This window comes from Ruegeria sp. CG11, from assembly GCF_056537245.1.
Window position 1 is genome coordinate 1 of the sequence record NZ_JBQFRE010000024.1, and the last position, 43,746, is coordinate 43,746.

Annotated in this window: 37 protein-coding genes and 2 pseudogenes; 18 read left to right on the plus strand and 21 right to left on the minus strand. The window is 58.0% G+C overall.

The window, feature by feature from the left end:
• From ACR0KW_RS22125 to ACR0KW_RS22155, 7 genes are all read right to left on the minus strand, one after another.
• A partial coding sequence (locus ACR0KW_RS22125) for a thiamine pyrophosphate-binding protein (protein WP_480806301.1) occupies positions 1-157 on the minus strand: 157 nt, incomplete at its 3' end.
• A 40-nt stretch (positions 158-197) separates the two neighbouring features.
• Positions 198-1,601 carry an NAD(P)/FAD-dependent oxidoreductase gene (locus tag ACR0KW_RS22130; RefSeq protein ID WP_480806948.1) on the minus strand — a complete coding sequence of 468 codons (1,404 nt, stop codon included), beginning with the start codon at positions 1,599-1,601 and terminating at the stop codon, positions 198-200.
• A 37-nt stretch (positions 1,602-1,638) separates the two neighbouring features.
• Positions 1,639-2,025, minus strand: a complete 387-nt coding sequence (locus ACR0KW_RS22135) for a nuclear transport factor 2 family protein (RefSeq protein ID WP_155142170.1) — start codon at positions 2,023-2,025, stop codon at positions 1,639-1,641.
• A gap of 26 nt (positions 2,026-2,051) precedes the next feature.
• Positions 2,052-2,546: a universal stress protein gene (locus ACR0KW_RS22140; protein WP_170329029.1), complete on the minus strand. Its 495-nt coding sequence runs from the start codon at positions 2,544-2,546 to the stop codon at positions 2,052-2,054.
• An 18-nt stretch (positions 2,547-2,564) separates the two neighbouring features.
• Positions 2,565-3,905 (minus strand): TRAP transporter large permease, encoded by a 1,341-nt coding sequence (locus ACR0KW_RS22145; RefSeq protein WP_170329028.1) that lies wholly within the window; start codon positions 3,903-3,905, stop codon positions 2,565-2,567.
• An 18-nt stretch (positions 3,906-3,923) separates the two neighbouring features.
• A complete protein-coding gene (locus ACR0KW_RS22150; protein WP_170406393.1) occupies positions 3,924-4,460 on the minus strand; it encodes a TRAP transporter small permease in 537 nt (178 codons plus the stop codon).
• A 67-nt stretch (positions 4,461-4,527) separates the two neighbouring features.
• Positions 4,528-5,544, minus strand: a complete 1,017-nt coding sequence (locus ACR0KW_RS22155; protein WP_480806949.1) for a TRAP transporter substrate-binding protein — start codon at positions 5,542-5,544, stop codon at positions 4,528-4,530.
• 156 nt (positions 5,545-5,700) lie between these two features.
• Here ACR0KW_RS22155 and ACR0KW_RS22160 point away from each other — a divergent pair, with 156 nt between their 5' ends.
• Positions 5,701-6,654, plus strand: coding sequence for a LysR family transcriptional regulator (locus ACR0KW_RS22160; protein ID WP_480806950.1), 954 nt, complete (start codon positions 5,701-5,703; stop codon positions 6,652-6,654).
• Positions 6,655-6,801: 147 nt separating this feature from the next.
• Here the strand turns inward: ACR0KW_RS22160 and ACR0KW_RS22165 are convergent.
• Positions 6,802-7,503: pseudogene (locus ACR0KW_RS22165) on the minus strand (IS6 family transposase).
• Positions 7,504-7,562: 59 nt separating this feature from the next.
• On the opposite strand from ACR0KW_RS22165, the pseudogene ACR0KW_RS22170 reads away from it, so the two are divergent.
• A pseudogene (locus ACR0KW_RS22170) lies at positions 7,563-7,703 on the plus strand (IS5/IS1182 family transposase); the annotation flags it as partial.
• Between the two features lie 277 nt (positions 7,704-7,980).
• Here ACR0KW_RS22170 and tcuA read toward each other — a convergent pair.
• Genes tcuA through ACR0KW_RS22200 form a run of 6 tightly spaced genes read right to left on the minus strand, consistent with a single transcriptional unit; the run spans position 7,981 to position 18,799 of the window.
• Positions 7,981-9,456, minus strand: a complete 1,476-nt coding sequence (tcuA, locus tag ACR0KW_RS22175; protein WP_480806951.1) for an FAD-dependent tricarballylate dehydrogenase TcuA — start codon at positions 9,454-9,456, stop codon at positions 7,981-7,983.
• Positions 9,457-9,460: 4 nt separating this feature from the next.
• Positions 9,461-11,143: a thiamine pyrophosphate-binding protein gene (locus tag ACR0KW_RS22180; RefSeq protein ID WP_480806952.1), complete on the minus strand. Its 1,683-nt coding sequence runs from the start codon at positions 11,141-11,143 to the stop codon at positions 9,461-9,463.
• Positions 11,144-11,147: 4 nt separating this feature from the next.
• Positions 11,148-13,559 (minus strand): FAD-dependent oxidoreductase, encoded by a 2,412-nt coding sequence (locus ACR0KW_RS22185; protein WP_480806953.1) that lies wholly within the window; start codon positions 13,557-13,559, stop codon positions 11,148-11,150.
• Positions 13,552-15,969, minus strand: a complete 2,418-nt coding sequence (locus ACR0KW_RS22190) for a GcvT family protein (RefSeq protein WP_480806954.1) — start codon at positions 15,967-15,969, stop codon at positions 13,552-13,554. The genes ACR0KW_RS22185 and ACR0KW_RS22190 overlap by 8 nt, the downstream gene beginning before the upstream one ends.
• Positions 15,966-17,255: an aspartate aminotransferase family protein gene (locus ACR0KW_RS22195; protein WP_480806955.1), complete on the minus strand. Its 1,290-nt coding sequence runs from the start codon at positions 17,253-17,255 to the stop codon at positions 15,966-15,968. The genes ACR0KW_RS22190 and ACR0KW_RS22195 overlap by 4 nt, the downstream gene beginning before the upstream one ends.
• Positions 17,252-18,799, minus strand: a complete 1,548-nt coding sequence (locus ACR0KW_RS22200; RefSeq protein ID WP_480806956.1) for a trimethylamine methyltransferase family protein — start codon at positions 18,797-18,799, stop codon at positions 17,252-17,254. Before ACR0KW_RS22200 ends, ACR0KW_RS22195 begins: the two co-directional genes overlap by 4 nt.
• Before the next feature lie 105 nt (positions 18,800-18,904).
• Between ACR0KW_RS22200 and ACR0KW_RS22205 the strand changes: the two genes are divergently transcribed.
• The 3 genes from ACR0KW_RS22205 (at position 18,905) to ACR0KW_RS22215 (ending at position 21,924) form a co-directional block, all read left to right on the plus strand.
• On the plus strand, positions 18,905-19,774 hold the full coding sequence (locus ACR0KW_RS22205; protein WP_480806957.1) for a LysR substrate-binding domain-containing protein: 870 nt from the start codon (positions 18,905-18,907) through the stop codon (positions 19,772-19,774).
• A gap of 54 nt (positions 19,775-19,828) precedes the next feature.
• Positions 19,829-20,134, plus strand: coding sequence for a hypothetical protein (locus ACR0KW_RS22210; protein ID WP_480806958.1), 306 nt, complete (start codon positions 19,829-19,831; stop codon positions 20,132-20,134).
• A gap of 272 nt (positions 20,135-20,406) precedes the next feature.
• Positions 20,407-21,924: a trimethylamine methyltransferase family protein gene (locus tag ACR0KW_RS22215; RefSeq protein WP_480806959.1), complete on the plus strand. Its 1,518-nt coding sequence runs from the start codon at positions 20,407-20,409 to the stop codon at positions 21,922-21,924.
• 268 nt (positions 21,925-22,192) lie between these two features.
• On the opposite strand, the gene ACR0KW_RS22220 is transcribed toward ACR0KW_RS22215, so the two are convergent.
• From ACR0KW_RS22220 to ACR0KW_RS22230, 3 genes are read right to left on the minus strand one after another with little or no spacing between them, the layout of a single operon-like run.
• On the minus strand, positions 22,193-22,879 hold the full coding sequence (locus ACR0KW_RS22220) for a c-type cytochrome (RefSeq protein ID WP_480806960.1): 687 nt from the start codon (positions 22,877-22,879) through the stop codon (positions 22,193-22,195).
• Positions 22,866-24,197 (minus strand): sulfite dehydrogenase, encoded by a 1,332-nt coding sequence (gene soxC / locus ACR0KW_RS22225; protein WP_480806961.1) that lies wholly within the window; start codon positions 24,195-24,197, stop codon positions 22,866-22,868. Before soxC ends, ACR0KW_RS22220 begins: the two co-directional genes overlap by 14 nt.
• A 37-nt stretch (positions 24,198-24,234) precedes the next feature.
• Positions 24,235-25,497, minus strand: coding sequence for a c-type cytochrome (locus ACR0KW_RS22230; RefSeq protein WP_480806962.1), 1,263 nt, complete (start codon positions 25,495-25,497; stop codon positions 24,235-24,237).
• 1,357 nt (positions 25,498-26,854) lie between these two features.
• Here ACR0KW_RS22230 and ACR0KW_RS22235 point away from each other — a divergent pair.
• The gene (locus tag ACR0KW_RS22235) at positions 26,855-27,175 is read left to right on the plus strand and encodes a hypothetical protein (protein ID WP_480806963.1); all 321 of its coding nucleotides are present in this window, start codon (positions 26,855-26,857) and stop codon (positions 27,173-27,175) included.
• A gap of 176 nt (positions 27,176-27,351) precedes the next feature.
• Here the strand turns inward: ACR0KW_RS22235 and ACR0KW_RS22240 are convergent, their stop codons facing one another.
• Positions 27,352-29,118, minus strand: coding sequence for a tetratricopeptide repeat protein (locus ACR0KW_RS22240; protein ID WP_480806964.1), 1,767 nt, complete (start codon positions 29,116-29,118; stop codon positions 27,352-27,354).
• A gap of 248 nt (positions 29,119-29,366) precedes the next feature.
• Here ACR0KW_RS22240 and ACR0KW_RS22245 point away from each other — a divergent pair, with 248 nt between their 5' ends.
• The 6 genes from ACR0KW_RS22245 (at position 29,367) to ACR0KW_RS22270 (ending at position 35,539) form a co-directional block, all read left to right on the plus strand.
• Positions 29,367-29,645: a hypothetical protein gene (locus tag ACR0KW_RS22245; RefSeq protein ID WP_480806965.1), complete on the plus strand. Its 279-nt coding sequence runs from the start codon at positions 29,367-29,369 to the stop codon at positions 29,643-29,645.
• A gap of 47 nt (positions 29,646-29,692) precedes the next feature.
• Positions 29,693-30,286 carry a hypothetical protein gene (locus tag ACR0KW_RS22250; protein ID WP_480806966.1) on the plus strand — a complete coding sequence of 198 codons (594 nt, stop codon included), beginning with the start codon at positions 29,693-29,695 and terminating at the stop codon, positions 30,284-30,286.
• 85 nt (positions 30,287-30,371) lie between these two features.
• On the plus strand, positions 30,372-31,520 hold the full coding sequence (gene gntH / locus ACR0KW_RS22255) for a guanitoxin biosynthesis MBL fold metallo-hydrolase GntH (protein WP_480806967.1): 1,149 nt from the start codon (positions 30,372-30,374) through the stop codon (positions 31,518-31,520).
• Between the two features lie 114 nt (positions 31,521-31,634).
• On the plus strand, positions 31,635-32,444 hold the full coding sequence (locus ACR0KW_RS22260) for a transporter (protein WP_480806968.1): 810 nt from the start codon (positions 31,635-31,637) through the stop codon (positions 32,442-32,444).
• A 115-nt stretch (positions 32,445-32,559) separates the two neighbouring features.
• Entirely contained in the window at positions 32,560-34,263 is a 1,704-nt protein-coding gene (locus ACR0KW_RS22265; RefSeq protein ID WP_480806969.1) for a hypothetical protein, read from the plus strand.
• 151 nt (positions 34,264-34,414) lie between these two features.
• Positions 34,415-35,539: a HupE/UreJ family protein gene (locus ACR0KW_RS22270; RefSeq protein WP_480806970.1), complete on the plus strand. Its 1,125-nt coding sequence runs from the start codon at positions 34,415-34,417 to the stop codon at positions 35,537-35,539.
• A 319-nt stretch (positions 35,540-35,858) separates the two neighbouring features.
• On the opposite strand, the gene ACR0KW_RS22275 is transcribed toward ACR0KW_RS22270, so the two are convergent.
• A complete protein-coding gene (locus tag ACR0KW_RS22275) occupies positions 35,859-36,776 on the minus strand; it encodes a LysR family transcriptional regulator (RefSeq protein ID WP_480806971.1) in 918 nt (305 codons plus the stop codon).
• Between the two features lie 103 nt (positions 36,777-36,879).
• On the opposite strand from ACR0KW_RS22275, the gene ACR0KW_RS22280 reads away from it, so the two are divergent.
• From ACR0KW_RS22280 to ACR0KW_RS22300, 5 genes are all read left to right on the plus strand, one after another.
• Entirely contained in the window at positions 36,880-37,839 is a 960-nt protein-coding gene (locus ACR0KW_RS22280; RefSeq protein WP_480806972.1) for a tripartite tricarboxylate transporter substrate binding protein, read from the plus strand.
• Between the two features lie 69 nt (positions 37,840-37,908).
• A complete protein-coding gene (locus tag ACR0KW_RS22285; protein ID WP_480806973.1) occupies positions 37,909-38,376 on the plus strand; it encodes a tripartite tricarboxylate transporter TctB family protein in 468 nt (155 codons plus the stop codon).
• A 6-nt stretch (positions 38,377-38,382) separates the two neighbouring features.
• Entirely contained in the window at positions 38,383-39,897 is a 1,515-nt protein-coding gene (locus ACR0KW_RS22290) for a tripartite tricarboxylate transporter permease (RefSeq protein WP_480806974.1), read from the plus strand.
• Positions 39,890-41,005 (plus strand): lyase family protein, encoded by a 1,116-nt coding sequence (locus tag ACR0KW_RS22295; RefSeq protein ID WP_480806975.1) that lies wholly within the window; start codon positions 39,890-39,892, stop codon positions 41,003-41,005. Before ACR0KW_RS22290 ends, ACR0KW_RS22295 begins: the two co-directional genes overlap by 8 nt.
• A gap of 55 nt (positions 41,006-41,060) precedes the next feature.
• Positions 41,061-41,942, plus strand: a complete 882-nt coding sequence (locus ACR0KW_RS22300) for an SDR family oxidoreductase (protein ID WP_480806976.1) — start codon at positions 41,061-41,063, stop codon at positions 41,940-41,942.
• On the opposite strand, the gene ACR0KW_RS22305 is transcribed toward ACR0KW_RS22300, so the two are convergent.
• Positions 41,939-42,841, minus strand: coding sequence for a LysR family transcriptional regulator (locus ACR0KW_RS22305; RefSeq protein ID WP_170326632.1), 903 nt, complete (start codon positions 42,839-42,841; stop codon positions 41,939-41,941). The two genes, ACR0KW_RS22300 and ACR0KW_RS22305, sit on opposite strands and share 4 nt — an antisense overlap.
• 104 nt (positions 42,842-42,945) lie before the next feature.
• Between ACR0KW_RS22305 and ACR0KW_RS22310 the strand changes: the two genes are divergently transcribed.
• Entirely contained in the window at positions 42,946-43,371 is a 426-nt protein-coding gene (locus tag ACR0KW_RS22310) for a PACE efflux transporter (RefSeq protein WP_480806977.1), read from the plus strand.
• 152 nt (positions 43,372-43,523) lie between these two features.
• On the opposite strand, the gene ACR0KW_RS22315 is transcribed toward ACR0KW_RS22310, so the two are convergent.
• The coding region (locus ACR0KW_RS22315; protein WP_480806978.1) for a glutathione S-transferase C-terminal domain-containing protein at positions 43,524-43,746 on the minus strand (223 nt) is incomplete at its 5' end.

A 43,746-nucleotide genomic window follows, 5' to 3' on the forward strand; every position in this document is an offset into this window, starting at 1 on the left:
CGCCCGAGCCTTCATGCGCGCAATCCCAGAAGGTGATGCCGGCTTTCCCAAAAATATCCGAGATCGGCATCATCGCCGAACCGATGATGCCAAAGGCATGTTCAATACCGTGAAGCTGCAGAACCTTAACAAAGGCCTCTTCCGTGGTCATTTTCATCTGTGTCTGTCCTTGTTTGAGACGTCAAAGCGTTGGTGAGTTAGAGAATTTCATCCCTGAGGTAGTAGCCGACATAAGCCATGCGCTGGCCCAATCGTCGGAAAGGTGTGAGGATGCCGTGGCTTGGCAGAGGCGACGTGAATATTGGCAGGTCAAATGCCTTGTCCTTTTCACCGGCAACCAACTGCGCCATGCGTCGCCCGGCCTGGGCTGAATACATCACGCCGTTGCCGCCATACCCCATCGCGTAGAACACGCTTTGATCAGGGTCTGGCTGGAAGATACGCGGCATCATGTCGTGGCTGACATCGACCCACCCCCACCACGAGTAGTCGAGGTTGATGTCTTCCAGCGCCGGGAACTTGCGGGCAAGACCTTTTTTCAGCTGTTCCAAATGCTTGTCGTTTTCAGCATCCCGCCCTGTCACCGCACTGCGGCTGCCGATCTGCATCCTGTTGTCCGGCAACAGGCGATAGTAGTGCCGCAGCGTGCGGGTATCGGTCAGGGGCGACTTGGTCTGAATGCCGCATTCGTCCAGCTCGGACTGGGTTAACGGCCGGGTGACCATCGAATTCGACAGAATCGGCATCAGGCGATGTTTCGTCCGATTGTTCAAGCCGGGTGGCGTGTAGCCGGCGGTCGCCAGAGCTACGGTCTTTGCCCGGACTATGCCCCCCGGCGTGCGCAGATGATGAACGCCGCTTTTGGTCTCCCATCCCATCACCGGGCTGCCAGTGTGGATTTTCACGCCCAACCGGCGGGCCATGTTGACATAACCAAAGGCCAGCTTGCCGGCATGGATGCAGGTGCCATCAGGCTCCCACATGGCGCCTGCTGCCTCCATGTCCCGCACGTGGCTTTCGTGCAATTCATCGCGGTAGATGATGCGGGAGTCATAGCCGAACACATCGTTCAGCAGCTTGCTCTCTTTCTTGAGCGACGGCATCACCTTGTCCCGGTGAGCAATATAGTAATGCCCACCCGGCTGCGGATCGCAGTCGATATCATCCGACGCGATTAGATTATTGAACAGCTCAAAGGCTTCGGTCACCTCTGCGTGCATGCCCTTGGCGACATCAATGCCCCACCGCTCGATCCACTGCGAGCGCTTCAGGCGCCCGGATGAAATCTGGGCCTGCCCGCCATTGCGGGTCGAACAGCCCCAGGCCACGGTGTTTGCCTCCAGAACCACGGCCTGAATGCCATGTTCCTTGGCCAGATGAATGGCGGTCGACAGGCCGGTATAGCCCGAGCCGATGACAACGACGTCGGCGTCCATGTCACTGGATACTGGGCCATCATCAGCGGGCGGCGTGCCTGCGGTGCCAATCCAATAGGTTGGCGCGTGGTCGCGATTGTGACCCGGACCCGCATCTATGATGGGGTCATACTTGGGATCATAACTGGCCTTGGGCCAGTGACGCGGGATGCTGTTGTCCACCATTCTTGTTTTTCTCCGAAGCTGCGCGCAGGGCGGCGGATCAGGCTTTGAACATTGGGCGCGTTTTGCGAAGCGCCTGTTTCACGATGATTTTCCCGTCACGCACAGTGAACAGATCGGCGCCTTCAGCCTCGATCCGCATGCCGTTGGCATCGGTGCCGGAAAAGGTCCATTCCGATACGGCCCGGTCACCATGCACGAAATGGCTGTGGTGATCCCAATGGGCGTCCTTCATGCCGGCCCACACGCCAGAGAAGGCGGCGGCGATGGCTTCGGCACCTTCGACTTTGTTGCCGTATTTCTCGTCTCCGGCGACGGTGTAGAACACGCAATCATCGGCGAAATGGGTCATCACACCGTCGATGTCGTGACGGTTGAACGCGTCGAACGTGTCGGCCAGGTCCTGCGCCGTCAGGGTTTTGCTCATTTTGTGTTTCCTTTTCAGAGGGGGTGTTACGTGTCGTCCGGGTTCGGAACGATCAGTGTCGGGATTTTGGACCGCCGCAAAACGCGTTTCGCGACAGTGCCCAGGAAGGTGTGCGAGAAGCCATGGTCATGCGCGCCCAGAACGATCAGATCGCAGCCCATCTCCACCGAACGGCGCAGGATCACTTCGGCCGGGTGGCCATCGGTGACCTCGACCGAGGTGACCTGTTCGCGGATCTTGGCATCATCGCCTTCGAAACGGGCCCAGAACTTGGCCTGCCGTTCGGCCAACACTTGGCGCACCATTTCGTGGCGGCGCGACTGCGCGGTTTTGCGGGTCTCCTCGTTCAGGATGAACATTTCCATCGTGATTTTGACGTCATCTGAAAGCGGCTCGTTGACGTGTAGGACGTGAATCTGCGCTCCGGTCGCCTGCGCGATGCTGGCGGCATGACGCAGGGCGTGGGGTGAGTTCGCCGACAGGTCGGTGGCAAACAGGATGTTGGTGACCAGTTGTTTCATGTCGTCATCCTTTCCGGGTCAGTAGCCCAGCAGCCGTGGCAGCCACAGCGACAGTTCAGGGAAGAAGGCGATGATGAAGATCGCGGCGGTATTGGCGGCAGCAAACGGCAGCGCCCGCAGCGAGATCTGCTCGATCGAGATGTTCGAAATCCCCGAGGCGATGAACAGATTCTCACCCAGCGGCGGGGTCTGGAAGCCGATGCCCAGGGTACAGACCATCACCACGCCAAAGTGGATCGGATCAATGCCCACCGAATAGGCCACCGGCAGCATCACCGGAACCAGGATCAGGATAGTGGCCAGCGTCTCCATGAACATGCCGACAAACAGCAGGAAGAAGATGATCAGCGCCCAGATCAAATAAAGGTTGTCGGTAAAGCTGAGCATCGAGTCGGCGATGATCGCCGGGATCTGGTTTTCCACCAGCAGGCGGCCGAATACGGTTGCGGTGAACAGGATCAGCAGCACCCGCCCAGTCAGCCACGTCGTGGCCTCAAGCGACTGGAACAGCGATTGCCAGGTCAGTTCGCGGTAGATGACCACACCTACGACCAGCGTGTAGAAGATCGCGACAATTGCGGCCTCGGTCGGGGTGAAGAAGCCGGTGTAGATACCGCCCAGGATCACCAGCGGTGCCATCAGCGACCAGAACCCGCGATACATCTCGCAGAACACGTTACGGATGGACCAGCCTTCGGCCGATCCCTTGTAGCCGCGCTTTTTGGACATGAAAAAATTCAGGATCAGCAGGCTGGTGGCAATCAGGAAGGCCGGAACAAAACCTGCGATGAACAGTTTCGAGATTGAGACCGATTGGAAGGTGCCGAATTTCTCGACCGCTTCGGGCGGTGGTGCCATGCCGAGCGCGGCAATGCCGAAAATCACCATCGGGATGGAGGGAGGAATGATAATCCCGAGGCCGCCAGAGGAGGCCGTGATCGCCGAGGCATAGCCGCGCTCATATCCGCGGTTGATCATTGCAGGGATCATCAGCATCCCCACCGCCGCGGTTGTTGCCGGGCCGGAACCCGAGATGGCGCCAAAAAACAGACAGGCCATGACAGTTGCCGCCGAAATGCCGCCGGTGAAGGGGCCGGCCAGACTTTCAGCGACATTGATAAGCCGTTTTGATATCCCGGCGGCCTCCATCAGGGCTCCGGCCAGGATAAAGGCGGGCAGCGCCATCAGCGGGAAGGCTCCCACCGAAGTAAAGGCGATCTGCACGAATTTGATGGGGTTTTCGCCCAGATACAGGAACGAAAATAGCGAAGCCACACCCAGGGCAACCGTGATCGGTGCGCCGATGAGCAACAAAAGAAGAAACGATCCAAATAGGATTGTGACGATTTCGGATTCCATGACGTGTCCTCCCGGCCCTTAGTCGTTCTTGGCTGCTTCAGTGGCAGCTTTGATTTCGTCGAGGTCGATCTGATCGGGGTCGTGAATTTCCTCGCCCTTGATCAGGCGGCGGTAGTTCACCTGAAGGATGCGGAAGGTCATCAGCGCAAAGGCGATGGGCAGCACCATGTAGATGTACTTCATCTCGATGCCCAACGTCTGGGACTTCCAGAACTTGTTCATTTTGTTGAAAACAAAGTCCGTCGCCAGATAGAGGAAGTAGACGTTGAAGAAGAGCCAGAAGAGATCGGCAAAGGCTTCGATATACTTAATCGCGCCGTCGGGCAGGAACTTGAACTGGAACGTCACGCGGTTATGCGCGCCCTTCAGGGCGGCGTAACTGGCGCCGAAATAGACGAACCAGACGAACATGTAGACCGAGAGTTCCTCGATCCAGCTGATCGAAAAGCCGAAGACTTCGCGCGCGACGATCTGTACGAACAAAAGGCAGACGAAACCGGATAACAAAATCCGGCATATGACGCTTTCTATATTGTCCAGAAATTTCCAGAACATGTGGTTTCCCTCCTCCCTGAGATGAGAAGAGCGCCGTGGCGCTCTTCCCTGCATCGCTCTGCGGCGATTACTGCTGGACCGGATCGCGGCCGATGGCTTCGAGAACAGCGTTCAGCTTTTCGACGCCACCGATGGACTCGTAGAACTGCGGCCATACGGCACCGGTCGCCAGTTCGATGAACTCGGCCTCGTCGTTTTCGGGATCAACAATTTCCATGCCCTTGGCGACCAGCTCTTCTTTGATCGCGGCTTCCGAGTCGCGCAGGAACTGAGCGGATTTCAGGGTCGCTTCCTGACCTGCTTCCAGAATCATCTGCTGCTCTTCTTCGCTCAGGCTCTGGAACACGGCCTCGGAAATAATCAGCGGTTCGATCGAGAAGATGTAACGCAGGTTGGTGACGTGGTCCTGCACTTCATAGAACTTCATCGCGTTGATGGTCATGTACGGGTTGTCCTGACCGTCAACGACCTTGGTCTGCAGGCCGGTGAAGGTTTCCGACCAGGCCATCGGGGTCGGGTTGATGCCCCAGGCCTTGTAGGTTTCGATCATGATCTCGTTCTTGGGAACGCGGATGATCAGATCCTGCAGGTCGGCAACCGAAGTTACAGGTTTCTTCGAGTTGGTCAGGCGGCGGAAGCCGGTATAGGTCCACGCAATGATGCGCACGCCTGCGTCACGGATTGTGTTTTCGGTCAGTTCCTGGCCGATCGGGCCCTGGGTCAGGGTTTCGGCGTCTTCCAGGCTCAGAATGACGTAGGGCAGGGTGAATACGCCCACCGAAGGCGAGAACGGGGTGACGTTGTTGATCGCCAGCAGCGACATGTCCAGCGTGCCGATGGCCGCTTCGTTCACGGTGTCCTGTTCCGAGCCCAGCTGACCGTTCAGGAACAACGTGCCGGTGTGTTCGCCGCCCGATTTCGCCTCAAGCGCTTCGACAAAGAACTTGCCGGTCGCTTCCTGCGGGCTGCCTGCACTGTCGCCGACCGCGATCTTGAAGTTTTTCGCGTCAGCCGCGCCTGCAACCATCAGCGCCGCTACGGATACAGCGGCGGTGAAGGTGCCAAGCTTGTTGATGAATGACATGGATTTCCTCCCTTTTGTCAGGTTTCGAGGTGCGCGCTGACCAGGGGAGAGTTGGCCAGTCCGATTCTGCCTCGGCGCGGAAAACCTAGCTTGCGCAAAGTGTTTCTTCGTTGCTAAACTTTGCGCGATAGGTTTCACATATATCGAACTTGCAGAATGAAGCTCGACACACTGTCCACACGAATAGGCGACGCCGATATCCGGCTGTTGCGGGTGTTCAAAACCGTTGTTGAAAGTGGCGGGCTTTCGGCAGCCGAGGTTGAGTTGAACATCGGCAAATCGACAATCTCCAAACACATCTCGGACCTTGAGCTGCGTCTGGACCTGAAACTCTGCAATCGAGGGCCTTCCGGTTTCTCGCTGACAGAAGACGGGGCAAAGGTGCTGCGCGCCGCTGAAGACTTGCTGATTTCCGTCTCGCAGTTTCGAACCGAAGTGAACGAAATCAAGGAGCAACTGGCGGGAACCATTCGTGTGGCGCTGTTCGATCAATGCACCTCAAACCCGGAGGCGCGGTTGGCCCGCTCGATTCACAAGTTCAACGAGGCTGCGCCCGCCGTTCAAATCGAGCTTTCGGTGGAACCCCCCAACGTGATTGAAACCATGGTTATTACCGGGCATCTGGATATCGGGATCATTGCGTTGCACCGTCCCTCAGCCAGTCTTGATTATATACCGCTGTATGGAGAAGACATGTTCCTGTACTGCGGCAACGAGCACCCCTTGTTCGAGCGATCAGAGTCCGATCTAAGCGTGGACGAGTTGCGCAAGTTCAACTATGCGGGCCTCAGTGTAAATTCCCCAAATCTCATCGTTGGTCAGCAATTGGGCTTTAAGCGGGCGGCAAAGGTACAGAGCGAACAGGCTCTCGCTGTTTTGATTCTTTCAGGCCGGTATCTTGGGTATCTGCCAGACCACCTTGCCCAGCAATTTGTCGACCAGAATATGATGAAGAAGGTTTTGCCCAGCAAAACTCAGTATCGAACGCGATTTGCGGCTGTGACCCGTAGGCAACCCGCGCCAACACGCATCACCAAACTTTTCATGAGTGTTTTGAGCCAACAACACGACAATCCAGATCATGCTGAAACCTGCTCACGGTTGATTTGAAGGCAACAAACACCAAGGAACGCGGTTCCGTCAATTCCGGGCCAAAACTCACAACACAACCGTATGGTCTTGTACTAAATGTAAAGGAGGCCACGCGAAGTTGTCACGTTAACTTCCGGCCCAACAATGAATGCTGATGCCGTGACTTTAATCCGCTCCATTGGTGGCATTCCAGGCATCAAATGCCTCAAGACGGTGATATAGAATTGTTAAGGCTGTGCGACGGCGAGTGGGGACGCAGAAACAATTCCGGGCGGCTGAGTGGGCGGCTACGACCCACTGCAAGTCCCTAGGAGATCGATATCCCCGCATAGTCCGCTCTCGCTTCCGAAATGGCTGATGACTGTTGTCAGCGCAGTTGTTCAAGCCTTTGTGTGCCCAATTATCCAATCCCGGCACTGTCTCCCGCTTGGCGGCGCTATATGAGCGCAGCGTGTCTGTGATGATCCGCTTGGGAATGAAACCGAGACGCTTTATCAGGCGACGAAACAGCCGTTTGACGGCCCGTTTATCCCGTTTCAGTTGGAGTATTTCGCCCAGCACAATACCATGTTGACCGACCGCGCGCCAAAGCCAATATTTGCGACCGGAGATTTTCACTACAATTTCATCCAGATGCCAGACATCGCCAGACCGACCCTGACGTTTTCGCGAATTTCGAGCGATCAGAGGTCCGAACTTGATGACCCAACGGCGAATGGTCTAATAGGAAACATCGATCTCGCGCTGCAGCAACAATTCCTCAACTTCCCGTGGGCTCAGATCGAAGCGTTCGTACAGCCACACCGCATGGGTGATGATCCCTTGAGGAAATCGGTGGCGCTTGTAGCTGATCAACGATGAATTCATCGACGCCACCAACGTCCAATAAAAGGCACAAGCAACCGAGCGAAGATTAACGTGACAACTACCTCAAACGTATTCTCGGCCTTGGACGACTCCAATTACGAGGCCCGTGCGGCGTTCAAGACGAATTCACCCTCGCAGCTACCGCCCAGAACTTCCGGAAGCTCGCAAAGCTCAAGCCGTCGATCACCGCCATAGGATAAAGGGCGAGGCCAGCTTCGGCTGGACCAACAAAATCAACGCTATAGCTCACACCCGAATTCGGGAACGAACGGCTTTTTCAACGGAATCAGCCCAGAATGCCGGATTCTGCGGGATCAGCGTACGGCTGATACTTGTCAGAAAGCTGGCATGCCAGTCAAAGACAACAGTTTCCGGAAAGTGATTTCATCATGCAATGTAGTGCAGGCGGCGCAGCCATCAGCCCATTCATTTAAACCCAGTGGCCTGCCCGTCTCCATTCTAGAAAGTCAGCTGCCCCTATCCGCAAAAGGCATGCGCCCCCGCCAGCCGGCCGAAGACAGATCCACTAATCAAGCCGGTCCCGCCAGGATAGTTGAAATAGAAGACCCCGCCGACCAGTTCCCCTGCCGCGAACAGGCCGGGGATCGGCGCAAGGTCATTGTCCAGGACTTGCGCGCTGTCCGGGTCGATCCTCAGCCCGCCGAAGGTGAAGGTGATGCCGCAACCAACCTGGTAGGCTTCGAACGGACCTTCGTCGATGGTGTTGGTCCAATTGGACTTTGGCACTGCCAAGCCCCGGGTGCCGCGGCCGTCCTTGATGTTCGGATCAAACGGCGTGTCCGTATCCACCGCTGCATTGTAGGTGTGGATTTCATCGAGAAAGCCTTGCGGGTCGACCCCCTCCAGCTTGTGCGCAAGCTCCTCCAGCGTCGGGGCTGTCACCTTGGTCACCCGCTTGATGCGGTATTCGTCTCGCAGCAGATGGGTTACCTTGGCGTCGAAAACCTGCCAGGCGAACTGGTCCGGCTGGTTCAGGATCACCCGGCCGTATTTGGCATAGGTGTAGTTGCGGAAATCCGCGCCTTCATCAACAAACCGGCGCCCCATGGCGTTCACCATCACCCCCCAGGGATAGGAATGCTTCTGAAAGCCGTCGCCCACATCCAGGTCGCCGAACTCCGGCGCGTTGTAGTCCCAGCCGACCGCGTGGCAGCCTGACCAGTTGCCATAGGTGGAGGCACCCGCCGCCATCGCCATCTTGATGCCTTCGCCGGTATTGAAGCGGGAGCCGCGCACCCGGGCCATCTCCCAACCGGGGCCAAGGTAGCGGGTGCGCATCTCCGGGCTGGCCTGAAAGCCGCCTGAGGCAATCACCACGGATTTCGCGTGAAGATCCTGAAGTTCTCCCCCGTGGCGGACCTTGACGCCGGTCACTGCGTAACCGTCGGTCAAGATCTCCACTGCCCGGGTTTCATAGCGGATCTCGACACCGGCCTCTTTGGCAATTCTGGTGTGTGCATCCACCAGGCCGGGGCCGCCGCCCCAGGCCTCAAGCGTCAGCCCTCCCCAAAACTTGAACCTCCCATCAACTTTGAACGCTTGCCGCCCGTAGATCGGCATGAAGCGGATACCCTTGCCGCGCATCCAATGCATCGTCTCGCGCGAGGTGGTCACCAGCCGTTCGCACAAGGCTGGATCGGTGCGGAAACGGGTGACCCGGAACATGTCGTCAAAGAACTGCTCCTGCGTGTAGGTGCCGAAATCGGTGATGGCGACCTGTTCATCGCTCAGGTCGGGGCAGAGCACGCGGATGTCCTCGACCCCATCATAGGCAAAGCGGATGGCGCCTGCGGTATAGCGGGAATTGCCGCCGTTTTCCGCCTCGGGTGCGCATTCCAGCATCAGGACGCTTGCCCCCTTTTCCCGCGCGGCGTGGGCGGCGCAAAAGGCCGCATTGCCGGCGCCGATAATGATCGTGTCCCAGGTGGTCATGGTCTCAGTCCTCGTGCGGTGCCTTGAACAGATCCTTGCGCAGCGTCATCAGCGCACCCGGATCAATCTTGCCTTGAATGATGGTGGTCTCATTACTGGCCAGCGCCGCCTCCAGTGCCGGGCCCAATTCACCGGGACCATCCACCCAAATGCCCCTGCCGCCGCACAGTTCCGCAAATTTGTCATAGCGCGGCGAGATGATCTCGGCCCCCAGAAGGCGGCCGCCATAAAATTCCTGCTGATAGGCCTTCTCGGCCCCCCAGGCCTCGTTATCCAGAACCACCACAATGATCGGCAGCCTGTGCTGAATGGCGGTCTGGATCTCGATCATCGTGTAGCCTGCGGCACCGTCGCCCATCACCGCCACAACCGGGCGATCCGGTGCCGCGGCCTTGGCGCCAATGGCCGCGGCCAGGCCAAAGCCGACCAGGCCGAAATCCAGCGGCGTAATCAGGCTCATCGGCTCATAGTGCGCCAGCCGGTCGGCGGCCTGCAGGCAGGTGTTGCCGGTGTCCAGGGTGACAATAGCGTTTTCCGGCAATGCAGCGCGGATCTCTGCCAGCGCCCGGCGCGGGTGCATCGGCAGGGTGGCGATCCGCGATTCCTCCGCACGTTCAGCGGCAAGGCTGGCCATGTCCGCCTTGAAGGTTGCGCTCCAGTCATCTGCCATCGGTTTCGACGCGGCTGCGGTCAAGGCTTCAGCAGTCAGCCTGGCATCGGCCTGCGCCGCGATCTCGGCGGGGAAGTAGCGGCCAACGGCAGAGCCGTCGATGTCCACATGGGCGATACGGGTCTCCGCGCCGACGTAATCATTGCTGTGAAAGGTAGAGTTGAAACCCAGCCGCGCGCCCAGCACCACCATCACGTCGGCTTCCTTGGTCAGGCGGCTGGCCACCCGGTTGCCTCGTGGCCCGGCCTGTCCCGCAAACCACGGATGGCCGTGACGCATCACGTCGGCATGGCCCGTCGAGGCGACCACCGGCACCTCCAGCGTTTCCGCCAGGGCGGTCAGCGCCGCGCGCCCTCCGCCCCATTTGAAGCCGCCGCCCGCAAAGATCACCGGACGTTCTGCAGTGGAAAGCATTGCAGCGATGGCGCTGATGTCTTCCGGCGCCGCTGGCCCCGCGCGGGCAATGTTAACCGGCTTGGGGTCTATGGCCGCGACTTCGGCGGCAAACAGGTCGCGCGGCACATGCAGCACAACTGGCCCGCGGCGGCCCGAATTGGCCAGCCGGATCGCATCCTCCAGCATTGGCGCCAGGCGCACAGGATCAGTGACCATGACCGAGCGTTTGGAGATCGGCGCAAACAGGGCCACTTGATCGACTTCCTGAAAAGTGTCCTTAGCCTGGTCGGCCCGGGTGATGGCGCCAGCAATCACCACCAGCGGCGAATAGGCCAGCTGCGCCTCCGCCACTGCGGTCACGGTGTTGACGACCCCCGGTCCCGCTTGCGCCCCCAGCACCACCCCGGGCTTGCCGGTCATGCGCGCCCAGGCGTCAGCCATATGACCCGCCGCGCGCTCATCCCGAGCACCAATGTAGGCAATTTCGCCGCCCTGATACATTGCGTCATAGAATTCCAGCATCGACCCGCCCAGCAGGCCAAATACGGTATCAATGCCATTGTTCTTCAAAACGCGGTAGACGGCCTCGCCTCCGGTGATCTTGGTGTCGATTGTGGTCATTGTCTCAATCCTCGGAATGGGGCCGCAGGTTTTGCGGGTCAAAAACTGCATCATCATGGACGGTCACGGCGAATTCCCGATTCAGAATCTGCACGCTCAGCCCTTCACGCGGCGTGCCCCTCTTGACAAACAGCCAGCCCAGCGATTTGCCAACCGTGTAGCCGTAGCCGCCGGAGGTGGTGAGTCCGACTGGTTTGCTGTGCAGAAGCACTGGCTCTCCGCCGTGGATATCGATGCCGTTGGAGTGCAGTTCCGCGTAGAACAGCTCCCAGCCGGGATCGCGAGACAGCAAAGCCTCCTTGCCTAGGAAGTTGCGCCCCTCGGCCACCACAAACCGTTCCAGCCCTACATCCAGCGGGCCCGCGTCTGTGGTAAGCTCGCCGGAGGCACGGTAAGCCTTCTCCATCCGCATCCCGTTGAAGGCATAGGAGCCAAGATCTGCCAGCCCGTGCTTCTCTCCGGCGCCAAAAAGTGCATCGTAGAGTTCGCCGATGCGCTCCAGCGGCGCGTGCAGTTCCCAGCCAAGCTCGCCAACGAAAGAGACCCGCAGGGCGTAACAGAGAATACCCGCCACGGTGATCTCCTGCCCGGACAGCCACGGGAACGCCCGGTTCGAGAGGTCCGTATCCGTCAGCTCCGCCAGAATCCGGCGCGAGGCAGGGCCGGAGAGCGCCAGCATGCCCCAATCCTGGCTGCGGTTGATCATCCGCACGTCTTCGCCGTCGCGGATATGCGACTTGATCCAGCCGAAATCCGGGTTGCAGCGGGCAATGGGTGACCCGGTGAAATAGCGGCCCTCCGCGATCCGCCAGATGGTGATCTCTGTCTCGAACCGGCCTTTCTCTGTCAGCAGGTGGTTGAGGCTCATCCGCCCGTCGCGGAACGGGATCCTGTTGGCCGACAGCCGGTCCAGCAGTGCGCCAGCATCCCGGCCTGTGATCTCAAACTGGGCAAAGGCGCAAAGGTCGATGACACCCGCCGCCTCCCGCGTTGCCCTGGCCTCCGACATCGCGTTGGCGTGCCAGGGCTGATGGCCCCAACCGATCTGCTCCACCTCGCCAAGGCTTCCGAAGTACCGGGGCCGCTCCCAGCCTGCGACCTCGCCGAACACCGCCCCTTTGGCGGCCAGCCTGTCATACAGCGGGTGGCGGTTCAGCGGCCGCAGACTGTTAAACTGCTTGCCAGGGCACGGGGTATCATGGCGGCGCATAAACTCGTCCTTGGTGCGCTCTACGATGAAATGATCGGTCGAGAAATTGCCATAGCGGCGCGGATCAAGACCGCGGGTGTTGATCGGGGCCTCGCCGTGCACCATCCAGTCAGCCAGCACCTTGCCCGCGCCGCCGCCCCAAGCCAGGCCAATAGAGGAGCCGCAGGACAGCCAGACATTCGGCACGCCCGACGGCCCCACCAGCATGCCGCCATCTGGCGTATGGGTGATCGCTCCGCGCACCACGCGTTTGATGCCTAGCTCCGCCAGCACTGGCATCTTCTCAAACGCCACCATCAGAAAATCGCCGATGGCATCGTAATCCGCCTCAAACAGCTCATTCTCTGCAGCCCAGGGCGCGCCCTGCGGCATCTCCCAGACGGTGGGACAGACATGGCCCTCGTAAATGCCGATCAGGCCGGATTTCTGCTCCTGCCGGATATAACCGCCATAGGCGTTGTCGCGCATCACCGGCAGCTCCGGGCGGTCCAGAAATTCCGGCACGGTATCTGTCACCAGATAATGATGCAGGCAGCTGACAGACGGAATTTTCAGCCCGAACCACTCCCCAACCTGATTGGCATAAGACCCTGCTGCAATCACCACATGCTCGGTCAGCACATCGCCCTTTTCTGTGCGCAGCAGCCACATGTCCCCCTTGCGCGAGGCACCCAGCACCCGGTTGCGTCGCTCGATCTTCGCGCCGCGCGCCCGGGTGGCGGCTGCCAGCGCCATGGTGACAGAGGAGGGGTCGATATGGCCGTCCTCAAAGGTGCGAACGGCCGCCTTGACGCCGTCCACCATGTAGAAGGGGTTCACCCGGGTGACCTCTTCCGGGCCCACCAATTCCATCGGCAGGTCCAGCAATTTACCGACCCCCATGATCGACTTCATCCAGTCGACTTCGTCATCAGTGGTTGCAATGCGGAAACCGCCAACTTCATGCCAGCCAATGCTCTGGCCGGTCTCCTGCTCGACCCTCTTGTAGGTCTCGATGGAGGTCTTGTTGATCCAGCCCATCAGCCGGCTGCCCACCGCATGGGCGATCTGCCCAGCTGCGTGCCAGGTGGAGCCGGAGGTGAGCTCGGCCTTCTCAAACAGGATCGTGTCGGTCCAGCCGTTCTCGGCCAGCTGGAACTGGGCGGCCACGCCCATGATACCGCCGCCGATGATGGCAGCCTGCGTGGTGCGGGTGGTGTCAGTCATGGGCAAAGGCCTCTTTGGCGGGCTTCAGCGACGCCTTGGCGGTGTAGCGGGTGCAGGCAATTTCGACCTCGAAGCCGGAAACCACTCCTCCATCCAACACGGCCGAGGGCAGCGCCCCGGGCGACATCTTAATCATCGCCAGAGCAACGGACCGCCCATAGCGGTAACTCCAGGCGGCGGAGGTGATCTGGCCCACAACTTGGCCGCCGTAGTAAACCGGCTCATCATGGATCGGGATCGCCTCCGGGTCGTCGAACAGGATCGAGATGATCCGGCGTTCCGGGATATGGTCCCGCAGCGCATCCTCACCTGCGAAGCTGGTGCCAAACGCGCAAAAGGCACCCAATCCAGCCTCCTGCGGCGTGGTGCCGGGGCCCAGTTCATGCCCAAAAGCACGGAAACCGCTTTCGATCCTCAGCGAACCGCTGGCATAAAGCCCGGCGTGGCTCGCGCCCGCTGCCACCAGCGCCTTGTAGGCCGCCATCGCCATGTCGGCGGGTATGTAGAGTTCATACCCTTCCTCGCCTGTAAAGCTGAGCCGCCCGGCCCAGCCGCGCGCCAGGCCGACCTCTACGGCGGCAAATTGAAAGCGTTTCAGGTCCGGCACAGAGCTGTTTGTTGTGGCTTGCAGCACCGCACGGGCCTGAGCGCCCGCCAGACCAAGGATCGCATAACCGCTGGTCACATCGGTGAACTCCACGCGGAAATCCCCACTGGTCTCCCGTATCCGCTTCATGTCGCGCACCACCTCCCCGGCACCCGCGATCAGCAGATAGGTCTCCGGCCCGTGCCGCTGCACCGTGACATCGCTTTCGATGCCACCCTTGCGGTTCAGGATCTGGCTATAGGCGATACGGCCCTCAGGAATGTCCATCTGCGCCGCGCAGAGATGGTTGAGGAAGGCACAGGCATCCGGCCCCTGGACCATGATCTTGCCAAAGGCGCTCTGGTCCAGGATGGCGGCGCCGTTGCGACAGGCCTCCACCTCGCTGCCCACCTGATCGCGCCAGGCAGGCACCCCGAAGGTCCGCGGCAAATGCGCGGCCTCACCGCCGAAATGCACCGCCCGCTCCCAGCCGCCGCGGCTTTCAAACCTTGCACCGGCCGCAACCAGACCCGCGTGGATGGGCGAGAGGCGCTGGCCCCGGGCGGTCTCCATCGACCGGCCCGGATAGGGATTGTCGTAATGGCGGCCCAGTACCTCGGGAATGCGAGCCTCCAGCGCGCCCAGCACGTTCATCTCGGGACTGAAGCGGCGGATGTCGGCCTCGTTCAGATCCATCGTCGGCTCGCCCGCAATGATCCATTCCGCCATCGCGCGCCCAGCCCCGCCCGCCAACGCGATGCCGGTGGAGTTCATACCGCCCATCAAGAACAGCCCCGGCACCTCCGGGCTTTCCCCCAGCATGAACTGGCTGTCGAGGGTGAAGCTTTCGGGGCCATTGAGCAGCATCCGCACTTCGGCCTTCTCCAAGGCGGGAATGCGGCGCAGCGCGTTTTCCATCATCGGCATGAAATGGTCCCAGTCCTCGTCCAAGAGGTCAAAGGAAAAGTCCTTGGGCAGCCGGTCCAGGGGCAAGCCTTTGGCATGCGGTTCGAAACAGCCAACCAGCAGCCCCTCGACATCGTCACGGGCATAGAGGAAAGCGTCCTGATCGTTCAATGTCGGCAGATGCGCGCCCTTGCCAAGCGCCTGCACCTCCTGCAATGGCTTGGTCAGGATGTAGAAATGCTCGCAGGCATAGAGCGGCATATGGGCGCCTGCCATGGCAGCCACCTCTCGGGACCAGAGGCCGCAGGCGATGACCACCTCATCGGCCTCGATCAGTTGACCGCCCACCGCGACGCCGGAAATACGCCCGCCCTGCTTTTGCAGGCCGGTGACGGCGGTATCTTCAATGATCTGCACTCCCCGCGCCCGGGCGCCCTTGGACAGCGCCAGCGCCACGTCCGAGGGGTTCACCCGCCCGTCCGCTGGCGACCAGACCGCGCCGATCACATCGCCAGTCTCGATCAGCGGCCACAGCTCCCTGGCGCGGGCGGCATCCACCACCTCGGCCTCGAGGCCAAAGGCGCGGCCCAGCGATACCTGCCGTTTGATATTGGTCAGCCGGTCCGGGTTGGTTGCCAGAGTCAGCGAACCTGTCTGGGTCCAGCCAGTGGCCTGACCTGTTTCGAGCTCCAGCTCGCCATAGAGATCAATCGAGTAGTTGATCAGCTTGGTCAGCGTCGCCGAGGGCCGCAGCCGACGCACCAGCCCTGCTGCGTGCCAGGTGGTGCCGCTGGTCAGCTTGGAGCGTTCCAGCACCACGATGTCTTTGCGCCCTTCGCGGGCCAGATGGTAGGCGATGGAGCAGCCGATGACACCGCCGCCGATGATCACGGTCCGGGCGTGGGAAGGCAGGGTCATTGCAGCACTCCGTCCTGGATAAGCGTGGCAAACACCGCATCAAAGGAGTCGAGCGCCTCGTCTATCAGTTCCGGGGTATGTGCCGCCGAGGTGACGCAGGAGGTATGGCTCATCAGATCCACACCGCGCGCCAGCAGGCCGTCGCGCAGGCCAACTACCAAGGCAGGCGGCACGCTGCGGATCTCAGCCGGGCTCAGCCCCGCCGGGTCAGTTGCGCCGAACAGCAGGTGGCAAGTTGAACTGTCCCCGTATGCGCACCCGGTGATACCGTGCCGCGCCATCAACGCATTGACGCCGCTGCGCAGGTGCCCTGCCATGACATCAGCCTGCGCCTGCGCCTCTCCGGTTGCCAGAATCGGAATCGCGGCACAGGCGGCCGCGGTAATCAGGGGGGAGCCATTGAAGGTTCCCTTGTGGCTGACCGGCGGCGACAGCCCGTCCCGCGCAGCGGCGTTGTTCATCAGCTCCATGATCTCCGCCCGGCCGCAGACGGCACCGCCCGGCAGGCCGCCGGTCACGACCTTGGCCAGCGTCGTCAGGTCCGGCACGATGCCGTCGCGCGCCTGCCGTCCGCCAGGCGACCAGCGAAGGCCGGTGATGATCTCGTCAAAGATCAGCACCGTGCCGGCGGCGCGGGCCGCGTCATGCAAGGCACGCAAAGTTTCCACGGGCAGCGGTACAGAGCCATAGTTGGCCCCAGAGGCTTCGATAATCACGGTGCCGATGCTGTTGTCCTGCAGGGCCGCTTGCATTGCCAGCGGGTCGGCAGCGCAGACCTCGATCAGGTCGGTTACCGCATCGGGAACCCCTAGGGACGCGGCCTGCAAACTGCCCGCCCTGGCACCTTTCAATGCGTGGTCGTGCCAGCCGTGATAATGGCCGTCGACCCGCAGCACCTTGTCCCTGCCGGACCAGGCCCGGCCCAGCCGCATCGCCAGCATCGTCGCCTCACTGCCCGAGGCGGTGAAACGGGCGCGTTCGGCGCAGGGAAACAGCCGGTTGACCCATTCCGCCCACTCGATCTCGGCCGCGTGGCAGTCGGCACTGAATATTGCGCGGGCGGCCTGCCGTTGCAGCGCCTCAACAATTGCAGGGTGGCCGTGGCCCAGCATCTGGCTGGCAGACCCCATCTTGAAGTCGATGTAGCGGCGCCCCTCCGCATCCCATTTCTCGGCACCTGCGGCGCGTTCGATGAAGACCGGATGGGGCGCGCGGTAGCGCAGTTCGTGACTGACCCCGCCCGGCAGCGCCGCAAGGGCGCGGCTGCTAAGTTCGCTGTTGCTCATGCGGGCCTGCCAATCTGTTCACGGGAAAGCCGGATATCAAATGCAGCGCGCAGCGCGCGGTCGGTCTCATCGCTGACATGCTGCGGAAAATGTGCGCCCAGAATTTCACGGGCCGTGTCCCGCGCGACGTCGCCAACCGGCCGGGCGCCATCCTCCTGCCATTCGCGAGGGGACCGGCGGTCGCCGATGTGCGGATAGAAGTAGTCGGACTTCATCCGCTCAAAAGTGTGCTGCTCTCCCAGATAGTGGCCTTCGCCGCGGCACACCTGGGCGATCACATCGGCGGCAATATTCTCCGGCGTGGCCTCGACCCCGCGGATCGTGCGCAGGATGTTGCCCAGCAGGTCATTGTCGCTCACATAGGCCGCATGGCTGACGCCCAGCAGGCTCGCCTGCATGCCCGCCGCCTGGGTCACAATGTTGGACCCTGCATGGGCGGCCATCGCCACGGCCAGCGATTTCTCGGCGCCGTATTGCGCGTCCAGGCATTTGGAATCGGTGATCCCCGCGATGGAGGAAACCGGCAGGCCGAAATGCCGCCCCATCTGGGCCGCGCCCGCCATCAGGACTGCCTGCTCGCCGCCGCCGCCGCACATCGACCCGGTGCGCAGATCGGCCACCAGCGGCTTGGGGGCATAGATCGCCTTGGCCTCCGGGTCCACCAGCCGGGCAAAAACCAGCCCGGCCAGTGTTTCCGCAACCGCCTGCACCAACGACCCGGCGATTGTGGCGGGGCTGGTCGCCCCGGCCTGGCCCGCGCTGATCAGCTGCACCGGGAAGCCAGCCCTGAGCGCCGCCTCCAGCACCTCGCAGGCTTCCTCGGCAAACCGCATCGGCGGCACCACGTGGCAGACCATCACCGTCAGGAAGGGCCGCGCCCGGAAGGCGGTTTCGCCGCCGGCGATCTGGTAGCAGAGATCCGCGATTGGCCGCACGTTCTCCGAGGCGCTGATCGAGATCGAGACATGCTTGGAGGTGCCCATCAGGCAGGCATAGGCGGTGTTCAGATCCATCGCCGCGTTGTCCTCGACGTCGCGGGCCACCACCGAGCGGCTGAAGTGGTGGATGTTCTCCATCCGGTCGACAATCCGCGCCGCGTCATACAGGTCCGCCAGCGTCGAGTCGCGATAGGCCCCGGTGTCGAGGTCAAACACCCCAGGCGCTGCGCCACCCGTCGACATGTGGACTCGCGCGCCATTGAGCTGCAGATCGTTTTCCGGCTCCTGGCCGCACAGCGTGAATGCCTTCTGCGCGTCTTCCACGGCCCACCGCACCAGGTCCCGCGGAAACAGCAGCCTGCGGTCTTCGGTCAGCTGCCCGCCAGCGCTGCAAACCTTGTCGATCATGGACGGAATGGCCTGGCTCAACCCTAGCGTTTCCAGAAGCGACAGCGCCGTTTCCTCAACCAGCGCTACCTCCTCCGACGCCAGAGGTTTCAGCCGCCCGCCTTCAACCCCGGGCCACACCGGCCTGACGTCGCCAGCCTCGCTGGTCGCACTAAGCCGCTCCTTACGCCCACGCCTTCGTTTTCCGGATGCCGCCATTTCATGAGTCCAGCTAAATTCTCCCAAACCGTGGCGCCGGAACTGCCCATTTACAAATGGTCATTGCTCAGCAACTAATGAATTGTACTCATCTTTGGATTCTGCATGCTGCCATCGCTCTCCGCCCTGCGCGCCTTCGAAGCCGCCGCCAGAACGGGCAGCTTCCGCGCTGCGGCTGAGGACCTCTCTGTGACTCCCACTGCGATCAGCCACCATGTCCGAGGTCTCGAGGAGCAGCTCGGCGTCAGGCTGTTCAAGCGCTCCGGACGCGATGTGGTCCTGACAGAAGACGGGCGGCGGCTGGCGGAAACCGCAGTTCAGGCCTTTGGCATGCTCGAAGACGCCGTACGCGCTCTCAGGCGTACCTCGCGCAGAACCGTGCGTATCGCCGCCGGCCCTATTTTCACCGCCCGGTGGCTGATGCCGCGGATCAGCAATTTCTGGGAACAGCACCCGGGAACCGGACTGGAAGTGGTGCCGACGTACCAGCCGGGCGCGCAGGACCGCGAAAACGTGGATATTGTAATCCGCTGGGAGCGCATGTCGGAGATGCCGGAAGGGGCCGTCAAACTGCTAGAACTCAGTCCGGTGGCGATTGCGTCAGAGGCCTTCCTTAGCCGGTTCGGCCCTGTGGAAACACCGGCAGACCTGCTGCACCTGCCGCTGCTGCACCAGCGGAACCATTGGGGCTGGCTGGACTGGTTTTCAGCAATGGGCGTACGGGTTCCAGACACATTGCGCGGCCCGGTGTTTGAGGACGCCAATGTTCTGCTGCGCGGTGCTGCGGAAGGCCAGGGCGTGATTGTAGGATGGCTGCCGCTGATTGACCAGGATCTGGCCGAAGGCAGAGTGGTGCGCTTGTTCGCCGAGGACATCACACCAACCCATGGGTATTTCCTGGACGTGCGCAAAGGCAATCAGACGCGTCGACAAATCCGGGTCGCCATCGACTGGCTGACAGCCCAAAGCACCTAGGTTGATTTTACCCGTCGCTGAAACTGTTTTGTCATTTATCTCGGCCAAGTCGGCTTGTTTGAATGGGCTGACGAACGCCCAAAACCAGCTACCCTTCCAAAAACAAAGGCCAAAAACGGTGGTATTGCGGACATTCAGTCACTTTCGGGCGATGGCAGCTTTTACCACGTCTTTGGGCTAAAGACACAATGCGGCGAAAGTACGGTTCGGGCAAGACCATCAAAGTCGCTTGGCAATGGCCGCTATGGCGACATCTACTGCGTTGCAGCAAAATTCTTGCCGCGCCTGCGAACGGATGCTGCGTCAGCGAAGTCCCAAAATCAGATGACGGCTTTGTCCGCGTTGCAGCCGTCTGATTAACGCTCCATCCCGATTGCAGTTCAATGTCCGCTTTGCGGAAGCTGCACCGCGACGACGCACATCTAAATGAACGGCAAGATTGGGCCGGCCGTTTCACTGAAAGGCGGTCAGGCATTCGGCCGATTGTTAATTTAGTCGGAGCAGTTATCAAGTTTCTTTATATATTGAGCGGAACTGTGTCGGGATCGGCCGACCTTGTCGTTTCTGGAGCAGCTCGCTCTACAGTTTTAGAGAAGCCTGCAGTAGAAAACCCGTGAATTGCAGGAAAGCTCATGCCAGCCACGCGTCGACGTCATACCCGCAGAAATTCGGCGCAAACCAAGGCGCCGTTGATCACGGGTGCTCGCCGCGAGATCCCTACCTATGACCTGATGCACGATGAAGGACTGGAGTTGATTGAGGCTCGATCCGAGCAACTCCTGCAGGAGGTTGGGGTAAAGTTTCTCGATGATCCCGAGGCGTTGAAGCTGTGGCGCGCATCCGGTGCGGATGTATCGGGGGATCGGGTTCGTTTCCCACCGGGCCTATTGCAAAATCTACTCAAAACAGCACCGAGGGTCTTTCGGCAGCACGCCCGAAACCCGGCACGGACTATCGAACTGGGCGGCAATAACGTGATATTTGCCCCGGCCTACGGCATGCCATTTGTTAGCGATCTTGACGGTGGTCGTCGCTATGGAACAATCCGGGATTTCGAGAACCTGACAAAACTTGTATACATGTCACCCTGGCTGCACCATTCCGGCGGAACCACCTGTGAACCGACCGATTTGCCGGTGAACAAGCGCCATCTGGATATGGTTTATGCTCATTTGAAATGGACTGACAAACCCTTCATGGGATCGGTAACCGCTCCTGAACGAGCTGCGGACAGCATTGAGATGGCACGCATTGCCTTCGGTGCAGATTTTGTGGATCGGAACTGCGTAATCATGGCAAATATTAACATGAACTCTCCGCTGGTTTTCGACCATGCGATGTCGGGGGCGATCCGCACCTATGCGGCCGCAGGGCAATGCCCAGTCATCGTCCCCTTCGTTCTGGGAGGCGCCACTGCACCGGTGTCGATGATCGCTGCAGTGACCCAGGCCTATTCCGAAGTCCTGGTGGGATGCGCGCTGGCTCAGCTTGTCCGCCCGGGTGCGCCGGTGATCTTTGGCAATTTTGTTACTTCGGTTGATCTGAAGACCGGCTCACCTTCATTCGGCACTCCGGAATCTGCACTGGCATCTTACGTGGCCGGCCAATTGGCGCGGCGGGTAGGCCTTCCGGTGCGGTGTTCGGGCGCGTTCACCAGCTCCAAACTGCCCGACGCACAAGCTATGATGGAAAGCGTGACCGCCTTGCACGCCGCGGTACTTAGCGGCGCGAATTTCGTGCTGCAATCTGCGGGCTGGCTAGAAGGCGCATTGACGCTATCCTACGAAAAGCTGGTCATGGATGCGGACTATCTGGGCGCAATGCATAGGTTTATGGCCGGCCTGACCCTCGAAGATGATGCCTTTGCCATGGACGCATTCGCCGAGGTCGGCCCGGGTGGGCATTTCTTTGGTTGCGCCCATACCCTCAGGCACTACGAAACCGCATTTTATGACGCCGAACTGTCGGACACACAGGCGTTTGAAAACTGGTCCGAACAAGGCGCGGTCGACATGGCGCAACGGGCCAACGCTAAATGGAAGTCCAGCCTCAAGGAATATGACGCACCGCATCTCGACGAGGGAATTGACGAAGAGCTCCAATCCTTCATGGCCCGCAGAAAGGAACAGTTGCCGGATATCTGGCACTAAACTTGAATGATTGTATGACGGAGTTCGCGCAGAGCCCAGTCTCGCATGCGCAGCGAATGTCTCCTGTCACGAGCCGTAATGCAGCATGGATTGCACTCGACAGATGGCGGCTTTACGCCGCTGGAACGTGCGCCTGAAAGAAATATACAGACAGTTATTGCTGGGTCGCGGTTGGATATGGTCTTCGAAACTAAAGTTTGGGACCTGTGGTTATGCTCGAGCCAATTTCCTGAGCGTCAATCGTCTGCAAAAAACCTTCTGGCAGTTACTATCGAACCATGCAGTCCGTTAGAGGAACTGGTTTGCCATAAGTCTCTCCCGGTCCGATCGAAATACCAGCGTCGCCGGGTACAGAACAATTTGACATGCAGCGGGGCGCGAACACGTCTGGGCGGGCATCGCAAATGAAACCATCGACGTTAGGCATTGTCACTTGCATCAGACTGTCTCGGTCCAGGTTTGCTCCTGCAGGTAGGATATCGTTCAACACCAGGATATGTGCGGTGACGGCATAGACTTCGTCATTGCTTAGTGAATGGGCTGTTGCAAAGGGCATGGCGCGGCGGACGTAATCAAAGAAAGTTGTAATATATGGCCAATAGCTGCCGACAGTTTGCGCAGGCTGTTGCTCTGTGTCGGTCAAGGGCGGCGTCGAACCGACAAGGGTTGGAAATGCACCGCGATCCAGCAGAACCTTTACCCCGACGCCTTCGTCGCCGTGGCAGGCCGAGCATTTGTCCCTGTAAATTTGTCGACCCTCTTCAGCATTGCCCATTCCATCGGGCAGCCCGGTTCCATCGGGGAAAACGTTAAGGGACCAGACCGCCAGATCTGCCTCGGAGATTATCTGGCCCAGACATAGGGGGCGATCACTGCAGTCGCCGGTCTGTGCAACTGCCGGTCCAGAGGCTGTTAACAGTAGAACGGCAAAGAAAATCAGGTTAACCCTGCGCATTATACACCTCGCCATTGCTTTCGACTCGCCACGCCTGAATGCCGTTGTTGTGGTAGGATGAGAACTTGCCGCGTGCTTCGACGAGTTGCTGAACGAAAGGCTGCGTATAGCCGGTTTCGTCAGTGGCACGGCTCATTAAAAGCGTCTCACTGCCGTCCCATCTCCAGGGCAAGGTGAACTCGGTCAGGCACTTCGACATCACCGGCTCCGTCAGTTGCGCCGGGGTCCAGTTGCGCCCGCCATCCAGTGACACATCCACATGCGAAATCTTCCCGCGCCCAGACCAGGCGATGCCTCGGATCTGGTAGAACCCTTTTTCCGGCAGTGACTGACCGCCCGACGGGAAGGTGATGATCGATTTGGCTTCCATCACCAGCGAGGATATCCACGCCTTGCCGGATTTTTGCAGATCGGTGTACTGAGCGGTTTCAAACGTCGCAAACAGGGGTTGGTCAGTCACCTCTATCCGCTGCACCCATTTGATGTTCAGATTGCCTTCACACCCAGGCACGAGTAACCGAACCGGATATCCCTGTTCCGGGCGTAGCATTTCGCCGTTTTGTGCAAAAGCCAGGATGCAATCGTCCAGTGCCCGAGCCATCGGCAAGCTGCGCGCCAACGCTCCGGAATCCGCGCCTTCGACGATCAACCACTTGGCCCTTGCTGTATCGGCACCTGCCTCACGCAAAAGGTCGGATAGCCGAACGCCGGTCCACTCTGCGCAGCTGAGGAGGCCATGAATATCTTGCGCGGTCAAATATGGTGATGTTTCCTGCCCACCATAGGTCGCTTTGCCCCAGATCAGATCGCTGTTGCCGGAACATTCAAGAAATCTGAACGTGGTGACAGTTGGAAAGCGGCGCAGATCCTCCATGCTGAGTTCGAGGTTGCGGTCGACAAGCCCGTGAATGACCACTTTGTGCTTTGCCGGATCCATGTCTGCATAGCCGCCGTGGGATCGTTCATAGAACAGCCCGTTGGGTGTGATGATCCCACGCAGATCCTGTAGCGGCGTGCCGGTCCAGGAGGACTCGTTCATTGGTGGAACATAACCCTTTGGTGCATACTCGGAAGGGGTCGGGCGACGGATCACTGTCTTTTCGAAGGAGGACGGGTGGCCATAGGGATTTGTACCGACCGGATCGCCCAGTTCGGTCGCCCAGGGGCGTTGCAAAGGACCAGCCGCTGCGCCTTCGGCTCCGAGCCCGGCAACCAATGTGACCGTCGTACCGGTAGCCACGCCGACCCCGCCTGTCAGCACGCTGCGCCGTGTCACGCCGGTTTCGCTTTTAGCCTGCTTTTCTTGATCATCACTCATGTCATATTCCACTTTTCCCATCCTCGGCAGGCGTCACCTACTTCAGTATCGCCTCAACGTCGGCCTCGGTAAATTTGGGCAAGTCTGGTGTTTCAGCTGCGAATGCGTGCCGCAGGAAGTTGGCCAATTGCACGATCTGCGTCGGGGACATACGGTCCTTGAAGGCAGGCATCGGGCTGGAATTGGGGACGGATCTGGGATCTGGAAATCCGTTAGCAATTGCGTAGAGCATATTGCGGCCCCCTACCTGCGCAATCGTGGAATTGCTTGCCAGCGGAGGCGCCCCACCTTTGACCCCCTTGCCGCGCGGGCCGTGGCACATCGAACAATTGTTCAAAAACAGTGCCCGCCCCTCTGGATACGGGTCTGCAGTCTCCCCATCTGTGGCAGCAAGCGCAACGTTGCTATCGAAACTTGGGGTGGATGGCAGGTCCAGAAGATAGGTCGCCATGGCGATCCGATCTTCATCAGTCAACTGCGACAGTGAATTCTTCACCACCAGATACATTTCCTTGAAGGCTGTACCTTTGGGCCCTTGTCCTGTTTTGAAGAATTCGGTCAGATATTCAGCAGTCCATCCGCGTTGTTTCAGGGCCTCCGGCCGGATATCGGGCGCTTCATAATCCGCAAGCGGTGCCCCCGCCAACGCCCGGCTACGCTCAGCGGCGCCAAAGGTGTTATGTGGCGTGTGGCAGGCACCGCAGTGGCCCAGTCCTTCAACAAGATAGGCGCCCCGGTTCCAAACAGCGTCTCGGGAGGTATCCGGTTCGTAAGTCCCCCGCTTCGCAAAGAGTACATTCCAAAAAAGCACAAGCTGCCGGATGTTGAAGGGAAAGCTCAGTTCGTTTTTGGGAACGCTTTGGTCGACCGGCGTCTGGGTCATCAGAAACGCAAGCATCGCATCGGAATCTTGGCGTGTCACCAAGTGGTATGATGGATAGGGCATTGCTGGATAGAGAGGCTGAAAGGTTTTGTAAGAGCCATAAGCGAGGACTTGGTAGAACTCGGCCGAGTTCATGCCTTTGATGCCCTCATCCGACGGGGTAATATTGGCGGAATAAATTCCACCGAACGGTGTATCAAGTTTAAGTCCGCCTGCGAACGCAGCTCCGCCCTCGGTGGTGTGGCAAGACGTGCAATCGCCGGCAGCGGTCAAATACTCCCCCCGCGCAATGGTTTCAGCATCGGTCGCGATCGGGTGGTTCTCGACGCTGGGTACGGCCCACAGCCAGAAGAAAAGAATGATCAATGCCACTGCACAGATGACAATTCCAAGAAAAAGTTTGAACAAATACGCCATAGTTGCTTCCCGACCAATCAATTCGATCTCGAGGGTGTTAGGACGATGCTAAAGTATTACCACATCTACACATATCTGTCTCGGTACGTGGTTTAATCGACCTTCGGTCGGTTGTTCAGATTTGGATTTGGACGTGTCTGAGGCCTGTATTTTAGGTCATACGTGACTAAATTTTCGGGCGACGGTGGGTGAAATTTGAAGGCCCGGAATGGGCGGGTTTGGTTACATTGTCTCAGATGAGCGGCCTCAAAAAATACAACAGCATTTTAAGGACTATCGAAACCGCTGCGAAGGATGGGTGTCAGGTAGCAAAGTAGCGCGCACTACCCTTTCGTGCGGGGCGTAGTGAATGGCAGAAATGCGGGTTGCAACCGCAGAATGATGGCACAGCGCCAGTGACCGCTTTGGGCCGTTCGTTCAAAATTAGGACTTGAACTCGCGACACTTCAGGCTACTGGAGGTAACTTTAGTTGGCGGAAAGGTAAGTTAGTTGGTCAAAAGGCAAAATATCTCTGAATTTGACAATCTTTTGTGGAATGCAGAGAAATTCTGCCTTTCCAGAAAGATTAACCTATTGTAGGTATTGATAATTATTTTAATCGCTTTTGCTAACTTGCCATCACCGCCAAGATAAGTTGCCTTTTGTGGCTAAGCTCAGGACAAAGATCAGTCTTTCTTGATAGACCAACAGCAATGCAGCCGTTCAATTGTTGGGAACTGTCCGGCTGTTGGGCAATAGGATCGCCGTCGACCAGGTCAGAGGTCAGAACGGGGGCGGCGCGCCTGATAGCTTTACGGATCGTAAAGACCGGTTAGTCACCCTTGATCGCAAAATAACACCCCAAGTCACAGGTCGGCCGGGTGAGATACGACCAGATTCCCCCTGCTTGCTCTAGCTGGTGCGGTCGAAGGGCGGGCTGGGAAGAGCGTTGAGCGAACGGCGCCGTACCCGGTTTTTTGGATATCCGTCCCTGTAAATCCATCTCGCCAGATTGGTATCGCTTGGTTGTCCCTGTACTTGACTTTCAATCCGCCTCGCTCCACATGGATTATGAGGGGCAAGCTTGTATTGCCCTCTTTCCGAGGCCCGCGCGTAACCGTGGGTATTCGTGTTTCTGGATGTGAACTTGACTCATATTGTGTATTTGAATGACCAACGGCAGGAATGGTGAAGGTTTTCCGATGCGGTCGTGACCAGCGGGCTCGACTTGGCGGATAACCGGGTTCAGGCGCGGAAATTCGATTGGGAAGAAACGGCGCGCAAGTTGCTCGACGTGGTTTAACATTTCTTGGAGAAAAGGCATGCCTGAAAGGATAAGGCCAACGGGCCATTTCTAAAGGCGCGTTGGACGATTTCTTGCCGTTACTGGCGCCCGAGGCTGCTGCGCAGGTTCATTCCTGCCATGACAAGGTCATGAGGGCGGTCGATGTGCATGCTGGCGCGATTGACGCCTTCGTGTCTGAGCACCGGGAGTTGGCGCGGAAAGAGTTCGCGCTGAAGGCAAAGACAGAGCTTGATCCGCGGTTGCAATCTGTCGCTTTCCGGGCGTTGGACGGGACGCCGCCCAGTAAGAGTCTGCTGGATATCCTCGAACGGGCATCGGGTTCCGAAAATAAGGTCGAGGCGATCCGGCCTCTGTTCGGGATGCAGTGGCTTCCGATCAATGCGCCTGAATAACAATGGCGGGGGTGCCACGTTGCCCCGTCGGCAATACTGGGAGCGTGTGGTACGAAAACGGGCGGAAAGCCGACCTTCGCTGCCGATACAAAACAGATCGACGATTGCCCTTGGACCGGACATAAGATCAACAGGGCAGAGGGCGCCAATACACACCGACGCAATACTGTTTGTCGTTATCGCGTTTCTGCCAGCGCTTTGGCCTTTTCGTACTCGTCCAGCAAAGGCTGCATCATTTTTGGGTCATATATCACCTTTTCAAGCCACTGTCTGAGTGGAAAGGTCTCGCCTTCGGCGATCATGGCCGCAAGGCTTTCAATGATTTCCGCTTCTTGGTCGAATTGTTCGAGCGCGGCGTTGCCAGCGGCCTGATAGGCCATCATATGTGGACCGAACGGCCCGCCGAGGTCCAGATTCTCCTGTATCGTGTCCAGGCTCTCGCGATAGTTTCCCGCGTGGAATAACGAAACACCCAGCATATTTCTGTAGGGCCGCCGGATACTTAGGGGATCGAGGCTTAGCGACCGTTTCAGCGGCGTGATTGCCAGATCCGGTTTCCCGGCGTACAAAAAAAACATTCCCAGATAGCCATGAGCCAGGCTGGAACTCGGTTCCTGCTCGACCGCACGTTCACCGAAATCAATCGCAGGTTGCGGATTTCCCATCAAGATTTCAAGAATGCCCAACGTCAACAGCGCACGAACGTTCGCCGTGTCCATTTCCAGCGCGATTTCAGCATTTTGCCTGATTAAGTCGCGCGTTTCATCGGTGTTTGAGGCCAGCCCAAACCAGGTTCGGTGCGCTTCCGCGAACGCCAGACCCGCATAACCGTGCGGGGTGTCCGGCTCCAACCGCACCACACGCTGCAGCAGGGTGTGTGCGGCGTCGAACCTCGACGGGTCGCTTGGTGGGTGAATGATGTCCAGTGCCTGCTGATACAGAATTCTGGCATCCCTACGAGTCCAGCGCGCATCCTCTATTCTGGAAGTCAGTTCGGGGAATAATTCGATGGAGAAAGTAGAGCTAATCTCGCGCGAAATCTCTGTCTGAGTGTCGAAGCGATCCTTGGTTTTATAGTCGAACCGCTTGGCCCAGATTTCGCCCCGGCTTTCCGTATCGACCAGACCGATGTTGAGCCGATATCCATCCGCCATCGTCTGCAGGCTGCCCCGCAAAACATGGGTTGCATCCAGCTTGCGCCCTTCGTCGATTAGGTCAACGGCCCCTTCGGACAGTCCGGCGGTGGATGCGTATGAGATCACGCGCAGCGCCTGCACCCGCGCCAGATCGGTTGTGATATCCTCGGCAATGCCTCGGGCCGCTATGGATGTAACAGCACTGTTTCCCAACGGGTTGAACGGCATCACGGCAACGACTGGCAAATTCCCCCACAGGTCATTGTCCGTGGCTGCCTGATCGGTAGAGGGGGTTTCAGTTTCGAAACTTTGGAACAGCATGAAAGCTGTCGCGCCCACTAACAGCGTCAACAACAGCAACACGACCCAGTTTGGAGCCCGCCAGCCAGTTCTGCCGCGTCTGCCTGTCCGCCCCGAAGTATCGGAAGGTGCCGAAGTTACATCCCGAAATTCGAACGACGGCACATAAGACCCTTTGGGAATGGTAATCACCAAGGGATCATTGCTTCCATCTGTCAGGTAATAGTGTTCCAGCTCGCGCCGCAAGCGCCGCGCTTCAAGGCGAACAACCGGATCTGAGGTCGCGTCGAAATCCTCGGATCGGCCCAGAACGGAAACGCCAATAGCATAACCCTTCAGCCGGTCAGCATTCCCGGCCAGTGTTTCATCGACAATGTATTTGAGGAACGCGCGTCGGCGATCATTTGCACCAAACTGAGAACTCTCAAACATACGGTCGAGCTGTTCGTCTATGGCCGCCTGTTCCAGAGGCGGCGCTGACTTCCGCTCGGATAACTGACTTTCCATCGCAGTATCTGTCGGCTGTGTTCGTTCCATCCAAACTAATCTAACAGTACCCGGCTCACTCGGGCCACGTCCAGCACAACATTCAAACAAAAGAATTTTTAACGTACGATACATGTTCCGAACATGTTCGGTACCCCAATCCTCAGACCCCGGATGTTAGTCTGATGTCTCCACGGACGTCCAAGCGGACAGGCCGTTGGAACCAACTTCTCACTGACGGCCAACGGGCCTTGCCGGGAGGGGAGCAAGTGGAAAACTATCTTGCTGCCGGATGTTCGGAACTGGTGAAACAATCGCCCAGCGATGAATTCACAATCGTGTCTTTGTCGCGGAGCGACCCAAAGTTTCAGGCCATTTGCCGCGATTTCGGCGAGGCGGTGACCGCATTCCGCAGTTTTCAAGCTCAGGGGGAACGCGGGCAAGCCCGAGCGGCTGAGTTTCGGCAGATCTGCGAGGATCTGAAGATCGAACTGATGGAATACGTCAATCAGTCCACGGCCCGACCCAAGGCGCAAGGGCACCAATGAGCCAGCCCGATACCACGACCTGAATTCCGGCACGAAAGGAGACGAGAATGATGAAATTAACCTGCAAGACGCTGCTTATTGCGTTTTCATTTCTGCTCGGCCTCATATCCACCGTTCATGCGCAGGACAGCGACACCCAGGACTGCAAGGCTTTGTTCGTGCACAATGCCGGTTCAGTGTCGATGACCGATGGCACGATAACCATGAAAGACGTCAGCCCGATCATCACATTTTTCTGCGACCGGCCGGTTCGGTATGCGGGTGTACAAAGCATACAGGGCTTTCTGGATATGGTGTCGGAAGGCGATGACAGCTTTGCCGCAGATCCGCCCAATGCCGTGCTGACCATCGTTTCAGAAGGCGAGCAGCCCGTCGACGTGGTCGTGGAGCTGTCGCAGCGTCCTCTGAACGACAAGGGAACGATGACCTATTCCGGCGTCAAGGTGATCAAGGGTGAAATTCCGCAGACTACAGGCCCGGGGACGCTTTTCATTGACCATTTCGGCCGACCAATGTCGCCGGGATCGGTGGCAGGCGTGCATCGTCGGCACGACCGCCGCGAGGTTCGTCACTGCGCGGCCGACAATCCCGATAACCCGAACGATCTTTGCAACTGCGGGCCCGGCCTCGTCTGCAACTGAGACAAGAGAAGTGATGGAGGAGAAAATGTTTTATTGCATTGGAAGAAGATTTAAAAAATTGGCATTCGTCTGCACGACCTTGGCAATGTCTTTTGGCGTCGCCGCAGCTCATGCCGAAAACCTGCCGACCGGCAGAACCGCCACGCAGATCAGCGACGAAGAGTATCCGGCCAGCTATTTCCCGAATACGGAAATCCTGGGGACAGATGAAATGCGGATAACTGCATTGGGAACCGGCATGCCGAACCAGACAAAGGCTGCAGTGTCCATTTCGTTTCTTGTCGAGCTTGGCAACGGCGATGTGTTCCTGTTCGATGTCGGCATGGGTTCGATGGGCAACCTATTTTCACTCAGGCCAGACTTCTCGAAGATCGACAAGGTATTCATCAGCCACCTGCATGTCGACCATGTCGGCGACTTCATGGGGCTACACATCGGTAGTTGGCTGTCCGGCCGCTACACCCCTTTGAGGATATTCGGACCCACCGGATCCACCCCGGAACTGGGCATAAAGGCTTTTGTTGAAAACAGCCAAAAAGCCTACGCTTGGGATCTTGAAGGTCGCACGGGCGCATTGCCGGATGATGGCGGCAAGATCGAAGTGACCGAATTCGACTATATGCAGGAAAATGAGATCGTATACGAGGAAAACGGTGTGACGATCCGGTCCTGGCCGGCCATTCACCTTCTGGATGGATCAGTAAGCTATTCTTTGGAATGGAACGGGCTAAAGTATGTTTTCGGCGGCGACACCTATCCGAACAATTGGTACGTGAAATACGCCAAAGGCGCAGACATCGCATCGCATGAGGCCTTCCTGCCACCGAAAGCGCTGGCACCTTACTTCGGTTGGACCCTTGGTCAGGCGACGTATGTATCCACGCGCGTTCACACTGAGCCTGCGGCCTTTGGCAAAGTCATGGCCGAAGTCCAGCCTCGTCACGCGGTTGGTTATCATTCTGTGCTGTCGCCCGAGAATTACCAGGCAATCCTCGAAGGCATCCGCACAACCTATGACGGGGATCTTACGCTAACGCGCGATCTGACTGTTATCAACGTCACCAAAGACAAAATCATCGTGCGTGAGGCGTCGGTGGATGAATACGCGCTGCCACCATCGGTGACCGAGGCGTACAATAACGCACCGCGATCCAAGGAAAAGAAACCATCTGAAAAGATTTTGGCCGGGAAATGGAAAGGGTACACCCCGCCGAAGATGCCGGATGACAAGTAGCCCACTATTGGAAGGCGCGCCCCTGCCGGGCGCGCCTTTAAACAAAGGTGTCACAGGTCGATACGCCTCTGTCCGATTGCATGAGGGAAAGTGTTCCAAGGAAAGAACGGATTGATGTCAGCCCTTGCCAAATCCCCGATGTTCAAACTGCCCCGATTGGGCGTGCCAGTGTCGGTTGCTCTTGTCGCCCTAGTGTCAAGCCACACAGCGGCGGCAGATGACTCAGAATTGGCAAAACAATTGTCGAACCCGCTGGCGTCGCTGATCTCTGTTCCGTTCCAGTTCAATTACGACACCGGCTATGGCAGCGCCGACGGCGATCAGACAACGCTGAACATACAGCCCGTTATACCCTTTTCGCTGAACGCCAATCTGAACCTGATTACGCGGACGATCATTCCTTACAAATGGCAGAACGATGTTTCAGGCACGTCCGGAAGCAACCAGGGGTTCGGAGATACCACGGTAAGCCTTTGGTTCAGCCCGACCAAGTCGTCCTTTACTTGGGGGGTCGGACCCATCTTCTATTTGCCGACATCCAGTGACCGTGATCTGGGCGTGGGCGAATGGGGTGGGGGTATCACCGGTGTCGTTCTGGTTCAGGAGGGGCCCTGGACCATCGGCGGTTTGGGTAACCACATCTGGTCCGTCGAAAGCGACAACATCAATTCGACGTATCTTCAGCCTTTCCTGGCGCACACCACCAAAGAGGCCTGGACATACACGGTGAATTCCGAATCCACCTATGACTGGACCACAGACGAGTGGACCGCCCCGGTGAACCTCATGATTTCAAAGCTGGTCAGGTTTGGGGAGCAGCGCGTGTCTCTGCAAGCTGGCGCGCGCTACTACCTGGCGTCTCCGGATACCGGCCCCGATGGTTGGGGGGCTCGGCTGTCCGCGACGCTTGTGTATCCGAGATAACTGTAGGGAGGACGTGACAGCGTTTCTACGGCCTATGACGAGAGTATCGACACAGATCAGATGCCTGTTGGCGGTATTGGCGGTTTCCGTTTTTGCGACCGCCACAAGGGGTGACGTGATCCCCTACACCGGGGCGGAAGTCGCCAGGAATATTGCGGTGTTCCGGATAGAGGACGAGGGCGTTCATCTTGAACTGGAAATCTACCCCGAGGACTTGGCTGAATTCGAACGCGCATTTCAATCAAGGCTTGCGTCTGCATCGCATACGACCCCGGCCAAATTTCATCAGTCATCCGGCGAGGGTTTGGAAAGCTTTCGAATTGCGCGTGCTGACGGGAAACCGCTGCCGTTTGATCTGCTGACCGTGCAGCGTCGGCCAAGAGTCGACCGGGCCTCGCCTTTTGCCGGAATGACCGACCCCCTCACCGGAAGGCCGATCCCTGGTCCGCCTGAAAATCCGGACGTTATGTATCTTGAGGTCTTCTACAGTTTTGAGGGCGCGCGACCTGAAACTCTGATCCTGAGCCCGCCCTATGCCGAGGATGGAGCGCCCGCAGCCTCAATTGGGTTCATGGTTTTCGACCGTTCGGTCCCGGTTTCGCGGTTCAGTTTTCTGAAAACAGATATGCAACTGACGATTGACTGGACCGATCCGTGGTTTTCAGCTTTCACAAACCCCAATCTCAACCGCTCGGCACAAGACGGCACTTCGTCATTCCTGTATGTGGCGCCGCGTGAACTTCGGCATGAAATCCTCATCCGGGTTCGGGACCTTGCGCCGTGGATCGACCAGGAATTGACGACGGGTGCCCAGCTGGATCCAGCGCATCAGTCACAGATTTTGACCGCTGCTCTGGACGAATTCAAAGACCGCAATCCGCTGAGCATCTCTGGTGAGGCGATCGTACCTGCTGCGGTCCGTGGAACATTTCTGACGTTAGGGGAACGCGGGTTTCAGGTCGTTGAAGGCGCCCAAACGCTTGTGACCGATACGACATTTGTCGGTGTGATACTGACCTATCCGGTATCCGAGTTGCCAGCCACAGCGTCAATCAACTGGGACATGTTTGATGGCGCGATACAGACAGTCCCGATGACTCTGACCGACGTTGCCGGCCCGTTCTTTGCCTGGGCATCGGCGGACGACCCCGTCGTCACATGGACCAATCACCTAAGGCGATATGACGACCCCAGAGTTGCGCCGGTTCAGGCGGCGGGGATCTTGGTCCTACCGGTGTGGGCGGTGTTGGTTGTTGTCCTGTCCGCTGCCTCAAGCGTGATCGCGTTCCTGTCCTCCAGGAAATTAGTGATTGGCATAGCGGCGCTCTCGATGATGTCACTTTTTGCGGGTATCGCTTTTTCAGGGAAACACACAACTCCTGTCCTGATCCCGATCTCTGGCCAATCCGACACCCAGATTGCGACGGGTGCACTATCCCGGCTTCTGACCAACACATATGTAGCAGCGCTTGAAGTGTTCCCCGAAGAGCGGAAAAAAGCACTCGAACCAATCGTCTTCGATGCCTCGCTGTCCGATGTGGCCGCTGAGCTGGAAACCAGCCTGACGATCCGGGTGCCCGGTGGCGGTCGGGCGCAGATCACAGATGTCTCGGATGTTGTCATCGTCCAAGGAGAAATGACCGGCAAAGGACGGTTCGAAGGTGTCGTACAGTGGCGTGTCGACGCGCGGGCCGGACATTGGGGGCATGATCACCGCCGCCGCGTGGACTATCGCGCCCGGGTAGAGTTTCGACCTGACCGGGGAAACTGGCTTCTCTCCGCCATCACAGTGCTGGAGGCACGTTCCCCCGATGTCTGATGGTATGCGAAAAACACTGTTGGTTTGCGTAACTGCGTTTCTTGTCGTCACTGCGGTTGCAGGTCAGGCGCATTTCCTTCTGAACCTCAACGTGCGCGTCTTTCATATTGAACACACAAGTGACGGGCTCCGCATCTTTCTGCGTGTACCGATGCCCTATCTTGTTGCGGACAAGATTGGCGCACCAGGTGAAGACGGCCTTCCGTCACCGGCACCCTTTACCACAAACGTCATTGAGGACGGTCAGGTCGTTCACTTTGTTGACCTTTCCGAGTTTGTCACAGACCCGCTAGGGCTTGGGCAAATCGTTGAATCTGGTACAGTTTTAACAACTCAGGATACGCGCACCCCCGGTGTCGTTGAATCTGTTTCGGTCCATCGGGTGGGTGAAGAACCCGGGTTTGCAACCTTGAAAGAAGCCCAATGGTCCGTAGCCCAAGGCTCAACCCTGCAGGTTAGCCCGCCCGCTTATGTCGGCGATGTCGTTGTAGATGTGGTCGTGTACTACCCGCTCGGATACGCGCCGTCGGCCTATACCCTCGCAAGCCTGCTGGACCCCGGTCTGCCGGACCAGGAAATGACCGCGAACCTCATTCTGGACTACGGGTCCGGTGACCCTTTGGTTTTTCGGACGCGTGGGTTGATGAAGGAACCTGTCGCGGTTTCCCGATCCAGAATGGCAGGGATCACAACCTTCGTCTGGGAGGGCGTGCGCCACATTCTGGCGGGCATCGACCATGTGCTATTCGTTATTTGCCTCGTTATTGGCGCACGCGGATTGCATTCCCTCCTTTGGCGCGTCACCGGCTTTACAGTTGGTCATAGCGTTACCTTGTCGCTTGGCTTCTTTGGTTACGTACCATCGGGCGCATGGTTTGTCCCATTCGTGGAAACGGGCATTGCTTTGTCCATAATCTATGCGGCTTTTCTGGCAGTGTTGGAGGGCGGCTCAGATATCGGCTCCAACAGAAAGGTTTTTGTCGTTACTGTCCTGATGGGCCTTCTTCACGGTCTCGGCTTCAGTTTCGTTTTGCACGAAATTCTGCAAGTAACTTCTCCGAATATCTGGCAGAGCCTATTGGCCTTCAATGTCGGCGTTGAAGTTGGTCAACTGGCAATTGTCTTGGTGACCTGGCCGCTTCTGTCCTTATTCGCAAGGCTGGGCCCAACACCGGAGATGTCGCTAAGGGTGTCGATTGCGATCGGCTGCGGAACGATTGCAAGCTGGTGGACTTTTGTGCGCGGAAAAGACTTTCTGGAGATGCTACTAAGCTAAATTTAAGATACTGACGCCATGCAAGAACCCTGTCTGAAGTTAGTAGAACACTCATCTCCTCACGGTCAGTGTTGCTTGGAAGCGGCTAACGCGAATGTAGGCAGACGTCAAAGCTGCGATCCGCACCAAAAGTGACTATGAGTTTGCCAAAGTATGGAGTGTGCTTTCGACACCAATGTCCGGTTCAAGAAAGCTGCAGTGCAGCGACTTCGGAGATCGTGAACGGCGGGTATGGGCCGTAATTGGTGGGGAAAGGTATAGTCACTTTAGTCTTGCCATATGCCCAAATCTATTGAACCAAGCGCTTCAGAAGATGCGGTCATTGAGCGAGCTCAAGTGTCGGGCTTTGCATCGCCAAGGCATGGACCACTTCAAACAATGCCTTTTCGAACGGAAGAAGGGCATCAGGCTTCGAGGCCGAGATGGGGTAGAGGAGGCCAAACGTCATCCAGCGTTCGGGCTTCACTGGCACGAGCGTGAGGTTTTCCGAGTTGGTTTGCGCGGCAACTAACTCGTCTGCGATCGTTACACCGGCGCCCTCTGCAACAAGTGAGCACGCGAGTTGAGATGCTGCCACTTCGCACGTTTGCTTCGGCACAACACCTGCCGAATGAAAAATGTCATCCAATTGGTCACGCAACAACAGACCATGCATCAGTCGAATAATGGTCTCTTCCGCAAGATCACCCGCCGCGATTTCCTCTTGGGATGAAAGTCGATGATCCAAAGGCAAAACGGCTTGGGCCCTCACTCTCAACAGTGGTTTTGTGACAATGCCGGGATGATCGACTGGCAACGCACCAATTCCGATGTCGTATTCCCGTCCGGCCAACCATTTTCCCGCTTCACGCCTTGCTCGAACATCAAGGTTGATATTTGTGCCGGGGTTGTTCTTCATGAACCGCGCTACAGCCGGAGCCGATAGGGATTGCGCAATTCGGGGCATGGTCACGATCCGCAGAGTTTCCGTGCGACCCGCCCGGATTTCGGCGGCGATACGTGGTACCTCATCAAGGTTGTCCAGGATGCGGCCCGCCTCGCGGTAAAACGCCAACCCTTCTGGCGTCGGGGTCAGGTTGCGGCCGCTGCGATCAAACAACGTCAGCTTGAGTTCAGCCTCGAGCCCCGAGATCAGGCGGCTGATCGCAGGCTGGCTGAGGTGAAGGATTTCGGACGCGGCAACAAGCGAGCCTTCGGACAATGTCGCGCGGAACGCGCGCAGGGCTTTGATGTTCATCCCGGAATGCTTTCGTATTTTGCAAGAGTAGATAACACCTTTGCATTTTTTACAATTGATGTTTTGGCGTAATTTGATCCCAAGCTAAATTGGGAGGTTACTCATGAAACGCAGAACGCTTCTTGGTGCTGCAATCGCCGCCATAGCCGTCACCGCAACGGCCACCGCGACCCTTGCCGCAGATTGGCCGAAACGGCCGATCAATCTGGTTGTACCTTACAAGGCGGGGGGTGGGACTGATGCCTATGCCCGCGCGATCTCGGCCGCTGCGGAAGGCGTGCTGGATGTGCCGGTCGTTGTGGTCAACAAGCCGGGGTCGGGTGGCCTGAACGGGGCCAATGCAGTGGTTGGTGCCCGGCCGGATGGCTACACATTGATGATGACGTCCGGAGGATCGTTCCTGCTGTCGACGATGACCCGGGACACCGACATTGATGCGTTGGAGAGCTTCGATTTCGTCGCCCAGGTCGGACAATTGCAGACGTCACTTATGGTGCCTGTCAACAGCCCTTATCAGACCGTTCAGGATGTGATCGACGCGGCCAAGGCTAATCCTGGCGATCTGCGTTGGGCGCATTCGGGGCGTGGCGGGTTCCACCATGTCGGCGGATTGGGCTTTCTGGCCAGCAACGGGATCGACGCGCAAGATGTGCCATTCAAAGGCGGTGGGCCGACCCGGGCTGCTCTGATCGGTGAACAGGCTGATTTCGGGTTCCTTGGTGTTCAGCAGCTGGCCGGTTTCGAAGAACAGTTGCGCGCACTGGCCGTCAACAGCCAGGATCGGGATGGTATCATGACTGATGTACCCTCGTTTGGTGAGTTGGGCATTCCGTTTGCCGCAGTATCATCGCCAGTGATCGTGTTTGCCCCCAAGGGCACACCGGCAGAAGTGGTCGCGGCGATGGAAACTGCACTTGAGCAGATCGCGGCAAAGCCCGAGTTTGCCGAGCTACTCGCCTCGCGCGGAACTGGTCCAGTTTATCAAAGTGGCAAAGACGCCAAAGCAACGTTGTCCACGATGAAAGAGGACGCCACTCCTCTGGTCCAAAGTCTGACCAACTAACGTCCTCAGGGCCGGGTGAGCTGTAGTCACCCGGTCCCCCTTGTACCTGTTGAATTCGGGAGGATTGACATGCGTGCCTATGCAGAAGGTCTGGTGCTTGCCCTTATCTCGCTCTTTGCTCTCTGGGGGGCCTGGCAAGTGCCTGTGCCGTCTCCGGGGGATACCTGGGCCGGGATCGTTCCTTTCTCTGCCGCTCTCGCCTTGCTCGCTCTGTCCGGAGTGATGCTGTTGGGTGCTACGCGCCAGACGGCGGGCGACACTGGCAACGATCAGGACAGCGGTGCGACCTTGCAGATCATCGGCCTGTTTATCATTGCTTTGGTGTATCAGCAGTCGTTCCGTTGGTTTGGCTACCTGCTGCCGACCGCGATCGCGGCCCCGGTTGTCCTTTCTATTTTCGGCGTACGCAGCCGGGTCGGTCTGGCCCTGTCCGTTGTTCTTTGTCCGCTGGTCTTCCATCTCATCTTTTTCGTCCTGCTGGGCGTGTTCCCGCCATACGGCGAGGTCTTCGACCTGCTCGGCTGGATTCAGGGGTAAAATACCATGGAGATTTTTCCCGCACTTCTGTCGGTGATCACTGACCCTACATTGCTTTTTGCCATCGTTCTTGCAGCTGTCGTGGGGATGGTAGTTGGTGCGACACCCGGCCTAACCGCCTCTGCGGCTATTGCGATGTTGCTGCCGATCACCTTTTACATGTCGCCGATCTTTGCCCTCGCATTTCTGTATGTGATCGGCAAGTCCGGGCGGTACGGCGGTTCGATCGCGGCAATCCTGTTCAACACACCGGGTACGGCGGCCAGCGCCGCAACGCAGATCGACGGCTACCCATTGGCGCGCGCAGGCAAGGCCGGAAAGGCGATGAAAGTGGCAACAATCTCGTCCATCATCGGCGACCTGATGGGAGATATCCTGCTGGTCATCGGTGTCGGCTTCATCGCGGCCATTGCCCTGAAACTTGGCCCGCCGGAAACGTTTGCCATCTACTTTGCCGCTTTTGTCGTCATCGGTTCAGTCATCGGTAATTCCATCGTCAAAGGACTGGCGTCGGCATTGTTGGGGATCCTGATCGCCATGGTCGGGCTTGACCCGATCTCAAGCGAAGAACGCTACACCTTCGGGTCGTTTGAACTGTCCAATGGCGTCGGTCTTGTGCCACTGATGATCGGCGTGTTCGTTCTCGGCGAGGTTTTTGCCCAGCTGGAATCGCGTCGCAACGCGACCGGTGAGACCGAGGAAAACGAAAGCACGGAAGACGGAAACAGCCTGACTTGGGAGGAATACAAACCCTGCCTGCCACATGCGTTGCGCGGTGGGTTCATCGGTGCAGGTATCGGTGTTTTGCCTGGTCTGGGATCGGCAATCGCGGCATTCATCTCCTATGGAGAGGGCAAACGCCGCGCCAAAAACGCCGAAATGTGGGGCAAGGGGGCGCTGGAAGGCGTTGCCGCGCCTGAGGCCGCCAACAATGCTGTGTCCGGTCCGTCGATGGCTCCGTTGCTGACGCTGGGCATTCCGGGTTCGACCATCGGGGCAATCCTGTTGGGAGTTTTCCTGATCCACGGCATTCAGGTTGGTCCAACCCTGTTCCTGACAGACAAGGAACTGGTCTACAAACTTTTCGCCTGCGGCATGCTCGGTATTCTGGCCTATGGTTTGATCGGCTATTTTGGTGCCACACAAGTTGCCCGCCTGATCCTGAAAATTCCGATCAATGTTCTGTATCCGCTGATATTCCTGACCGCCTTCGTGGCAGCCTATTCCGCCCGCGGATCGATGTTCGACGTGACCGTCATGACGGTAGCAGGATTTGCCGGCTGGCTTATGCGGAAATACGACTTTAACGTTGCAGCGTTCGTAATTTCTTTTGTCCTGGCCAAGGGTGCCGAGGAAACTTTCCGCCAATCCCTGCTGATGTCCGAGGGCGGTGCGATGATCTTTGTTGAACGTCCCATAGCGTTGGCTTTTATCATCGTCGGTCTTGCCGCCTTGGCCTTTAGGATCAGAGGCATCGTCAAAGAACGCCGCATCGCACGCGGAGGGCTGGAGGATGCTTGACTATGGTATCTACCGGGATTGCTTTTCCAGCGCGGACATGCGGTCGATCTGGTGCGAGCACGCGACGATATCTGCCTGGTTAAAGGTCGAACAGGTTTTCGCGGCGCGTCAAGCATCCGCTGGGCTGATTCCGACCAATGCTGCTGCCGCGCTCGAAGCGGTTTCAATCTGCGATCTTAATCTGGCCGAACTGCAGGCTGAGATGATCCTTGTCGGACGCCCAATCGTTGGGCTGGTAAAGCAGCTGCGCGGACTACTGCCGGACCACGCGGCCCATGTGCATTTCCGTGCGACAACGCAGGATGTCATGGACACAGCATTGGCGCTGCAGATGAAACTGGGGCTTGAGCAGATACAAGGCACCCTCCGCAATGTCATGGCAGCAATCCATCATCATGTTTCTGCTCACCCGGACACAATGATGATGGGGAGAACCAATGGTCAGCATGCTGTGCCGATCCGCCTTGCCACGAAACTTGAGGTCTGGCGATCTGAACTGGGCCGGCGATCTGAGGCACTTCAAGATGCGGCAAAACGTGGATTGAATGTTCAGATTGGTGGTCCCGTCGGGGACTTGCGTAACTATGAAAATGGCGCCGGCCATCAGATCAAACGGGATGTTGCCCATTCGCTCGGGCTCAATGTGGTCGAGCCGCACTGGCAGAACGCTCGTGACGGGGTCGCCGAAATTCTCACAGCGCTTGGGGCACTCTGCGGGACGCTTTGTAAAATTGCCCACAATGTCAATCAACTGTCATCATCCGACATTGGTGAATTCGCTGAAAGGCACGAGCCCGGAAAAGGAGCGTCCTCTGCGATGGCCCACAAACGAAATCAACGGGCATCGGAGTTTGGCGAAGCCGTCGCCCGGCTGGGACGCCAGCGGGCAGAGCAGATTGGCGAATTGACCCACCATGAACACGAACGATCCGGTGGGGTCTGGATCGGTGAGTGGATCGTTGTTCCCGAAACATTTCTTCTGACCTCTGGCGCGCTGCAATGGTCGGAACAGATGTTCAAAAACTTGGTGGTTGATACTGATGCAATGGAGAGACTGGTTTTATCGCAGTGCGCTTCAAATAGTATCTGTTCAACAGATGGTATATAACTAAAGGCATCGCATATTTGCCTGTAAAAGCATTGCTGAAACAGGAGATACCATCATGACAAAGAAGATCACCATTATCGGCGCCACAGGCCATCTGGGGCATCGCGTGACCGCAAAACTCGTGGAGAAAGGCGCAGAAGTGACCGCCATCGTTCGGGATCCGGTGGCGGCAAAGTCCGCTCTGCCCGCAGAAGTTCGCCTTGTTCACGGCGACGTATCGGATCCGGCCGGCCTGACAACGGCTTTGCAGGGCACTGAGACGCTGTACATCACACTAAACACCGAGTCGCTGGACACCACCTTGCCGTTCCACACCGAACGCGAAGGTGTGATCAACGTCGTAGCGGCAGCGAAAGAAGCCGGCGTTCAGCACATCATGCAAATTGCAGGGGTCGACACTGCATATCCAGAGTTTTCGACCGAAGGCATGGCCTATGGCACCAATGCGATTCGCCAAAGCGGGATCGATGCCATCAAGGCTTCGGGCATTCCTTTTACATTCTTCTACTGCTCTTTCTTTCTAGATTCACTGCCAAAATTCCTGATGGACAACCAACTGGCCGTCATCGGAAATCACGTTCATCCAATCTGGTTCACCAATTCCAGCGATCTGGCCGATCTTGTCTTCAATGCAATTGATAACGACGCGGCCAAAAACAAAGAGTTTGCCGTTCAGGGTCAAGAAGCCAAGAACTATACCGAGGGGGCGACAGAGTTTCTGAAAACCTACGCTCCTGAGGCAGAAGTCATCCGGTTGCCTATGGAGGCGGTTGGCCAGATGGGGTTGCCGGAAGAGCAAGCGGCTTTTATCGAACACTTGCTAACATTCGTGCAGCAGTTGAAGGAAGAACAGGTGGACAGTGAAACCCGTGAGGTTCTTGGATCACCGAAGCACACGATTTCCTCTTTTGCCGAGGAACTTCGCGGCGAGATCTAAGTCACAGTGGAGTTCTGGATCACAGCTTTTTCTGATAGTTGCTCTAACAGCCTGGCTGTTGCCTGACCCATGGGCTTTTTGAATGACCAGACCATATCCACCGCGCGTTCGGCATATGGTTTGGTCTCAAATTGCAGGGGCAGGATTTTCAACGCTCCGGTCTGAACAAAGACATCCACTGCGTGCAGAGGCAGCGCCGACCACCCCAGGTCGGCCTGCACAAGATCGATGGCCTCCGTTGCAGTGCTAACCTGCCAAATCGACGGCGAGGCCTTAAGGATAGCGCTGTTGGGGTTGTCGGCTTCCTTCAACAAAATCTGACGATGCAGACGTAGTTCCTCCCATGAGACCGACGGCATTTGCGCAAGCGGGCTTTCCGGATGGCTGACGCAGACCAACCTGAGTGTGCCCAGTGAGCGAAAGTCGAGCGCCTGTGGGATACCTTCGGGTTCTAGAATAATGCCCAGATCCACTCCACCCTCGACGATCAATCGCTGAATCTCCCCGGCTGTAAAGGACTGAATTTCCACATCGACGGATGGGAACTCAGCATTGAAGGTGCGGATGATCTCACCCAGGTTCGCCAGCTTGATATGCGGCGCCATGGCGAGCGTAACACGGTTCTCCAGGGTCATCGACAAGGCATCGGCGATAGCCAGAAACCGGCTGCGCCGTTCCAACAGAATTTGGGCTGGCGAAATCAATGCCTCTCCTGCCTGGGTAAGGGTCGGGTATCTTCGGCTGCGGTCGAAAAGCTCGACGTCCAGATCGACCTCAAGATTGGCGACCAGAGTGCTGATCACCGATTGCGCTTTGTTGCATTTTCGGGCTGCCGCGGAAAAGGAGCCTTCGCTGTGGGTGGTGACGAATGCCTCCAACTGTTCGAATGATGCGCGCATCAGGAGTTCTCCACCAACTATCTGTTTATCAGATGCTATCTAGCTTTATTGATCGTAACAACAGAGTAAAACTCCTCCGAGGACATGAATTGAGGAAAATTCTCATGAGTTTTGCTGGTCGGATGGTGCACGCGGTGCTGTTTGAGGTTTTTGCGCTGCTGAGCATCGCCCTACTGCTGCCGCTGATCTCGCATGTCGATGTTCAGAAATCCCTGATCCTTGGTGTGTTCTTTTCCTTTGCAGCGATGCTGTGGAATGTGGTCTTTAACATGACGTTTGATTGGTATTTGGCAAACATTCGCAAGAACACGCAAAAATCGGCATTGGTGCGATTGGCCCATGCGCTGCTGTTCGAGGGCAGCTTGGTTGCGCTGACAATGCCTGTTCTAGCCTGGGCCATGAGCTTGACACTGTGGGATGCGTTGAAACTGGAGGCGGTACTGATTGTATTTATTGTCATATATACATTCTTCTTCAACATCGTGTTTGATTGGTCTCGTGTGAAACTGGCCAATCGGGTCGCGAATTGAGTGTGGACGCGGTTCTAATTTTCCTTGTCGTATTTTTGAAACCGCTTACAGGCTTCGCGCCTACAGCGAACGGCTCCTTTGGCGTGCTGCGTTGCAGCACTTACTAACACGGGTAAACGGCAGGTTTGGGCCGGGGGGCCGCCATGTTGAGCCTAGCCGCCGAACCAAAGAGGCGTGTCGCCTTCTGCCCATGGCGCGTACTTGTGCATTACGTTTATGAAAGCTTCGCTTTCCATGAAACGATCCAGCCATGCAATCAAATTTGGCCATTCCTGTGCGTCAAGCCACTCTCTGTCTATATGGGCGAATTGGCGGACAAAGGGCAGAAGTGCCAGATCGGCGAGGGTAGGGCGATCTCCAAATAGCCAAGACCGC

What these genes read in the sequence shown, in the direction of transcription:
- ACR0KW_RS22130 (WP_480806948.1), bottom strand. Translation starts at nt 1,601, where the DNA reads ATGGTGGACAACAGCATCCCGCGTCACTGGCCCAAGGCCAGTTATGAT.
- ACR0KW_RS22135 (WP_155142170.1), bottom strand. Translation starts at nt 2,025, where the DNA reads ATGAGCAAAACCCTGACGGCGCAGGACCTGGCCGACACGTTCGACGCG.
- ACR0KW_RS22140 (WP_170329029.1), bottom strand. Translation starts at nt 2,546, where the DNA reads ATGAAACAACTGGTCACCAACATCCTGTTTGCCACCGACCTGTCGGCG.
- ACR0KW_RS22145 (WP_170329028.1), bottom strand. Translation starts at nt 3,905, where the DNA reads ATGGAATCCGAAATCGTCACAATCCTATTTGGATCGTTTCTTCTTTTG.
- ACR0KW_RS22150 (WP_170406393.1), bottom strand. Translation starts at nt 4,460, where the DNA reads ATGTTCTGGAAATTTCTGGACAATATAGAAAGCGTCATATGCCGGATT.
- ACR0KW_RS22155 (WP_480806949.1), bottom strand. Translation starts at nt 5,544, where the DNA reads ATGTCATTCATCAACAAGCTTGGCACCTTCACCGCCGCTGTATCCGTA.
- ACR0KW_RS22160 (WP_480806950.1), top strand. Translation starts at nt 5,701, where the DNA reads ATGAAGCTCGACACACTGTCCACACGAATAGGCGACGCCGATATCCGG.
- tcuA (WP_480806951.1), bottom strand. Translation starts at nt 9,456, where the DNA reads ATGACCACCTGGGACACGATCATTATCGGCGCCGGCAATGCGGCCTTT.
- ACR0KW_RS22180 (WP_480806952.1), bottom strand. Translation starts at nt 11,143, where the DNA reads ATGACCACAATCGACACCAAGATCACCGGAGGCGAGGCCGTCTACCGC.
- ACR0KW_RS22185 (WP_480806953.1), bottom strand. Translation starts at nt 13,559, where the DNA reads ATGACTGACACCACCCGCACCACGCAGGCTGCCATCATCGGCGGCGGT.
- ACR0KW_RS22190 (WP_480806954.1), bottom strand. Translation starts at nt 15,969, where the DNA reads ATGACCCTGCCTTCCCACGCCCGGACCGTGATCATCGGCGGCGGTGTC.
- ACR0KW_RS22195 (WP_480806955.1), bottom strand. Translation starts at nt 17,255, where the DNA reads ATGAGCAACAGCGAACTTAGCAGCCGCGCCCTTGCGGCGCTGCCGGGC.
- ACR0KW_RS22200 (WP_480806956.1), bottom strand. Translation starts at nt 18,799, where the DNA reads ATGGCGGCATCCGGAAAACGAAGGCGTGGGCGTAAGGAGCGGCTTAGT.
- ACR0KW_RS22205 (WP_480806957.1), top strand. Translation starts at nt 18,905, where the DNA reads ATGCTGCCATCGCTCTCCGCCCTGCGCGCCTTCGAAGCCGCCGCCAGA.
- ACR0KW_RS22215 (WP_480806959.1), top strand. Translation starts at nt 20,407, where the DNA reads ATGCCAGCCACGCGTCGACGTCATACCCGCAGAAATTCGGCGCAAACC.
- ACR0KW_RS22220 (WP_480806960.1), bottom strand. Translation starts at nt 22,879, where the DNA reads ATGCGCAGGGTTAACCTGATTTTCTTTGCCGTTCTACTGTTAACAGCC.
- soxC (WP_480806961.1), bottom strand. Translation starts at nt 24,197, where the DNA reads ATGAGTGATGATCAAGAAAAGCAGGCTAAAAGCGAAACCGGCGTGACA.
- ACR0KW_RS22230 (WP_480806962.1), bottom strand. Translation starts at nt 25,497, where the DNA reads ATGGCGTATTTGTTCAAACTTTTTCTTGGAATTGTCATCTGTGCAGTG.
- ACR0KW_RS22240 (WP_480806964.1), bottom strand. Translation starts at nt 29,118, where the DNA reads ATGGAAAGTCAGTTATCCGAGCGGAAGTCAGCGCCGCCTCTGGAACAG.
- ACR0KW_RS22250 (WP_480806966.1), top strand. Translation starts at nt 29,693, where the DNA reads ATGATGAAATTAACCTGCAAGACGCTGCTTATTGCGTTTTCATTTCTG.
- gntH (WP_480806967.1), top strand. Translation starts at nt 30,372, where the DNA reads ATGTCTTTTGGCGTCGCCGCAGCTCATGCCGAAAACCTGCCGACCGGC.
- ACR0KW_RS22260 (WP_480806968.1), top strand. Translation starts at nt 31,635, where the DNA reads ATGTCAGCCCTTGCCAAATCCCCGATGTTCAAACTGCCCCGATTGGGC.
- ACR0KW_RS22270 (WP_480806970.1), top strand. Translation starts at nt 34,415, where the DNA reads ATGCCCTATCTTGTTGCGGACAAGATTGGCGCACCAGGTGAAGACGGC.
- ACR0KW_RS22275 (WP_480806971.1), bottom strand. Translation starts at nt 36,776, where the DNA reads ATGAACATCAAAGCCCTGCGCGCGTTCCGCGCGACATTGTCCGAAGGC.
- ACR0KW_RS22280 (WP_480806972.1), top strand. Translation starts at nt 36,880, where the DNA reads ATGAAACGCAGAACGCTTCTTGGTGCTGCAATCGCCGCCATAGCCGTC.
- ACR0KW_RS22285 (WP_480806973.1), top strand. Translation starts at nt 37,909, where the DNA reads ATGCGTGCCTATGCAGAAGGTCTGGTGCTTGCCCTTATCTCGCTCTTT.
- ACR0KW_RS22290 (WP_480806974.1), top strand. Translation starts at nt 38,383, where the DNA reads ATGGAGATTTTTCCCGCACTTCTGTCGGTGATCACTGACCCTACATTG.
- ACR0KW_RS22295 (WP_480806975.1), top strand. Translation starts at nt 39,890, where the DNA reads ATGCTTGACTATGGTATCTACCGGGATTGCTTTTCCAGCGCGGACATG.
- ACR0KW_RS22300 (WP_480806976.1), top strand. Translation starts at nt 41,061, where the DNA reads ATGACAAAGAAGATCACCATTATCGGCGCCACAGGCCATCTGGGGCAT.
- ACR0KW_RS22305 (WP_170326632.1), bottom strand. Translation starts at nt 42,841, where the DNA reads ATGCGCGCATCATTCGAACAGTTGGAGGCATTCGTCACCACCCACAGC.
- ACR0KW_RS22310 (WP_480806977.1), top strand. Translation starts at nt 42,946, where the DNA reads ATGAGTTTTGCTGGTCGGATGGTGCACGCGGTGCTGTTTGAGGTTTTT.